The organism is Streptococcus parasanguinis (assembly GCF_001074805.1).
In the GTDB taxonomy this organism is placed as follows: domain Bacteria; phylum Bacillota; class Bacilli; order Lactobacillales; family Streptococcaceae; genus Streptococcus; species Streptococcus parasanguinis_A.
In genome coordinates, this window is record NZ_JUPI01000054.1 from 1 (window position 1) to 43,536 (window position 43,536).

Annotated in this window: 47 protein-coding genes and 3 pseudogenes; 46 read left to right on the forward strand and 4 right to left on the reverse strand. The window is 40.0% G+C overall.

Translation table 11 applies throughout. From position 1 onward, the window contains the following. Positions 1–246 precede the first annotated feature (246 nt). The 12 genes and pseudogenes from ADI76_RS03865 (at position 247) to ADI76_RS03920 (ending at position 12,324) form a co-directional block, all read left to right on the forward strand. Positions 247–624 (forward strand): YbgA family protein, encoded by a 378-nt coding sequence (locus ADI76_RS03865; RefSeq protein WP_049514835.1) that lies wholly within the window; start codon positions 247–249, stop codon positions 622–624. Continuing rightward, positions 625–990 carry a TIGR02328 family protein gene (locus ADI76_RS03870; protein WP_049514836.1) on the forward strand — a complete coding sequence of 122 codons (366 nt, stop codon included), beginning with the start codon at positions 625–627 and terminating at the stop codon, positions 988–990. A gap of 207 nt (positions 991–1,197) precedes the next feature. After that, on the forward strand, positions 1,198–4,260 hold the full coding sequence (locus ADI76_RS03875) for a type I restriction endonuclease (protein ID WP_049514837.1): 3,063 nt from the start codon (positions 1,198–1,200) through the stop codon (positions 4,258–4,260). Then, positions 4,260–5,864, forward strand: a complete 1,605-nt coding sequence (locus ADI76_RS03880; protein ID WP_049514838.1) for an HsdM family class I SAM-dependent methyltransferase — start codon at positions 4,260–4,262, stop codon at positions 5,862–5,864. Before ADI76_RS03875 ends, ADI76_RS03880 begins: the two co-directional genes overlap by 1 nt. Continuing rightward, positions 5,857–7,128, forward strand: coding sequence for a restriction endonuclease subunit S (locus ADI76_RS03885; RefSeq protein WP_049514839.1), 1,272 nt, complete (start codon positions 5,857–5,859; stop codon positions 7,126–7,128). Before ADI76_RS03880 ends, ADI76_RS03885 begins: the two co-directional genes overlap by 8 nt. A gap of 49 nt (positions 7,129–7,177) precedes the next feature. Next, positions 7,178–7,792: a hypothetical protein gene (locus ADI76_RS03890; RefSeq protein ID WP_049514840.1), complete on the forward strand. Its 615-nt coding sequence runs from the start codon at positions 7,178–7,180 to the stop codon at positions 7,790–7,792. 144 nt (positions 7,793–7,936) lie between these two features. Then, complete coding sequence (locus tag ADI76_RS03895) at positions 7,937–8,998, forward strand: hypothetical protein (RefSeq protein ID WP_049514841.1); 1,062 nt, start codon at positions 7,937–7,939, stop codon at positions 8,996–8,998. Then, a pseudogene (locus ADI76_RS03900) lies at positions 8,979–9,239 on the forward strand (HigA family addiction module antitoxin); the annotation flags it as partial. The gene ADI76_RS03895 and the pseudogene ADI76_RS03900, both read left to right, overlap by 20 nt. Positions 9,240–9,377: 138 nt before the next feature. After that, positions 9,378–10,265, forward strand: coding sequence for an Rpn family recombination-promoting nuclease/putative transposase (locus ADI76_RS03905; RefSeq protein ID WP_049514843.1), 888 nt, complete (start codon positions 9,378–9,380; stop codon positions 10,263–10,265). Positions 10,266–10,267: 2 nt separating this feature from the next. After that, positions 10,268–10,540: pseudogene (locus tag ADI76_RS03910) on the forward strand (hypothetical protein); the annotation flags it as partial. 153 nt (positions 10,541–10,693) lie between these two features. After that, positions 10,694–11,617: an L-lactate dehydrogenase gene (locus tag ADI76_RS03915; protein WP_049514845.1), complete on the forward strand. Its 924-nt coding sequence runs from the start codon at positions 10,694–10,696 to the stop codon at positions 11,615–11,617. Between the two features lie 167 nt (positions 11,618–11,784). After that, positions 11,785–12,324 (forward strand): NADPH-dependent FMN reductase, encoded by a 540-nt coding sequence (locus tag ADI76_RS03920; protein WP_049514846.1) that lies wholly within the window; start codon positions 11,785–11,787, stop codon positions 12,322–12,324. A gap of 41 nt (positions 12,325–12,365) precedes the next feature. Here the strand turns inward: ADI76_RS03920 and ADI76_RS03925 are convergent, their stop codons facing one another. The 3 genes from ADI76_RS03925 to ADI76_RS03930 form a co-directional block, all read right to left on the reverse strand. Further along, a complete protein-coding gene (locus tag ADI76_RS03925) occupies positions 12,366–13,061 on the reverse strand; it encodes a VIT1/CCC1 transporter family protein (RefSeq protein ID WP_049514847.1) in 696 nt (231 codons plus the stop codon). Positions 13,062–13,234: 173 nt separating this feature from the next. Next, entirely contained in the window at positions 13,235–13,357 is a 123-nt protein-coding gene (locus ADI76_RS11790) for a hypothetical protein (protein WP_275043660.1), read from the reverse strand. Further along, entirely contained in the window at positions 13,344–14,738 is a 1,395-nt protein-coding gene (locus ADI76_RS03930; protein ID WP_049514848.1) for an MFS transporter, read from the reverse strand. Before ADI76_RS03930 ends, ADI76_RS11790 begins: the two co-directional genes overlap by 14 nt. Positions 14,739–15,058: 320 nt before the next feature. Between ADI76_RS03930 and ADI76_RS03935 the strand changes: the two genes are divergently transcribed. From ADI76_RS03935 to ADI76_RS03960, 6 genes are all read left to right on the forward strand, one after another. Next, complete coding sequence (locus ADI76_RS03935; RefSeq protein ID WP_049514849.1) at positions 15,059–16,351, forward strand: PTS transporter subunit EIIC; 1,293 nt, start codon at positions 15,059–15,061, stop codon at positions 16,349–16,351. Then, on the forward strand, positions 16,338–17,195 hold the full coding sequence (locus ADI76_RS03940; protein WP_049514850.1) for an alpha/beta hydrolase: 858 nt from the start codon (positions 16,338–16,340) through the stop codon (positions 17,193–17,195). Before ADI76_RS03935 ends, ADI76_RS03940 begins: the two co-directional genes overlap by 14 nt. A gap of 83 nt (positions 17,196–17,278) precedes the next feature. Continuing rightward, entirely contained in the window at positions 17,279–18,397 is a 1,119-nt protein-coding gene (locus tag ADI76_RS03945; protein WP_049514851.1) for a DUF4767 domain-containing protein, read from the forward strand. A gap of 213 nt (positions 18,398–18,610) precedes the next feature. Then, a complete protein-coding gene (locus ADI76_RS03950) occupies positions 18,611–19,174 on the forward strand; it encodes a hypothetical protein (RefSeq protein ID WP_049514852.1) in 564 nt (187 codons plus the stop codon). Positions 19,175–19,349: 175 nt separating this feature from the next. Next, positions 19,350–20,117, forward strand: a complete 768-nt coding sequence (locus tag ADI76_RS03955) for an ABC transporter ATP-binding protein (RefSeq protein WP_049514853.1) — start codon at positions 19,350–19,352, stop codon at positions 20,115–20,117. Beyond that, on the forward strand, positions 20,110–22,113 hold the full coding sequence (locus tag ADI76_RS03960; RefSeq protein ID WP_049514854.1) for an FtsX-like permease family protein: 2,004 nt from the start codon (positions 20,110–20,112) through the stop codon (positions 22,111–22,113). Before ADI76_RS03955 ends, ADI76_RS03960 begins: the two co-directional genes overlap by 8 nt. 98 nt (positions 22,114–22,211) lie before the next feature. On the opposite strand, the gene ADI76_RS03965 is transcribed toward ADI76_RS03960, so the two are convergent. Further along, a complete protein-coding gene (locus tag ADI76_RS03965; RefSeq protein ID WP_049514855.1) occupies positions 22,212–24,176 on the reverse strand; it encodes a peptide ABC transporter substrate-binding protein in 1,965 nt (654 codons plus the stop codon). Between the two features lie 262 nt (positions 24,177–24,438). Between ADI76_RS03965 and ADI76_RS03970 the strand changes: the two genes are divergently transcribed. The 28 genes and pseudogenes from ADI76_RS03970 to ADI76_RS11580 all read left to right on the forward strand — a co-directional run. Then, on the forward strand, positions 24,439–24,768 hold the full coding sequence (locus ADI76_RS03970; protein ID WP_049514856.1) for a PadR family transcriptional regulator: 330 nt from the start codon (positions 24,439–24,441) through the stop codon (positions 24,766–24,768). Further along, complete coding sequence (locus ADI76_RS03975) at positions 24,762–25,562, forward strand: hypothetical protein (protein ID WP_049514857.1); 801 nt, start codon at positions 24,762–24,764, stop codon at positions 25,560–25,562. Before ADI76_RS03970 ends, ADI76_RS03975 begins: the two co-directional genes overlap by 7 nt. Next, positions 25,559–26,389 (forward strand): hypothetical protein, encoded by an 831-nt coding sequence (locus ADI76_RS03980; RefSeq protein WP_049514858.1) that lies wholly within the window; start codon positions 25,559–25,561, stop codon positions 26,387–26,389. The genes ADI76_RS03975 and ADI76_RS03980 overlap by 4 nt, the downstream gene beginning before the upstream one ends. A 284-nt stretch (positions 26,390–26,673) precedes the next feature. Continuing rightward, entirely contained in the window at positions 26,674–28,065 is a 1,392-nt protein-coding gene (locus ADI76_RS03985; RefSeq protein ID WP_049514859.1) for an APC family permease, read from the forward strand. A gap of 104 nt (positions 28,066–28,169) precedes the next feature. Continuing rightward, on the forward strand, positions 28,170–28,406 hold the full coding sequence (locus ADI76_RS03990; RefSeq protein ID WP_000141913.1) for a DUF2829 domain-containing protein: 237 nt from the start codon (positions 28,170–28,172) through the stop codon (positions 28,404–28,406). Then, entirely contained in the window at positions 28,399–29,097 is a 699-nt protein-coding gene (locus ADI76_RS03995) for a 3-oxoacyl-ACP reductase (RefSeq protein ID WP_049514860.1), read from the forward strand. The genes ADI76_RS03990 and ADI76_RS03995 overlap by 8 nt, the downstream gene beginning before the upstream one ends. Before the next feature lie 208 nt (positions 29,098–29,305). Continuing rightward, positions 29,306–29,965 (forward strand): ABC transporter ATP-binding protein, encoded by a 660-nt coding sequence (locus ADI76_RS04000; RefSeq protein ID WP_049486387.1) that lies wholly within the window; start codon positions 29,306–29,308, stop codon positions 29,963–29,965. Positions 29,966–29,969: 4 nt separating this feature from the next. Beyond that, positions 29,970–31,172 (forward strand): ABC transporter permease, encoded by a 1,203-nt coding sequence (locus ADI76_RS04005; protein WP_049514861.1) that lies wholly within the window; start codon positions 29,970–29,972, stop codon positions 31,170–31,172. A 99-nt stretch (positions 31,173–31,271) separates the two neighbouring features. After that, positions 31,272–31,511: pseudogene (locus ADI76_RS04010) on the forward strand (NUDIX domain-containing protein); the annotation flags it as partial. Positions 31,512–31,725: 214 nt separating this feature from the next. After that, on the forward strand, positions 31,726–32,145 hold the full coding sequence (locus ADI76_RS04015) for an SMI1/KNR4 family protein (RefSeq protein WP_193390723.1): 420 nt from the start codon (positions 31,726–31,728) through the stop codon (positions 32,143–32,145). Between the two features lie 18 nt (positions 32,146–32,163). Further along, entirely contained in the window at positions 32,164–32,502 is a 339-nt protein-coding gene (locus tag ADI76_RS04020; protein WP_049514863.1) for a DUF7716 domain-containing protein, read from the forward strand. A gap of 45 nt (positions 32,503–32,547) precedes the next feature. Further along, complete coding sequence (locus ADI76_RS04025) at positions 32,548–32,934, forward strand: hypothetical protein (RefSeq protein WP_049514864.1); 387 nt, start codon at positions 32,548–32,550, stop codon at positions 32,932–32,934. A gap of 43 nt (positions 32,935–32,977) precedes the next feature. Next, complete coding sequence (locus ADI76_RS04030) at positions 32,978–33,787, forward strand: pentapeptide repeat-containing protein (RefSeq protein WP_049514865.1); 810 nt, start codon at positions 32,978–32,980, stop codon at positions 33,785–33,787. A gap of 72 nt (positions 33,788–33,859) precedes the next feature. Further along, entirely contained in the window at positions 33,860–34,420 is a 561-nt protein-coding gene (locus tag ADI76_RS04035) for an SUKH-4 family immunity protein (RefSeq protein ID WP_049491580.1), read from the forward strand. Positions 34,421–34,429: 9 nt separating this feature from the next. Continuing rightward, positions 34,430–34,948, forward strand: coding sequence for an Imm26 family immunity protein (locus ADI76_RS04040; protein WP_239683618.1), 519 nt, complete (start codon positions 34,430–34,432; stop codon positions 34,946–34,948). A gap of 11 nt (positions 34,949–34,959) precedes the next feature. Then, the gene (locus ADI76_RS04045) at positions 34,960–35,586 is read left to right on the forward strand and encodes a hypothetical protein (RefSeq protein ID WP_049514866.1); all 627 of its coding nucleotides are present in this window, start codon (positions 34,960–34,962) and stop codon (positions 35,584–35,586) included. A 74-nt stretch (positions 35,587–35,660) separates the two neighbouring features. Next, positions 35,661–36,050, forward strand: coding sequence for an Imm50 family immunity protein (locus ADI76_RS04050; protein WP_049514867.1), 390 nt, complete (start codon positions 35,661–35,663; stop codon positions 36,048–36,050). Positions 36,051–36,214: 164 nt separating this feature from the next. Beyond that, positions 36,215–36,928, forward strand: coding sequence for a hypothetical protein (locus ADI76_RS04055; protein ID WP_049491593.1), 714 nt, complete (start codon positions 36,215–36,217; stop codon positions 36,926–36,928). A gap of 13 nt (positions 36,929–36,941) precedes the next feature. Next, the gene (locus ADI76_RS04060) at positions 36,942–37,382 is read left to right on the forward strand and encodes a hypothetical protein (RefSeq protein ID WP_049491595.1); all 441 of its coding nucleotides are present in this window, start codon (positions 36,942–36,944) and stop codon (positions 37,380–37,382) included. An 85-nt stretch (positions 37,383–37,467) separates the two neighbouring features. Further along, positions 37,468–37,752, forward strand: coding sequence for a hypothetical protein (locus tag ADI76_RS04065; RefSeq protein ID WP_023917559.1), 285 nt, complete (start codon positions 37,468–37,470; stop codon positions 37,750–37,752). A 54-nt stretch (positions 37,753–37,806) separates the two neighbouring features. Then, positions 37,807–38,370: a hypothetical protein gene (locus tag ADI76_RS04070; RefSeq protein ID WP_049514868.1), complete on the forward strand. Its 564-nt coding sequence runs from the start codon at positions 37,807–37,809 to the stop codon at positions 38,368–38,370. A 27-nt stretch (positions 38,371–38,397) separates the two neighbouring features. Further along, positions 38,398–39,093, forward strand: coding sequence for an SMI1/KNR4 family protein (locus ADI76_RS04075; protein WP_049491597.1), 696 nt, complete (start codon positions 38,398–38,400; stop codon positions 39,091–39,093). Between the two features lie 162 nt (positions 39,094–39,255). Beyond that, complete coding sequence (locus tag ADI76_RS04080) at positions 39,256–39,996, forward strand: hypothetical protein (RefSeq protein ID WP_049514869.1); 741 nt, start codon at positions 39,256–39,258, stop codon at positions 39,994–39,996. A gap of 83 nt (positions 39,997–40,079) precedes the next feature. Continuing rightward, positions 40,080–40,478 (forward strand): NTF2 fold immunity protein, encoded by a 399-nt coding sequence (locus ADI76_RS04085; RefSeq protein WP_049514870.1) that lies wholly within the window; start codon positions 40,080–40,082, stop codon positions 40,476–40,478. Positions 40,479–40,581: 103 nt separating this feature from the next. Continuing rightward, the gene (locus tag ADI76_RS04090; protein ID WP_049514871.1) at positions 40,582–41,511 is read left to right on the forward strand and encodes a hypothetical protein; all 930 of its coding nucleotides are present in this window, start codon (positions 40,582–40,584) and stop codon (positions 41,509–41,511) included. A gap of 211 nt (positions 41,512–41,722) precedes the next feature. Continuing rightward, a complete protein-coding gene (locus ADI76_RS04095; RefSeq protein WP_049514872.1) occupies positions 41,723–42,349 on the forward strand; it encodes a hypothetical protein in 627 nt (208 codons plus the stop codon). Between the two features lie 12 nt (positions 42,350–42,361). Further along, entirely contained in the window at positions 42,362–42,646 is a 285-nt protein-coding gene (locus tag ADI76_RS04100; RefSeq protein WP_049514873.1) for a hypothetical protein, read from the forward strand. A 590-nt stretch (positions 42,647–43,236) separates the two neighbouring features. After that, positions 43,237–43,536, forward strand: a 300-nt coding sequence (locus tag ADI76_RS11580) for a hypothetical protein (RefSeq protein WP_204374220.1), incomplete at its 3' end; no start/stop codon positions are given.

The following is a 43,536-nucleotide window of genomic DNA, read 5'->3' on the forward strand; positions in this document are numbered from 1 at the left end:
GAGTGGGACAGAAATTGGTAATTCGTTAGAATTCGATTTCGTCGTCCCACCTCCGCACAGTTGGGTAGGGCTGTAAAAGCTGATGAAATCAGCGTAGTAGAGCTCACTCAACCACTGCGTCTTGCTCGACAATCTAAAGACAATTGAGAGGCCAGGACTTTTATCCCAGCCTCTTTTTTATAACTTCACTCATTTCCATGGTATAATGGGAGGACTATTGATAGAGAGAATCAAAAGGAGACACGAGTGGATCAAAAACGTCACTGCCAAGTCCTATGGGCCAAAAATAAATACCTGGTGCTGAGCCATTCCAGCAACATTTACAAGGAGATCCGGGAATACCTCAAGCAAGACCAGGTGGAGGTCAGCCACGTCGAAGGCTTGATCCAGCAAGCGCTGGCCTTGCCAGAAAATCGTGGCCAGGTCTCTAATGCCTTTCAGCATATCTGGGGCTATTTCAAAAAGCAGGCGACTCCTGAGGAAAAGGCAGACTTCATGCTGCTACTTGAGAAATACCAGCATGGCCAAGCTAGCCAAGAGGATCTCATCAAGGGGATCCAAACGCTCTTAGAGCGCTACCCCAATCGCTACTTGCAAGAGTCGACACTATTAGGAGGTCAATAAATGAGACTGTGGCACCAAGATTTGATTCCCAAACTCCCTCGTCTCCAGCTTCTCGGCCAACACCGGGAATGCTGCGCCCTTCGAGGCAATGGCTGGGGTAAGAAGCACGCGACTGTCAACTATGTCTTTGACTACTCACCCTATCGCCTCTATGCTTATCACTGCCTGATTATGGAGGAGATGACGGCTCGTGGCTACAAGGTCAGCCCAGAGTGGTGGGAGCCGACCTATCGAGGCAAGACCTGCCCAGCTTATCCAGAGCTGGAAGAGGAAGCATTGAGCACACCTATCTATCCTGAACACCAGGCTACTTACCTACAAGAATGCTTAGACAATCTAGCAGAAAAAGGGATTCATTTAGACTAAGAAAAAACGAACCAGACCAGGTTCGTTTTTTTACGCGAAAAACCAACAAAATGCTTTGAAAGCGTTAATTTCTTTCCCAAACATGCTATAATAATAGGAGATTATGCACAGGAAAAGGATAGACGGATGAAGGCAGTAGCAACTCCAGAACTTGAGATTGAAAGATCAAGTACAATAGGAGTAGCATAGCTTCAATAGGATGATGATATGAAAAGAGAAAAAGAGTTTTCAGAACTGACGAGGGTTCAAATCCCAGCAGCATTGCACTTGATGCGCCTAGGTTATACATACCTGCCGCACAATGGAAAAGAGTTAAAAGAAAGAGAGCCAGAGACGAATATTCTGGTATCTATTTTTAGAGAGCAATTTTTGAAGTTCAATAATTATGCGACAGATGTGGATGTTGAACGAGAGCTAAGTAATATCAAGTTGGAACTAGACCAAAATGATCTGGGACGGGCTTTTTACAAACGAATCATCGGAGAAACAAGTGCGACCTATATTGATTGGGAACATCCTGAAGCCAACACCTTTCATCTCGCGCTTGAGGTTACTTGCCAAAATGGGCAAGATGAATTCCGCCCAGATATTGTTATTTTTATCAATGGTCTACCTCTTTCTTATATCGAAGTGAAGCAGCCCAATGCTATCCGTGATGGAAAGACTGGGATTCAGTCAGAACAAGACAGAACCAGATACCGTTTTGAAAATCGTAAGTTCCGTCGCTTTAATAATATCACCCAGTTGATTGCCCTATCTGATAACCTGCCTTACATCAGTGGACAAGGGCAACAAAAACAAGGTTCTTACTACGGTTCAAACGCCTATTCAAAAACCAAGTTTAATGCCTTTAAGGAAGAAAGAGAAGAAGATTTTCTTCATTCATTTGACCCTCTAACAGAGGAGAAAATTGACTTCGTCCTAGAAGATATGAAGCGTTTTGCTCTCAAATCTCAGCCAGAGTTTACAACAAACCTAAACCCTGATACACCTTGCAATGCCTTCCTGTCTTCCTTGTACCAGAAGGAACGTCTGCTCTTTATGCTTCGTTTTGGTCTGGTCTATGTCGAAGAAGAGAGCAAGGATGGACAGATGCAACTGCAGAAGCACGTCATGCGTTATCCTCAGTATTTTGCAACACGTGCTATCGAAGAAACGATCGCAAAAGGTGTTAAGAAGGGGGTTATCTGGCATACCCAAGGTTCAGGTAAGACTGCCTTGGCTTTCTTCAATATCCGCTATCTAACCAACTATTTCTCAAAAGAGGGAATCGTTCCTCAGTTTTACTTTGTCGTCGATCGTTTGGACTTGGCTGACCAAGCATTTAAGGAATTCACCAAACGAGGACTCAAGGTTAAGCGCATCAATAACCCACAAGAACTCAATCAAAAACAAGACGGCTATGATGTCGCTGTGGTCAATATCCAGAAATTTAAGGATGATTCAGACCTGACTGACCGCTCTGGCTATGACCTCAATCGTCAAAATGTCTACTTTATCGATGAAGCCCATCGATCATACAATGAACGAGGATCCTACCTGCCAAATCTCTATCAGGCTGATACCAAGGCCATTAAGATCGCCTTGACTGGAACGCCATTGATCACCTATAAGAAAGATGGCAAGACCAAGGAAAGTCATGCGACTACACGTGATATCTTTGGAGATTATATCCACAAATATTACTACAACCAGTCTATCGATGACGGCTTTACGCTACGCTTGATGCGAGAAGATATCGAGACTTCGTATAAAGATAATCTTAGATCTATCAACGAAGAAATTCAACGTGGCGACCTATCTAAGGAAGACATCTTTGCCCATCCGCATTACGTAGAGCCTATGTTGGACTTTATCATCGAAGACTTTAATCGTGCGCGTGATCTGGTCTTTGATGACCAGACCATCGGTGGCATGATTGTTTGTGATTCATCCAAGCAAGCGCGTGAGCTTGAAAAGCAATTAGAAGAACGTCGTCAAGCTGGCTCGACCAACTTGACCTCCGCTCTTATCCTACACGATGAGGGAGACAAGGTCGAGAAGAAGGACAAGGTGGACGCCTACAAGGAAGGCAAGATTGACCTCGTCATCGTCTACTCCATGCTCCTGACAGGTTTTGATGCCCCTCGACTCAAGCGCCTCTACCTAGGGCGCAAGATCAAGTCTCACAACCTTTTGCAGACTCTAACTCGTGTCAATCGTCCATACAAGGACTACCTCTTTGGCTATGTTATTGACTTTGCGGATATCTCGAAAGAGTTTGACAAGACCAATCGTGCCTATCTAGAAGAGCTTAACCAAGAATATGATACGAACCTGACAGGTGAAAACGGGGAGGATGTCTTTGGATCGCTATTTGTACCTGCAGATGAGATTTCTCATGAGTTAAGCAAAACTGAGCAAATCTTGATTGACTATCCAACAGATAATCTAGAATACTTCTCGCAAGCTATTAATGATATCAAGGATAGAAAACAGTTAATTGATCTTCGGAAAGCCTTGGAGTCCATCAAGCAGTATTATAATATTGCTCGCCTCCTTGGCTACCATCACTTGCTCGAGCAGATTGACATTGCACAGATCGCAACCTTACTCAATATCCTCTCCAGACGCATGCTGACACTGTCCTTGATCGATCAGCCGGACAATTTTTCTAGTCGTACCCTCTTAAATCTAGCTATGTCTCAAACCAGCTTTAGTTTTATCAAGATCGCTGAGGAAGAACTCCGTTTAGCGGCCAATGATTTGGATGACTGGAGTCGTCGTGTCGCTGGAGGGATCAAAGGACAGCGCGATGAGAAAGACCCTGAGTGGGTTTCACTTTACGAAGAATTCCAACGTATTATGAAAAAACACTTGATCCATGGGCAAGAAGGCTACACCATGGAGAACATAAAAGAGACACAAAAGGCCTATGAAGATTTGTTTGAGTCAGTGGAAGATTACAAGTCTCGTATGCGACGCCTGAGTATGAATTTTAATGGGGATCAAATGGCAGCTCGCTCCTACAAACATGTGACCAACTCGACCATGGTCAGTGAGTTTCCTGCTATCTACCATGTTATTAAAGGTTCTAAAGTCAGACTCGATCATAAAATCGGTCAAAACCAAGGGGTGCTTGATAACGATGACTTCCTCAAAAAAATGATTCGAGAAGAAGCTCGGATCGAAATGAAAACAAACCAAACTGCTAGTAGCTTGACACGAGAAGACTTCAACCGTCTTGTCGAGTCGCTATTTGAAGAATATGAACAGGAATACCAACACTAATGAATGAAACATACAAAGTCCAAATCCAAGACTTGGTAGATGATTTAAAAGCCGTCTTTACCCATGCGGGACTAGGAGGAGAAGCGGGTGAGTACAAACTCCTCACCCAGTCCTTCCTCTACAAATTTTTAAACGACAAGTTTTTGTATCAAGCCAAGGTTCTAGATGAGTCCAACACCTATGAAAACCTGCTGGCTATGAGTGAGGAAGACTATGACTGGCTTTTGGAGGATATCGGTACCAGCACGGCTTGGCTCAAGCCTGACCAGTTGATCGAAACCCTCCACCGTCAGCAAAATGAGCCGACTTTTTACGAGACTTTTGAAAATACTCTCAACCAAATCGCTATTGACAATAACGATATCTTCTCAGTACATACGGATGGAGATACGGCTATTCGTCTCTTTGATGAGCGTTTGATTACCGATACTATCTCAGATAGTAGTAAACGCAACGAGGTCGCAAAGGCCATCATCAATCTTCTTGCTCGCGTTAAGTTTGATGAGACTATTTTTTCACAAGGTTTTGACTTTTTCTCTACCCTCTTTGAGTACATGATCAAGGACTACAACAAAGACGGTGGTGGTAAGTATGCAGAGTACTACACGCCTCACTCTGTGGCTAAGATTATCGCGGATATCTTAGTGGGGGATGATAAGCCTCAAAACGTGCGGATTTATGACCCCTCAGCTGGTTCGGGCACCTTGCTTATGAACTTGGCTAGTCGTATCGGTGTGGATAAGACCACTGTCTATAGTCAGGACATCTCGCAAAAATCATCGAATCTCCTCCGTCTTAATCTGATCTTGAATGGCCTTCAACACTCTATTCATAATATCGTACAGGGAAATACCATCATTGCCAACCGTCATCCTGAAAAGATGGATTATATCGTCTCTAATCCTCCTTTCAAACTGGACTTTTCAGAGTGGCGTGACCAAGTGGAGACCTTGCCAGAAGCTAGCGAGCGATTCTTTGCAGGAGTTCCAAAGGTTCCGGCCAAGTCTAAGGACAAGATGGCGATTTACGAGCTCTTTGTTCAGCATATCATCTACTCCTTGAAACCAGATGGTCAAGCGGCTGTTGTCTTGCCGACAGGCTTTATCACGGCCCAGTCAGGGATTGATAAGGCCATCCGTCAACACTTGGTGGATAATCAAATGCTGGCAGGTGTTGTCTCTATGCCGTCTAATATCTTTGCGACGACAGGAACCAACGTCTCCATCCTCTTTATCGATAAGAAAAATAAGGGTGATGTCGTTCTCATCGATGCCTCAAACCTAGGAACCAAGGTAAAGGAAGGCAAGAACCAAAAGACCGTGCTCTCTCCTGAGGAAGAGCAGAAGATCGTCGAGACCTTTATCAAGAAAGAAGCCGTCGAGGACTTTTCTGTCACAGTCTCTTATGAGGATATCAAGGAGAAAAACTACTCTCTCAGCGCAGGTCAGTACTTTGACATCAAGATTGACTATGTAGATATCACAGCAGAAGAGTTTGAAGCCAAGATGACCGCCTTTCAAAGCAAACTCTCAGACCTCTTCCAGCAATCACATGCACTTGAGCAGGAGATTGAAGAGCAAATGAAGGAGATCAAGTATGAGTAGTATAAGGCTAGGGGAGATTGGAAAAATCTCAATGTGTAAGAGAATATTGAAATCTCAGACAAATGAATTTTCAGGTATCCCTTTTTATAAAATCTCAACGTTTGGTGGTACTCCGACAGTATATATTGATGAAAAGGTTTATCTTGAATACAAAGAAAAATATTCATATCCTAAAAAAGGTGATATTTTAATTTCTGCTGCAGGAACAATTGGGAAAACAGTAATATTTGATGGAGAAGATTCTTATTTTCAGGATTCTAATATAGTATGGATAGAAAATGATGAATCAAAGGTAACAAATCAGTTTCTGTATTATTTTTTACAAACAAATCCTTTTATTACCACAAATGGAAGTACCATAAAAAGATTATATAACGATAATTTAAGAGATACTAAGATACCAAATGTTCCTTCAATCCAACAACAAAATCAAATAACAGATATTTTGGGTACTTTAGATAAAAAAATCCAAACCAACAACCAAATCAACCAAGAGTTAGAAGCCATGGCTAAGACCCTCTATGACTACTGGTTTGTGCAGTTTGATTTCCCAGACCAGAATGGCAAACCCTACAAATCATCAGGTGGAAAGATGGTCTATAACCCAGAACTCAAACGCGAAATTCCAGAAGGGTGGGGAGTGACCACATTTTCAAACTGGATTTCAGACAATAAAACGGGAGATTGGGGGAAAGATACTAGTGAAGGAAATTATAAATTAAAGGTTGATTGTATTCGTGGAGCTGATATAAATAGCTTGTCAGGAAATGGAAAAATTGATATGCCAACACGTTTCATCCTAGAAAAGAATAAAAATAAACTGTTGACAGATTTTGATATTGTTATTGAAATATCTGGGGGAAGTCCCACTCAATCTACAGGGCGTATAGTAGGTATCAGTGAAAATGTATTAAATCGATTTGAATTACCTTTAATCTGTTCAAATTTCTGCAAGGCAGTTTCACTAAACGAACAAGAAACCTTCTATAACTTTGTATATGAATGGAAAAATCTATATGACAATGGTGTTTTATTTAGTTGGGAAGGCAAGACAAGTGGGATAAAAAACTTATTGTTTGATTCCTTTGTTACTAACTATCACATTGCACAACCACCAATTGATTTAATGAAACAATTTTTTGATTACGCATCTTCGGTAGATAAAAAAACACAATTATTATTAAAACAAAACCAAGAACTAACCAAACTTCGCGATTGGCTCTTGCCAATGCTGATGAATGGGCAGGTGAAAGTGGAGCGGTAGGGAGTTTAAAAAATTATATATAAAATGCTATCAAGGAGTTGAGTGAATATTGTCTTGTGTAATCGGAACTGTATTTAAAAATTTTGCAATTATTTCAGGAGATACGCGTCTTAGTAAAGATTCAGGTGAAACTATAAGCGATACATACTCTAAAGTGTTCAAGGTGAATCAAAATGTATTGGTAGGTTTTACTGGTTCAGGTAATGCTGTAGATGTTTTAAATAAAAAGGGTATTTTTGACAAAGATGACTGTCCAAGTGCTGAAGATTATCTAGAATTCTTATGGCTTTTACTAGGTAACAGAGTGGTAAATGAACCGAACCATTGTAATATATTAGTTTTGGGAAAAAGTAAAACGAATTATGGTTTTGGTGGAAATTTTCGTACGTCTGATGAAAATATTCAAAATCAATTGTATCTAAAAGATCATAGGAATGTATGGAATCCCATTTTAACCCCTCCTAACGCAGATTATGAGTATTATCAAGAAATTTTAATCTCAAAAGTGCAATTTGTTATTGCTGAACAAATAATTTCCCCAGTATTTAGTAGAGGGATAGCGATTAAGAAAATAAAAGAAATACATAGAGATATTATTCTTGAGATTTCTAAAATAGATGAATCGGTTAATAGTAATGTTGAACAACACGTGATTAAGTGGTGAGATTAGTTTTATTTATCCAAGATGAAGGAATACCTGGAAGCTACCTGGATAGAAGAATGAAAAAATATATCTCATGGTAAAGAACGTACTAAACAAGTTAGTTTATATACAAAAAATGAGTTACTAAGATAAAAAGGAGAAATAATGAACAATATTTTATGGCCTAATATTTTTATGACGGTTATTGCGACATTAATCTCAACATTTTTGATTACCTTTTTTCTAACTCCCTTTCGAAAAAAATTTTTTCAATTATTTAAGACTACAAAAATTGAAAATATTCAAATTCGCAATGCAGTAAGTGGAGGAGTAAATAGTTCGGATAATTCAATTATTAGGGATAATTTTGAAGTATCTACTCAATTCTCAACTGATAAAGATCTAAATATCAATCAGATTAAGTTAAAAAATGTAGAAGTAATATTTGATTATTTTGTTGATGAGTTAAACTTTCAATATGGCTTAAATCCCGACAGACAAATATTTAGTATTTTTGCGATAAATAATGGGAATAAAAGCATTGAAATAGATGGGTTTATGTTGAAATATGTTAAAGGATGGTGGTTCGAAAATCGATACGAAGAAATATCTTCAGAAGAAATACCGTATATAAAAATTAAACCTAGAGAAATTAAACGTATTATAATGGTAAAAGTTTCTAAAGAGCAAATTTTAAAACATTTTGATCTTGTCAGTGAAAATCAGGCTTTATTACTTCAATTGTTTGATAAAAATAGTAAGAGGTTGATTTCTTATCCCGCACCTTTCGATAAAGATAATAAAAAGTTTCTTACGAGGCCGATGGGAGCAGCAGGCGTCGATAGTAATAATGAAAAGAATGTATTTAATATTTCAGAGCCCTATCAAAAAATGTACACTTTACAAACCAAAAATCATATTAGTAAAGAAAATCCAATATTGAGTTTTTTCATCTCGCTTGATCAGACTGCTAGTTTAAAATTTGACCTTGAGATTTATCAGAATAATAAGCTGGTGAAGTTTAAGAGGAAAGATCATAGGACTCAATATGTTCATGTTTTTAGACCAAATTATCATTTATATGCGCTTGACCCAACAGGGCTTCATGGAAATATCTATAAGTTATTAGATGAAAAATCAATAGAAGTTCTTGAGTATGAAGAGGTTGAACAGTATTATCCCAATATTTTGTATAAAGGAAAATGTGATGAGAAAGACAATAGTTGAAAATATTGATTTGATTGCTTTCCATCCAGGTCAATATATTGGAGAGCTAATTGAAGATTATCAAATGACCCAGAAAGAATTTGCGGAGAAGTTGGGGCTATCACCAAAGGCTATAAGTAAATTAGTGAATGGTGAGGAGTCGATTACTAATGATATTGCTCAGAAGTTAGCGGAATTGACTAATATTTCGATGAAAACATGGCTGAATTTACAAACTTCCTATGATACGAAAGTGGCAGAAGGGGCAGTACCTTGGGAATGATTGTTATAGAGAACTATTACTTCGTTTCGTAATGGTCTTGTAGTCACTTTCCTAATTTTTTTCGAATTATAGAAGTAGAGGGACCTTCCCTCTATTTTTTATCGAAAAGGAGCAGGGATGCAAAAGAGACACGCGCATGTATCGCCGACCTTGGACATCATGGCCAAGAAGATTTTTAGTTTGCCGGAAGTGACGACGGCCTTTATTCGAGACATTTTGGAGCTGGATGTAGAGGACGCTCAGATTGTGGAGGGAAGCCAGCCCCACAGCATGGCCTATGAGGAGGATGACTTGTTCTCCACTGCGGTGGATGTGAGAGCCAAGCTCCATGATGGAACCGAGGTGATCATCGAGATCCAGATTCGTAAGCAGCAGTATTTCTTGAATCGGTTCCATTACTATTTGGCCAATCAGCTGGTGGAGAATGTACAAAAACTGCGCCAGCAAGGACAGACACATAAGATGTACGAGCAGATGGAGCCCGTCTATGGGATTGCGATTTTAGAGAAGTCGCTCTTACTGGACGAAGAGGCTGCCATCAACAAATACTGGCTGACCAATAGCCGGTCTGGCAAGCAACTCAAGGCCTATTATAAAAATGGCAAGCACCAAAATCTTCTGCAGGTTGCCTTTTTAGAGCTAGACAAGTATAATAAAGATGAGAACCTGACAGATGCAGGCAGACAGTGGTTGGAGTTTTTTGGGAATCTTCCCTTTACAAAAGCTCCCAGTCAGGCCGTTGCTCACGCAGATTCATTACTAGATTCATCTAGCTGGACCAAGGAGGAGAAGACCATGATAGACGAGCGTATTCGTATTCAAGAAAATTATGATATGACCCTGGAGACGGCGATTGACGAAGCGCGAGAAGAAGGTCTGGAGCAAGGTCGTAATGAAGAACGTCTGCAGTTAATCCGCAAAATGATCTCACGAGGAATGTCGCCTGAGTTGATCTCGGAGATGACGGGTTTGTCCATTGAAGAGATCAAATCTATGTTAGCGTAAGATCTAGCTGGACCAAGGAGGAGAAGACCATGATAGACGAGCGGATTCGGATTCAAGAAAATTATGATATGACCATGGAGACGGCTATTGACGAAGCGCGAGAAGAAGGTTTAGTACAAGGGCTGGAACAAGGCTTAGAGCAAGGGCTGGAAAAAGGCTTGGAACAAGGACGTAAACAGTTGGTATGTGAGATGATTTCACGAGGAATGTTGCCTGATCTTATATCGGAGATGACGGGTTTGTCCATTGAAGAAATTGAGACTCTTCTTTCCTGAGTCGTTAACGGAGGCACCGCCTCTTTTCTTTTTTGAAAAAACTTGAAAATTTTCCTATTTTTTCAATCTGCCTTTCTAGAATTGTGGTAGAATAGAGTCAACAAAGAGCTATCCTCACCAACAGTGTGATCGATACTAGAAAAGAGGATTCTGATGACAAGAAAAATTGGTATTATTGGTTTGGGGCATGTGGGTGCGACCTTGGCCCACAGCATGATTTTGAAACACACCTGCGATCACTTGGTCTTGATTGATACCAATGAGAAAAAGGTCAAGGCAGATGCCTTGGATTTCTGTGACACAGTTGCCAATACGGGGTATCCGGTTCATATCACGGTCAATGACTACGCGGCTTTAAAAGATGCGGATGTCGTGGTGTCGACTCTTGGAAATATCGAGTTGCAGGCTAATAACACAGATGACCGTTTTGCGGAGCTTCCTTTTACTAGCAAGCAAGTGGTGCAAGTAGCGCGTGATTTGAAGGCTTCTGGCTTTAGCGGGGTCTTATTGGTAGTGACCAATCCGGTCGATGCGGTTACTCAACTCTATCAACAATATACCGGCCTTCCAAAAGAGCAGGTGATTGGGACAGGAACCTTGCTGGATACAGCTCGGATGAAGCGTGCAGTCGCCGATCGTTTGCAGGTTTCTCCTGCTAGTGTATCAGGCTATAACCTTGGTGAGCATGGAAATTCTCAATTTGTTGCTTGGAGTCAGGTCCGTGTCAAAGGACACGCTATTACCGATCTCTTCTCTCAAGAAGAGCTTGATGCCATCAACTACGAGTCCTTGCGTGGTGGTCATACTGTCTTTTTTGGCAAATTCTATACCAATTTTGGAATTGCTGCAGCAGCCCAACGCTTAGCAGAAGCTGTGATCAATGATAGCCACGAGGAAATGCCGGTCTCTAACTATCGTCCAGAATACGGAACCTATCTTGGCTATCCAGCGATTGTAGGTCGAAAAGGAATTATTGAACGATTGGACTTACATTTGACAGAAGAAGAAAAAGAAAAATTACTCCATTCAGCCGAAACCATCAAGGAAAACACAAAAAAAGGACTGGAGCATGCATAAAAGAGAGGAGGCTGGGACAAAAGTCCTAGCCTCTCAATTGTCTTAGCCCTTGCTTAGTGAATTTAATAAAGCTTAGTAAATCCAAGTTGTAATTCTTGACATTACATCTAGGACATGTATAATAGTTAATATAACAAATGTTCTTACAACAGAAAGAGAAAGCAACTATGAAAAACATTTTATTTATCGTCGGATCCCTTCGTCAAGGATCTTTCAACCATCAAATGGCCCAGAAAGCAGAAAGCCTTCTTGAAGGAAAAGCAACGGTGACTTACTTGGACTACAAGGACATCCCAATGATGAACCAAGATTTGGAAACGCCAACCTTGCCAGCTGTGCAAGCAGCACGTGATGCGGTCCTTGCTGCGGATGCCATCTGGATCTTCTCACCAGTCTACAACTTTGCCATTCCAGGTGTAGTGAAAAACCTGATCGACTGGCTTAGCCGTGCCCTTGACCTGTCAGAAACTCGTGGTCCATCTGCCCTCCAAGACAAGATCGTAACCGTCTCTTCAGTCGCTAATGCAGGACACGAGCCAATGTTTGCGGCTTACCAAGCCCTCTTACCATTCGTTCGTACTCAAGTAGTGGGAGACTTCACAGGAACAACTGTTAACCCAGAAGCCTGGGCAACAGGTGAATTAGTCTTGACAGATGAAGCAATCGCAGGATTAGAAAAACAAGCCCAAGCTTTATTAGAAGCATAAGAAAAGCATAAAAAAAGTTGAGACAGAAGTCTCAGCTTTTTTTAAATACTAAACAATTGTCCGAAGAAGTAAGTCACACCCATGGTGAGAAGGCCAATGATCAGGTTGCGAAGCATGGCTGGCTTGGTAGGTGCTTTTCCCAGTTTCGCACTGGTATAGCCAGTGAAGATCAAGGATAGTCCAACAACGAAGACTGTCACTGGAATGCGATAGTTAGCTGGAAAGAGAATGATAGAGAGCATTGGAGGAAGGGAACCAATAGAAAAAGCAAGGAAGCTAGATGCTGCTGCATGCCAAGGATTGGTAAATTCTTCGTATTCAATGCCGTATTTCTCTTCGACCAAGGCTTTGAGGGGGTGTTTCAGAAAGGCCCGTTCTGTCAAAATCTTTGCGGAAGTTTCGCATTCTCCATTTTGAAGAAAAGCATGGTAGAGAGATTCTCTCGCTAACTTTGGATCGCGATCCAACAAGGCTTGTTCGCGGTTAACAGCGGCTTCTTCCGTGTCTTTTTGTGTGGAAACAGAGACATACTCACCTCCCGCCATCGAAAAGGCACCGGCCAGAATTGCAGACAAGCCAGATAAGAAAATGATCCAGATGTTATGCGTGGCACTGGCCACCCCGATCACCACTCCAGCGATAGAAATGATTCCATCATTGGCCCCTAGAACCGCAGCTCTCAAAATATTCAAGCGATCGCTAAATGATTCATCTACTCCATGTTTTATTTCAGTCATACAATGTCTCCTTTTCCTTATTTAGAATGATTATAAATAAAATACAGAAAGAAATCAAGGATTTTAACTCAAATGATAAAAGTTAGACAATTTAATGGAACCTTTTAGTTGTAAAATTTGACATTACAAGCAAAATGGAGAGAGAATTTGACATACACCTATCCTATCAAGGTTTATTTAGCAGAAGTGCATAATTTTTGAGGATCCTGATGGCATTCTAACGCGAGTGCGGAAAGGATAACAAAAAACAGCAGGCTTCCTGCTGTTTTTTGACGAGATAAATTAGTTGTTTTCATTATCTTTTCCTACCACCCAAAATAAGAGAAGGAGTTGGAAAATACCTAAGGCAAATAAGGCCATGAAACCGTTGCGACTTCCTTTAGCTGTGGCTTGGGTGAAATCCAGCTTTTGATTGGCTTGGCTCATGGCAACGATCAAGGAAGCCAGAGTTGTTCCAACAGCACCTGCAAATTGTTGCAAAGTATTAAAGATTGCGTTCGCATCGGGTTGCTCTTCCAGAGAGAGTTGTTTTTGTCCGTTTGTCATGATATTGCCAAAGGCCAGCCCCATACCGGTCATGAAGATCATGTAAAAGATGAGAATCAAGCCATTTGTCAGCTTCAGTCCAAAGAGTGTGAAGAAGAAATGAGCCAGAAGTATCAAACTAGCTCCAAGGAGAATCGGTTTGCGAGCGCCCAACTTATCTAGAATGAGACCAGAGAAGGGAGCAAAACCTGCTCCAATGATGGCTCCTGGAAGCAACATCAAGGCTGCAAGCGTGGTGCTCGAGTGGTTGACCAATTGGACATAATTGGGCAAGAGGAAACTCATGGCCAGAGAACCTAATTGGAAGGTGAAAAAGGCAAGAACATGGCCAGTGAGGAGATGGTTCTTTAAGATGGCAAGGTTGATAATGGGAGTTTCTAACTGATTGGACCGCCAGACTAAGAGAACCAGTCCCAAGAATCCGATCACCAGCCAACCAAGGACAGAAAAACTAAAGAAAGCATGGTCAGAGAGTCCGTGAATGCCTAGAATCAAGCCTAAAAATAAAGCAATAATGGCGAGAAGACTCATGATATCAAGCCTTTCTCGCTTGACTGTACTGATTTGTTTAATGGAGCGAAGTCCTGCAACCAGAGAAGCTAGAAGGATCGGGAATTGAACCAAAAAGATGGACCGCCAACCGAAGTTAGCCGTCAAGAGACCACCGACAGTAGGCCCAATAGCGGGAGCGATGGCTGTTATCAGGGTACCCACTCCCATCATGAGACCGATCTTGCGTTTTGGGACCTGCTCTAAAATGATATTAAACATCAGAGGAAGGGCAAAACCAACCCCCATTCCTTGGACCAATCGACCCAAAACCACAAAGCCAAAACTTGGAGCTAGGAAGTCAATGAGAACACCTAAAACAGATAGGAGATTTCCAACTAAAAAGATGGACTTCATTTTAAAAGAGCGTTTGAGATAAGCAGACAAGGGGACCACACAGGCAACCACTAGAAGATAGATGGTGGTGACCCACTGGACGGTTGCGGTATTGATCTCAAATTCCTTCATCAATATTGGGAAGGTGATATTCATGGCAGTTTCTCCAGCCACCCCGCAAAAGGAAAGGATCCCTGTTGCAAAAATAGCGTATAGGACCTTGGCTGAAATTTTTTCTTGTGACATCGGTGTCTGATTCCTCCTAAATCTTCCTAAAGAGATGGACTATGGTATAAAAATCATGGTTACGATCTGATTTTCCGTCAGCTCCAATCGCTATGAGCATAGCAAGACCAACGGTAACCTGATCCATCGTTTTGTTAGCTAACAAATAGTATAGAGGAAATGAAGACCCCTGTCAAAGAGTTTTTGAAAAGTTTTGAAAATATTAACAGCATTCTCAACTGATGGCGTCTCTCCAAACGAAAGGAAAGGCTCGCCAGTATGGTATAATAATAGAAAAGTAAACAATGTGAATAAGTCAATCAACTCGAACAGGAGGCCCCATGACCAAGTATTTAGTCCAGAAGTTTTTCTGGTTACGAGAAAAAAGTTTGATTCAAATTTCCCAGAAAACCCTGGTTTCCTTATTTCCTTTTTTCCTATTTTCAGGAATCATTCGGGTGATCGCTCTATCGGTCTTCTCCGATCGAGGCTATATCCATCAGCTCTTTTCGATGGATAGTTGGTTGCCGTGGGATCAAGCTATTAGTCAAGTCCTTATCAATTTTTCCAACTTTCTAGGAGGGCTAGCAGGCCCTTTAGCGACCTACTTCGCTGGAAAATACACAGCTGGGCACTACGGTAGAAGTACAGGGACAGCAGGTGTCACTGCTCTTTTGGTCAGCTTGATTGTAGGCTCTCAGGAATTGTTGGTGGGCCCCCTCCATGACGGGCAACTGACGCGTATCAACTTACCTGCGACGACCAATATCGTCTTAGCGATTTTTTTAGGCTATCTAATCGGGCAAATCTTTCGTCTATCCAAGGCTAGTGACGACCAGATTGTAGACAAGGATTTCATCTATCAACCCAAGACGGTGCGTCCCATTTTCTTATCCTTAGTTCTAGGGGTCAGCCTCAATCTTCTTTTGGTTCTTGGAAATCAATTTAATATTTTTCAGACTATCCGACAGTTCTTGGCTTCTCTAATGGTAAGCAGTCATCATCTGCTGTCCACCTTTGTCATGGGACTATTTAGTGGGCTATCTGCTTGGTTTGGTAATAGTCAATCCTTTGCCTTGAACTCAATTGCGGATGATAACTTTGCTTTGGAAAATCTCACCTACGCTGTGACGCATCATACAACGACAGGCATTCCTCATCTCTATACCTTGACCAATTTGTACCGCAGTTTTGGTCTGGTGGCTGGTGTCGGCGCTGTCCTAGCGCTTTTGGTTGCAATCTTATTGGTTTCACGAAGTCAAAAGGACAAGAAAGTCAGCCTCCTCAGTCTGTTTCCAAGTCTCTTTAACAATGGGGCTTCTTTCATGGTAGGAATACCGGTCCTTCTCAACCTCCTATATGTGATTCCCTTCTTATTGATCCCCTTGGTGAATATGGGAATAGCAGCTGTAGCTTTGTGCTTCAAGCTGATGCCTGCAGCCGTCTATCCGGTGCCAGATGGGACTCCTAGCCTTCTCTATGCTTTTATTGGAACCGGAGGAAGTTTGAGGGCCTTAGCTGTCAGTATCCTTTGTTTTGCCATCGATGTGCTCCTTTATCTACCATTTGTCCGCATGGGAAATCGTATCCGAAAAGATCTAAAAGTGAAAGGAGAAAGCGATGAAAGTCTCTAAAAAAACAGCCATCGTCCTCACTTTGGTCTGTCTTTTCTTGATCGGTTTAGCCATACCTTCTTATAGCTGGACTCGTACCAATGTTTCAAAAATCGAGAAATTTTATAATTCCAAACTGTCGCCCATCATTATGATCCCGGGAAGCTCTGCGACAGAGAACCGCTTTGATGGCTTGGTGGCCAAGCTCAACAAAGAGCGTCAAGGAACCAAACACAGTCTGCTCAAGGTCAAAGTTTGGAATGATGGGCAGATCACCTATAGTGGAAGTATGGATGCCAAGGACAATGAACCGGTGATTGTGGTCGGTTTTGAAAACAACAAAGATGGCTATAGCAATATTAAAAAGCAGGCTAAACTATTTAATCAAGCCTTTGAAGCCCTTCAAGAAAAATACAATTTTAATAATTTCAAGGGCTTGGGTCATTCTAACGGTGGCTTGATTTATACAGCCTTTATTGAAAATTACTTGGGGGATTATGATATAGATCTCAAGACCCTCATGACCATCGGAACTCCCTACAATTTCACGGAGACCAATATCAAAAATAAATCTGAGATGTTGGCCGATTTTATCAAGGGAAAAGAAGCCATCCCCAATACGCTTCATATGTATTCAGTAGCAGGGACCATCACCTATGATTCAGATGAGTTGGTCCCAGATGCCAGTGTTTCTGCTGGGAAATATATCTACCAAAACCAAGCTGCTAGTTATACGGAGATCACAGTGACGGGGGAAGATGCCCAGCATTCGGACCTTCCAACCAATGATGAGGTGGTTGCCTTGGTGAAAGAGCATATTGAAAGTCAACCGGATCGTAGAACCAAACCAAATAAAGAAAACTAAGTGTGAAGAAGGGATTCCTTCCTCACTCTTTTTTTAGTATAATAAAGTTCAGTATGAAAACACGGGAGACTAAAGGAGATCAGATGAAAAGAGAACATTGGATTCAGTTGGGTTTAGCGGCTTCGAGTATGGTCTTGTTAACAGGATGTTACCAGAGATACCAGCGGCAGTCCAGTCCTAAAAAAGAGGTTGCAACGAGCCAGACTTCAGCAAAAAAACAAGCGAAAAAAGCAGATAACAAACAATTATACCAGTCTGTTTTTTCAGACTACCAAAAGATTTTTGCCACTTCAAAAGAGTTAGATGCCATTTCCAAATTGAATGATGCATTAGCTAAAGAAGATCGGATGATCAATAGCTGGGTGATCGAGACTATCATCAATCAGCCAGAAGCTGTCCGCTATGCCTTTAAGGACTTAAATAACGATGGGGTAGATGAGATGATCATCGCCAATCAGCAGACTGATGGAAGCTACTTTGTGACAGGAGTTTATTACCTCAAGGACCAAAAACCGACTCTGCTAGCCGAAGGTTTTGTCGCTGGACACGGTGGAGCGCGCAATGCGACGACCCTCTATCAGGGAGGAGAAGTCCTAGAAGTGAGTTGGTTATCTGGTACTGGTCGAGGAGTAGCCGTGCTCTCACGGATAGAAAAGACGCCTCAAGCTGCGACCAAAGTCCAGGAAGAAGAAGTCCAAGTACCGGGGTCAGATCTGAATTCCCTCTTTGGAAAATCGGATGAGGATAAACTGGATCTCAAGAGTTTTGACTGGCAAGCTTTTGACAGCACACCATCGGCGGGAAATAGCCAAAGCCAGGAAAAAACGCCTTGGAATGCTGAAAAATCAGCAAAATTAGCAGAATTTATGAAGACCTGGGGCGAAAAGATGGGCCAACCCAACTATCAAAAAGGCATCGCTGGCGGTGATGTAGGACCAGACAACCTCTATACTCTAGGGGAAAATAGTAAGATGGATGCCATTTATACAGATACTGGTCAAGGAAATGCAAAATACCGCATCGTGGAACGCTATAGCAATTGGGACAAGTATCCAGATGTGCATAGTTATTTCTTTGCCATTACAGATACAGGAGAAGGCATTGTCTTTCATTCTCCAACGACCAATGGAGGAAAGATGTATCTAAAACCAACGGACAACAAGGAACTTCAAGAAGAATTTACACAGTTGCTTCATCAATAAAAAGAAGAATAAACCAGAAAAGGAGTGTTTTTCTGGTTTTGTTTATTCAAAGAATGAATAAAGATACAATAAAAGAAATAATTTTTAGGATATAAAATATGTTAAAAACTAGTGATAATTGGCGGTGCATAAGTATTTGAAAACAGAAAATGTTTGACAATTAAAGGAAAATCATTTAAAATATATTCATTCTTTATTTATAGGAGAAAAAATATGAAAAAACTTCTTACAGCCGGTGTGGCTCTCTTGTCCGTTGCAACGTTAGCAGCTTGTTCTGGTAAAACTGCTTCAGAATCATCAAGCAAAGATGCAAAAGCTTCTTCTAGCAAAGTAGAAAAATCATCTACTTCAGAAAGCAAATCAAGCAGTTCATCAAAATCGTCTAAATCAGCAACCTCTTCTGTTGAAATTCCAGAAATTGTCTTGTTAACTGATGAAGAAATCGACAACGCCAAAACACTTGGTGATATGAAAACCATTTATGGAAAAATGATTGACAACTACACAAAATATGTCAAAGAGATTGGTGACAAGATCCCAGCATCTGGTAAAGATGCCTATAATAAGCAAGTAGATCCTGCGATCCAATCTATGGAGACTGCAAGAAAAACATTTAACGATACACTTTCAGCTGCAGGTTCTGATGATACAGTTGTTCCTGAACAAGCTCGTAGTCAATTCGCACAACAATTGAAAAATGCTCGCGATATTGCCCAAAAAGCTCTTGAAGGTGCTTATCAATCAATTGCACCATTGCTCTCTTCATCAGCTGAATAATCAATAAAAAAATAGGTTAGGACTTGAAGTCCCAGCCTATTTTTGCTTTCTTACAAAAATGTAAGAAATAAAGGGTAAAATGTAAGGTTATGTTATGGTGAAAGCCTTTCAGTTTTAGTACAATAGATTTGTAAAAATGGATTGAAGCTTTTATCGAGCTAGAAAGGAACAGACCATGACCCTACTAGACGTTCAACATATCAAAAAGATCTACAAAACCCGCTTTCAAGGAACGCAGGTCGAAGCCCTAAAAGATATTCACTTCACTGTTGAAAAGGGCGAATACGTCGCCATCATGGGGGAATCAGGATCCGGGAAATCCACCCTTCTCAACATCCTAGCCATGCTGGACCAGCCAACGGAAGGACGGGTCTACCTCAATGGCACCGACACCTCGACCATCAAAAACAAGGATGCGTCCAGTTTCCGTCGGGAAAAACTAGGCTTCGTCTTTCAAGATTTCAACCTGCTTGATACCTTGTCTGTCAAGGACAATATCCTTCTCCCTCTAGTCCTTTCTCGCAGACCAGTCAAGGAAATGATGAGCAAGGTGGAGAGCGTCAGTCGGGAGTTGGGCATTCACCAACTGCTTGAAAAATACCCTTACGAAATCTCTGGTGGGCAAAAACAACGGGTAGCCGTAGCACGGGCTATCATCACCTCGCCAGAAATCCTCCTGGCGGATGAGCCAACAGGGGCGTTGGATTCCAAGTCATCCGCTGCTCTGCTGGATGTCTTTGAAGACATCAATACCATGGGCCAAACCATTCTCATGGTGACCCACTCAACCGCAGCAGCAGCGCGTGCCAAGCGCGTGCTCTTTATCAAGGATGGGATTCTCTATAACCAGATCTTCCGCGGAGAAAAGACAGAGCGTCAGATGTTCCAAGAAATTTCAGATACCTTGACGGTCATGGCGGGAAAGGAGGATCATGATGTTTAAATTAACGAGTAAATTAGCTCTTTCCAACCTCAAACAAAATCGTAAGCTCTATTACCCTTTCGCTATAGCCGTTATTTTAACGACCATGATCCTCTATAGCTTTATCGCCCTGGCAACGACCCCTCACTTAGAGGCTTCTTACGGAGGACGAACGGCGAGATATGTCCTTGGTTTTGGTTGTTTCGTCGTCCAGCTGGTCGTCATCATTTTAGTGGCTTATGCCAATGGCTATGTCATGAAAAATCGTTCCAAAGAACTGGGACTCTACAGTGTTCTGGGGATGGAGAAGAAGCACCTCCTCGTCATGACCTTATGGGAATTGCTTATCTTCTATATCCTCACAGTTGGCGCGGGACTGGGTTTGGGACTCTTATTTGATCCCTTGATTTTTGCCTTACTCCTAAAATGTATGGGTCTACCAGTCGTCATTCAATCAACCTTCCAGATAGGGGCTGTTCTTAACACTTTACTTGGGTTAGCCTTAGCTTTTGGCCTCATTCTCTTGTTGAATTCTTTACGCCTTTTGCGCTACAGTTCCCTCCACCTCATGCAACAAAAGAAAGCAGGAGAGAAGAAGGGAAGATTCTTGCTGGTCCAAACTCTGTTAGGTCTAGGTCTCTTAGGAATTGCTTTCTATTTGGCGCTCACTGTTGAGCGTCCAGTTGCGGCCGTCCAAAGATTCTTTATTGCTGTCATCTTGGTCATTCTGGCGACTTATCTCTTATTCAACGCAGGATCGATTACCTTCTTAAGAATTCTTAAAGGTCGGAAACCCTACTATTACAAGCCGGAGAATTTTATCTCTGTTTCCAACTTAATAGCTCGGATGCGAAAAAATGCAGCGGGTCTTGCGACCATTAGTATTCTTTCCACCATGGTCTTGGTCACCTTAACCGGGTCGCTCAATCTCTTTATTGGAGGGCAGAATTACCTAGATACTATGTACCCTTCGGACTACAATTTTAGTGTGGGACATATGCCTTCAGATGCTGAAACAGAACCGGTTATTGAGGAGGTTCAAGCTATTATTCAGAAAACAGCCGATGCGACACATCTGTCAGATTATCAGGTGGCACAGACAACATACTGGTCGGCTGAAATTCGAAAGATTGATGGAAGGATCTTAGAGGTGTATGACCAGTCCGATCAAGAAACTGGTCAGGAATTGAAGACAGAAGGAGTAGTCTACTTTTTTGATCAGGCGACTTATGAGCAACTGACCGGTCAAAAAGTTGAGCTTGGGGAAAATGAAATCCTAGCCTATGGGTATCAATATCCTGGAAGATTAGACGCGCAATTAGAAATCAATGGGAAGACCTTTACGATTAAAGAAAAACTAGACTCCAATTTTATCCAAGGAAAACTCCCTCAAGCCGACCTGTTTCAACACCAAATGGGCTTGTATCTTGTCCTCCCTGACTTGAACCAACTGGGACTAAAAATTGATAAAAATTTGGAATTCTCTATTAGTGCTAAAAATAAAGAAAACCAAGATTTTATAGCTGGAATGGCCAAAGAGCTTAATTCGACAGACAAAATGAGTCAATATGGTGCGACTTTGTTTGGTGGGGTTGATCGATACAGCATGGAGAAGGAGTGGCGTGAATCAGCAGGGACAATCCTCTTTATTGGGATTTTCCTATCGGTGATCTTTCTATTGTCTACGGTACTCGTCATTTACTACAAGCAGATTTCAGAGGGCTATGAGGACCGGGATAATTTTGTGATCTTGCAACAAGTAGGGTTGGACCAAAAGCAAACGGCCACCACCATTCGCAAACAGATTCTCACTGTCTTTTTCCTTCCTTTATTCTTCTCCTTCCTCTACCTAGGAGTGGCCTACAAGATGATTGCAAAGATCGTTGCCCTCTTAGGAGCAACCAATGCGGGCTTGGTCCTTCAAACGACTCTTTCTATCTGCGCTGTCTTTTTCATCTCCTATATTCTCGTCTTTCTTCTGACTTCTAGAAGTTATCGGAAGATTGTCGTGCGATAGCGTTCGAGTCTATAAAAGATTAGAAATAAGATGAAACATACAACATTTTGTTAGCACAAAAAACACCGGGGATGTAACCCCCGGTGTTTTTATCGTGATTATTTCACGTGTTTTGCAAGTTCTTCTTGCGCTTTTTTGTTTGATTCTTCTTTTTCTTTCAACCAATTCTTATAAGCTTTTTCGTAGTCAGCAGTTGTGACTGTCTTGTCTTGCACTTTTTGGTATTTGAAGAAGCTTGTTTCACCTTTAATACCAATTGCAGAATTTGCTGCTGAGAATGGCGTCACCTTCGTGATAGATGGAACTCCACCCTTAGAGTAGATTGGAAGAACAATGGCGTTTTCTGTCAACCAAGCTTGGGCAGCAGCGTATTTTTCATAACGTGCATTGGTATCTAATTTTTCAGCATTGGCAGCATCCAACAATTCTTTGTATTGGTTCAAACCAATTTTTTCGATGAGCGCTTGGTCTTTCTTAGGATCAAGTCCCATACCAGTCAATGTTGAACCATCTGTTGGGTTCAAGATATCCAAGTAAGTAGATGGGTCTTGGAAGTCAGGTCCCCAACCAGTGATATCCATATCAAAGTCTTTTTGCTCTGGTGATTGGGCAAAGTAAGTAGCGTTATCTGCATCGTCTGTAGACAATTTTTGTACATCAATCACGACATTGTCTTTACCAAGAGCTGCTTCGATTGAGCTCTTCATAGAGTCTGCTTGTTGGACAAGAGCATTAGAAGATTGGTCTACGACATAGTCGATATGGATTGGGAATTGAACACCTTGTGATTGCAATTCAGCCTTCGCTTTTTCAAGTTCCGCTTTGGCTTTATCCGCATTATGCAAGCTATCTTGAGCATCAGCAAAGCTAACACCATTCCACTCATCTCCTGTTGCGGCAAGCTTTTCTTCAACGAGAGTACCGAAGTCTTTCCCGCCTGCTTGCACAAATGTTGGTGGAACTAAAAGGGTACGAAGAGTTTTTGATGCTCCGTCTTTCCCGTTAACTTGAGCGCTGTAGGAAGTTCTGTCTAAAGCAAAGTTCAAAGCTTGACGGAAGTTTTTGTTTTGAAGAGCTGTCTTAGTACTGTTCTTTTGCTCATCAGACGTCTTCTTCGTATGGCCGTAGTTTTGACGGTTAACGTTGAAGTAAGCGTAGTAAACAGTAGAATCTTGTGGGGAATAAACGATGTTATCCTTGAATTTCTTCTCAATCGTACTGTAAGTTGAGCTTGTTGGGAAGAGACGAGCAGTAGATAGGTTCCCATCTGAGAAGTTACGAGCAAGATAGTCTTGGTCAGATCCATCGAAGTAAGTCAATTTAACCGTATCGATGTGAACATTTTTCTTGTCGTAGTAATCAGGGTTTTTATCCAACTCGATTTGTGATTTTGAAGTGAAGGATTTCAAAATGTATGGACCATTGTAGAGGATACCATTTGGTTTCACGCTACCAAAGTCTTTCCCAGCTGATTCCAAGAATTTTTCATTAACTGGCATCATGGTAGCAGTCGTCAATTTAGAATTCCAGAAAGATTCTGGTTGGTTCAAAGTGTATTGAAGAGTGTGATCATCAACAGCTTTTACCCCAACGGTTGAGAAGTCTTTGGTTTTCCCGTTTACATAGTCATCCAAGCCTTTGACTGAGTTTTGAACCAAGTAAAGAGCATCCGATTTTTTATCTGCTACGTATTTTAGAGATGTCACGAAATCTTGTGCAGTAACGTCAGCGTATTCATTTCCTTCTGAATCATACCACTTCGCGTCTTTTCGAAGCTTGTAAGTATAAGTCAGACCATCTTTTGAAACGGACCAGTCCTCAGCAAGAGCAGGCACTAAGTTACCGTATTGATCGTTTTCAAACAAACCATCGACCAAGTTGGTTGTAATGTCGCTTGTAGTTGAACGATTTGAAGTCAAATAGTTCAAGGAATCAGGGTCTGTACCATACACGTAGTTGTAGGTAGTCCCTTTTGACGCATTAGAAGATGAGCCACATGCAGCAAGGAAAAGCGTTGAAGCTGCGGCGACACCTGCTAAAAGAGCAAGCTTCGATTTTTTCATATTCGTGTCTCCTTTTGAATAATTTTAATTATTATACTCCAATCAATCTACAAAATAAAGTGTTTTTTGAACTTTTTTTGTATATTTACACACCAGTATACAGTGAAACCCTTGATTTTATGGGATTTTTAAGGAATAAAAATTTTTTTTAAAAAAAATTACTATTATGCTTTACATACTAGTTGAGAAAGAGTATACTGATAGTGAGCAAACTAGTATGTAAAACAAACTAGTGAAAAATGTGAAGAAAGAGGTGAGAAGGATGAAAGAGTCCCAATTACTAAAGGGAGTCTTAGAGGGCTGTGTGCTGGAGATTATTTCTAAAAAGGCTATCTATGGCTATGAATTGATCCAAAGTCTCAAAGAGATGGGATTTGATAAGATTGTCGCTGGGACCATTTATCCCCTGCTTCAAAAGTTAGAAAAACAAGGAATTATTCATGGGGAAATGAGGCCGTCTCCAGATGGTCCCGATCGCAAGTATTTTTCACTCAGTGATGCTGGAAGAGAGCGCTTAGAGGAATTTTGGTACCAGTGGCAGGAGTTAGTCACAAAAGTAGAACGTATCAAGAAGGAGGGAGAAGAATGGTAGAAAGTTATACCGAAAAAATGTCAGATGAATTGATTCATCTAAACAAAGAGGATCAAGTCTATGTGAAAAAAATGGTGGCCTATATTGGGGCCAAATCCTATTTTTATGATGATGAAGCACTCGGTGAACAACTCTACAATATGGTTTGCGACCTGAAAGTTGCTGAAAAAGAAGGCATTCGGGCGGTGGATTATTTTGGAAAGGATCCACGGGCGATGGTGGATCAAGTTCTTTCAGACTTGCCTAAACGCTCTTTAGGATCTTACGTGGGACTCGTCTTCCTACTTGGAGTGATCTTGGTTGGCATGCGTTATTTAATGGATTTTACCTGGATGACACCACTGAAAATCGAACCTTTGACCTATGTTGTCATTCTCCTCAATTTCTTGGTGTTCAGCCAGTTTATCACGTGGCTTTGGTCCAAACAGAGCTATGGTGAAATGAAGTGGTCTTGGGCTATGTTTATCAGTGTGATCAGCCTGATGGTGTTTCTGAACATTGTACGACTATGTTCGATCTATTTTGGCCACATTGGGAGTCTCTTCTTATCAGATGGTTGGGCGATTGTTCTCGCTGTCCTAGTCTTACTTTGGTTTACGGTCTTGGCTTTTAGAAGCAGGAATCGTCTGATGTCGAGTCTACTAGTCATGGCCCTGACTTTCCTAGTTACGGGATGCTGGATTCGTCTTGTGAATCAGGAAACTGCTCATTTAATAGGCTGGTTACTTCCTCTCATGGGACTAGTCCTGACCCTTATTGTATTTTGTCTCCAAAGAAAGAAGGAAGAAGCATGAAATCAGCAATGTATTTTGAAGAAACGCAGGCCTTGATGCAAACCTTTAGCCAGGAGGACCAAGCCTATTTCCAAGATCTCTGGGATTATTTCAATTTTGCAGGTTTCTTATATGAGGAGAAAGCCTTAAGAGAGCAGGTCTATAATCTAGCGCTAGATTTTTCGCAAGCAGGAGCGGATGGCTTAACGGCCAAGGACTATTTTGGTCTCGATCCAAAGGGAATGGCAGACCAAATCATCGAAAATATGCCCAAAGAATCGACGCGGTCTGTTTTGAAATATGGGGCTATCTTTTCAGGTATTGTGATATTTTATCGCCTCTTAAGTGATTTTGCTTCTCAAGCGGTCCTTGTGATCAAGCCACTAGTCTATTTGACAGACATCATTTTGGGACTCCTAGCTGTTGGGATCATCTTCTATCTCCTTCGTCGTCTCATTTTTGCGGAGGAAAAAACGAAAAAAGCAATTTATGTAGTCTTTGTTCTAGTTCTAGGATTCTATTTTGTCGGTGAAATAGTAGGCGTCCGCTTCTTGCCTGCTTTTGCTTGGTTTGTAGTCCCTAGTCCTTGGGATGCCCTTCTCATGACAGGGGCTAGTGGAGCTCTCATTCTTTGGCAATGGAAAGAAGAGTTTGGACGAGCTTTCATCTTTCCTATCATCGCCTTTTTAGTGGTTGGATTCCTACATCGCTGGACCTTGGCACAAGGAGTTCAGAATCTTGGTATGACGGTTCTTCTGCCCACAGTGATCATCGTCTTTGGGCTAGTTATTTATTATTGGTTTACGATTCGTGCTTTGAAAAAGAATAGGACGGAAAGTGATAAATAGTAAGAAAAGGGGGGCTGGGACAAAAGTCCTAGCCTCTCAATTGTTTTTGGATTGTCAAGCAAGACGCAGTAGTTGAGTGCTCAAAGCACTGCTTTGAGGTGGTAGATAGGACTTGCTAAGCAAGTTTCCTAAGTAGTTGTTCGCTTTTCAAGTTCCAAAGATGCCCTACTCAACTGTGCGGAGGTGGGACGACGAAATCGAATTCTGACGAATTACCGATTTCTGTCCCACTCTCTTTCTTGTTCAAGTATGATAGAATAAACTCATTAGATGGGAGAATAGATATGAATTTATTTCGAAAAAAGGGACTTGGGCAAGTACACCCGGGTCTAAATCGCCATTTACGATTGTGGGATTTGATTATTTTAGGAATTGGTGCCATGGTGGGGACAGGGATCTTCACGATTACAGGGACTGCAGCCGCGAATTTAGCTGGTCCAGCCTTGATCATTTCGATTGTGATTGCGGCTTTTTGCGTTGGCTTATCTGCCCTCTTCTTTGCTGAATTTGCATCTCGCATCCCTTCAACTGGTGGGGCCTATAGTTACCTCTATGCCATCTTTGGAGAGTTTCCAGCCTGGATTGCCGGTTGGTTGACCGTGATGGAATTTATGACAGCTGTATCAGGGGTGGCTTCAGGTTGGGCCGCGTATTTCAAGGGCTTGTTGGCCAATCTTGGCTGGAGTCTGCCGACGGCTTTAAACGGGACTTTTGATCCAGCTAAGGGAACTTATGTGGATCTCTTGCCTATTTTGGTCATGGTCCTCGTCACAGCCTTAGTTCTTATGAATGCAAAAGCGGTCTTACGCTTTAATTCCTTGTTGGTCTTACTCAAGTTTTCCGCTCTTGCCTTGTTTATCCTTGTCGGGATTTTTCATCTAAACCCTGGCAACTGGGCAAACTTTGCCCCTTATGGATTTGGCGAAATCTATGGTGGTCAGACAGGGATTATGGCTGGAGCTTCGCTCATGTTCTTTGCCTTTCTAGGTTTTGAGTCCATTTCCATGGCGGTCGACGAAATCAAGGAACCACAAAAGAACGTCCCTCGTGGGATTGTCCTCAGTCTTTTGATCACAACTGTTCTTTATATCTTGGTCACCCTGGTTTTGACCGGTATGGTTCCTTTTAAGAACTTAAATGTAGATGATGCAGTAGCCTTTGCCCTCCGTCAGGTCGGAGCCGGCTGGGCTGGAAATTATGTATCGCTGGTAGCGATTTTGACCCTAATTACTGTCTGCATTTCCATGACCTTTGCCCTCTCACGGATGATTTATAGTTTGGCGCGGGATGGTCTCTTACCAAAAGCTATGAAACAGCTCGATCCAAAAACCAGAATTCCAAAAAATGCAACACTAGTAGCTGGATCGATAGCTGCCATTGCTGGTGGAGTCTTTCCACTTGCAAGTATCGCTTCCTTTTTAAATATTTGTACCTTGGCTTACCTGGTTATGTTGGCCCTTGCCCTCTTGAAATTGCGCAAGGAACACGGGGCTCCTGGACCTGGTGAATTTAAAACACCCTTGGTTCCAGTCTTGCCAATCCTATCGATTGTGGTCTGTCTGTCCTTTATGACCCAGTATTCCCTATCGACCTGGCTGGCCTTCGGAGTTGCTCTCTTGATTGGTGTCGGAATTTATTTCGGTTATGGCTATCGCCATTCAGAAGAAAATCAATAAAAGATGAAAGCTAGAGTAGAAGAACTCTGGCTTTTTGTATAGGGAAAGCTCTTTTTTTGGTATAATAAAGGGAGAAAGTTAACTAGATAACAAAGGAGAAAAACATGACATTTGAAGAGATTTTACCAGGCTTAAAGGCTAAGAAAAAATATGTGCGAACCGGTTGGGGTGGAGCAGAAAACTATGTCCAATTGTTTGATACCATTGAGCAAAATGGGGTGGCTCTAGAAGTGACACCTTATTTCCTCATCAATGTCTCTGGTGAGGGTGAAGGTTTCTCCATGTGGAGTCCAACCCCTTGTGATGTCTTAGCGACAGATTGGGTGGAAGTCCATGACTAAAAGGGTCTTGATTACAGGAGTGAGCTCCGGGATTGGTTTGGCTCAAGCTCGTCTCTTTCTAGAAAAGGGCTACCAGGTTTATGGGGTGGATCAGGGAGCGGATCCACAGTTAGCGGGTGCTTTCCATTTCTTACAACGGGACTTAACTCTTGATTTGACGCCAATTTTTGACTGGTGTCCAGAGGTCGATGTCTTGTGCAATACGGCTGGGGTCTTGGATGACTACAAACCGCTCCTTGAGCAAAGCGCTCAGGAGATTCAGGAGATCTTTGAGATCAACTATGTGACTCCGGTAGAGCTGACACGGTATTATCTGACTAAAATGTTGGAGAAGAAGCAAGGGATTATCATCAATATGTGCTCCATTGCTTCTAGCCTAGCAGGAGGTGGCGGTCACGCTTATACTTCCTCCAAGCATGCTTTAGCAGGTTTTACCAAGCAGTTGGCTCTAGATTATGCAGAAGCTGGTATTCAAGTCTTTGGGATTGCTCCTGGGGCTGTCAAAACAGGTATGACCGCAGCGGATTTTGAACCAGGTGGATTGGCTGACTGGGTAGCCAGTGAAACCCCCATCAAGCGCTGGATAGAGCCAGAAGAAGTGGCGGAAGTCAGCCTCTTTTTGGCTAGTGGAAAGGTGTCTGCCATGCAGGGGCAAATCCTGACGATTGATGGTGGTTGGAGTTTGAAGTAGGAGGATGAAAAAACAGGAGTTAAAATCTTGCTAAGAAATATAATTGTTTTTTCCTTAAAAACACAGGGATAATAACAATTATGAAGATAACTGAGGGTAAGTTCAGAAGAACTTTTTGAATGGGCTACCTGAAACCTTAAGAGATTGTTTTAGAAGAAACGAATAGTACAATTGATTTGCTAAGTTATTGTGGAATGAAGGTGAAGTCATGATTAAATTAGTGAATGTTACTAAATGTTTTAGTGATGGATCGAATGTCAGATATATTTTCAAAAATTGTAATTTTGAATTTAAAAAAGGTAGCACGACTGCAATAGTTGGCCGTTCTGGATTAGGAAAAACTACTCTTGTTAAATTAATATTAGGGATTACCAGTTTAAATGAGGGGGATATCTTAGTCTGTGGTAGTTCCATTTTAGATATGAAAAATTTGAGTAAGGTAAGGCGTAGGAATATTGGCTGTGTCTTCCAAAACTTTAATTTGATTTCAGGTTTCACGGTGAAAGAGAATATTCTACTTCCAAGATATTTTTTTGAAAATGGAGAGAATAACATTAACGAAATTTGTAACACTCTAGGTCTTTCAAAGGAAATGTTAAGCAAGAGTATTGATAAGATTAGTGGAGGTGAAAAACAAAGAGTTGCCTTGGCAAGAGCTCTTATTAATAATCCAGAAATATTGATAGCAGATGAACCTACTGGTAATTTAGACGCTGCTAACGAACAAAATATAATAGAATTGTTGAAGCGGATCAATGAGGAGTTAGGTATCACGATTATAACAGTAACTCATAGTGATAAGGTGGCGAATAGTATGCAGTCTATTTGCACAGTTGTTGATGGCAAAATTGAGTACGTAAGGAGATGATAAAATGAATCATTCCATATTATTCATTGCTAAAAGAGATTTAGAAGTTAACAAACGAAGATATAGATTAGTTCGATTGTCAATAGCGATCTCTGTTTTGCTAATTGTTTTAGTGATGCTCATTTCTAATTCTTTCTATAATAAAATGATTAAAGAAATGACTGTAGCAAATAAAAATGTTGTTACTGTTGCCTTTGGTAATAAAGAAAATTCTCTGAATTATAAAGCTTTACCTTTATTTTCTAGTGATGATATTGATCGAGTTAAAAAAATTGATGAAGTAAAAAATATTACAGGTGTGAAACTACTATTTACGGATGATATCAAATTCCAAAATGGCAAAACATCGGTTTCCAATACCATCCATTGTTTAGAAGAAAAGTATTTAAAAAACCTGAATATTAGAATTGCTGAAGGAAAATTTCCAGAGAAGGACAATGAAATATTAATCGGAGATTCCGTACACAAGGCTACATCAATGAATGTCGGAGATACGGTGACTATTAAGATTGATAATCATTATGTAAAATTTGTAATTTCTGGCATTATAGACAAGCAAGAAGCGCAGTTATTTTCTACCTTGCCAACAGAAATAAATCAAATGATGGCAATCAATGTAAAAAGTAGTAGCGTTTCATCAAATAAGTATTACTATCTGAATGCTACTGTAAAAAATGGAACCGATTTAAATGAAGTAGCAAACAAGATCGAAAAGACTGTTTTAAAAAATGAAAATTTAAAACAATCTTTATCAGGGACAGGATTAGATGTTGTTGTAGCAACACAACAGGATGTTATCAATATGCTATCCAGATGGTTTTCCTACATCGACCTTTTTATCCTCTTAATCATAGTTCTTATCTCTATTGTAGCGATTATTAATATCATCAATATTCTAGCCATTACCATTCAGGAGAATCATAAACAGATCGCAACTTTTAAAATCATCGGTGCATCTGATCGACAGATAAAAAGAATATATTTATTTGAAAGCTTTATGATGGGAGTACGAGGTACAAGCGCGGGATTGGTGATAGGAATTGCTATTTCTTATTTGATCATCTTTTTGAGTGGATTGCCACTAGATATTGAACTTACCAGATTGTTGTTCCCGGTATTAATAGGGATACTCACTTCAGTTTTTGCAGGATTATTGGTATCTAGAAAAATTACTAAAATTGATATTGAAAAGGTATTAAATCAATAGAGAAGAAATGATTAGGGTCAATAAGAGATGGTGTTGCAAAAAGAATAGCTATACTGGTTTCACTATCGACTGAGCTTTGAATGAAAGTAGGAGGATTTGATGGAAATCAAAAATCACTTTGGCGTCTACGGAGTCTGTCTTCAAGAAGGGAAACTGCTCTGCATTGAAAAAACGAGAGGACCTTATCAACATCGTTTTGATTTACCGGGTGGTAGCCAAGAACTAGGGGAAGGGCTGACTGAGACTCTCAGGAGAGAAGTTCTGGAAGAGACAGGTTATACGCTAAGTCATTATTCAAATCCTAGGATGTATGACATGATGGTTCAAGAAGAGGGCAAGACTTCTGTCTAAGACGGTTGATTGAGCGGTCAATATGGGTTGAAAAAGTAAAATAATAAAGTAAAATAATAAGGATAAAATGAGTCTAGTAAAACCGCTAGGCTCATTTTCTATTTTAGCTTTATGGAAAGGGAATCTTATGGTATGATAGCCTAAAAGGGACCTGTAATATGGAGGTCAAACTATGGAAAGAGAGACTCAAAAAGGAGAAGGGATGCTAGTATTAACAGACACAGATCCAGCTATTTCAAGCGAAGATTTTTTACAATTTGAGGAGATTCTTGGAAAGAAATTGCCAAAATCTATGATGGATTTTTATCTCAAGTACAACGGTGGCCAGCCCCAAGTAAGGGGTGTTCACGATGATTATCATCTCTTTCCTTTCAATTCCTTTGATTCACTTGAAGAGATGAGGAAGTCTATGAAATGGTTTGACGATGAGGCTGTGCCTACGGGATTTAAGGCTACAGACCTTCTCCATTTTGCCTATGATCCTGGATCAGGCAACTATGCTCTTTCTTTAAGGGCAGAAGATTATGGCAAGGTTTACTTCTATGTTTTAGAAGAAAAAGCTGAGTTGTATGGTCAATGGCCATCTTTTGAGGTTTTTTTGAATTCCTTTGTTGAAGAGTGAGACTAAAAAGGAGAAGAGATGCGGAAACACCAAGAACTTTCACTAGAGCAGATCATCGAGCAGGTGCGCGTGGACAAGTTGGTATCAGATGATTTTTGCCTCTATGGCAAGGAGGATGGAGAACTAGCACTAGCTAGGTCCTATTGGGTATCAAATTATCCGGATGTCGTGGAAGACCGTGATATTTACCCTGCTGATGCAGTGGAGCAAGATCTCCAGCTAGTCTACTATGGAGAGCAGTTGATTGATGTTCTTTCGGTTGCACTTGAAGAAAAACCAGAGGCTAGTCACCAAGACTTGGTCGACGCTTTGAATTATTATAATCAGCACGATAACTTTATGTCCTTTAATGATTAGCTAGGCCGATTAGAGAAATAGCATCCGAAAGGAGGAAAGATAGTGATGAGAGAATATAAATTTAATATCCATAACGAGATGTATGTAGCAATTCCAGAGGAAAGAGAAAAGGTCTGCCTTGCTTTAAGTGATTCTTTAGAGGTTATCAATGAGGAGTTGACTCCGTCTTATAAAGCAAAATTCGATAATCTACTGGATCAATCATCAGTATGGTATCCAAAAGCTTTGGAAAAAATTCAGGAGGAATTTCCAGAACTAGCGCACGCCAGACTCCTATCCATTTTTATCTTGTCTGAACAGACGGACATAGACCTGATTTTTGGTTTGGAATTTGGACTAAGAGAGGACTCGGAGCATGGTAGAGGACTTAAATTCTCCCTCAATAGTCTTGAAATTTTAGAATATGGTTTAGGGGAAGTCGCTTACTACTAGGTCTAATCGATAACAAAAGAAGCACTAGAAAATGGAGCAGGATATGGTTGAGAAAGATGGGATTATCATAAAGGATGGCCAGGTCATCCTAAACAGTGGTGAGAAGCTATCGATTGAAAATCTAATAGAGGAAGCGAGTAGGATTCGTTTCATTAGTAATCAGCACTTTAAGGATACAAGCATCAGAATACTAGAGAGTTCACGAGTCATATTTGAAAACTGTATCTTTGAGAATGTCGTTTTTAAAAACTGTGATTTTAGGGAAATCGGCTTTAAAAATCATACAGTTATTCGAAACGGTACTTTCAAAAGCTGCAATTTAAATGGAACATTATTTTATGACAGTCACATTCTATCGTCAACCTTCCTTTCTTGTCAGATGAAGCGTCCTTTTTTGGAAAATGTCAGCGAGATGAGAGATTGTCTCTTTAAAAAGTGTAGGATGAACGATATTTACTTTCCCCTACCAGAATTTCAGTATAATAAAATTGTTGGAAAACTGTCTGAATGTACCTTTGGTTCGAAAACAAAGAAAGTAGAAAAGTTGTATGCAGATCTATCAGAGGCTCATCTTAGTTTTGTCGAGTTTACAAGGTGTGATTTAACGGAGACCATTCGTCCCGTGGATCCAGATATTCTCTATATAAAAAATCTGGGTGAACGGTCAAAGAAAGCTCAGGAAAAAATTGCGACGATCCAAGATGATAGAAAAAGGCGAGCTCTTTCTATCTATACAGAGAGTTGGATAAATGAAAAGTATGTGGATTACTTGATGAGTCGCAAAGATTACAAATGGGCCTGGGATGATTATTTTGAGGATGTGTCTAGGTGTTTGGGACTTGAATGGAAGTAACTAGCTCTTGTTTGAAAAATGACTGAGATAGTTGCAAATAGGTAAGCAAGAAAAGGGAGATCGGATAGAGAAATGACAGTCAATATCGATGAATTAGTGAAGGAGCTTGGTTTTTTTGTGGTGCCTACAGAGGAGAAACCATTTAGTTTGGATGAAGCCCGTTTCAACCTTTTGGCATATTTAGAGGATTATTCCAAAATGGGATTTTCTTTTGTCAAACTAGCTAATGAACTAGTCGAACTAAGGAAAAATCAGGAGAGCTATAGGCTTTTTGGCCAGTGTTTTTTAGGTGCCTTTGTGATTAGAGAACAGGGGCAGGTCTTCTTACTTTGCAATCAAGAAGGAAGGGAAATTTTTCAAGAAGATAGAGTTTATGTCAATTCTTCCTTACATACTTTTGTTTCCTCTTATTCGCTCTTTCTATCAAGCATCTTTCTTTTGAAAGCAAAGTTTTATGAGATTGAGCAAGATGAAGTCGAAGAGATTGCAGCAAACTTGAAGGATCAAGTACTTGCCTTAGAAAAGCCCCTTGAACAAGAAGTTCCTTTCTGGGAGCACATGGCCTATTTGATAGAAGATGATGGAATCGTTCTAAGAGATGATCTCTTTCATATCTTAAATAAAGAGCAGTAGGAATTAATTATGGAGAAAAAATTGCCCCAGATAAAGATTCGTGAGTGGAATGAAAAGCCAAGAACAAAACTTCGATTTATTAAAATTGGTGATATTTTTTGCTATCAATTTTCGGAGGAAATGTTTGTATTTGGTCAAATCCTTGGAAAAGTGAATGTTGGTCATGTCATCCAATTTTTCGATTTCTTTCAAGCAAGTCCTACTATAACAGTTGAGGAGCTAAGTCGTGCTCAATTTATAGGTAAGCCCATCATTGTAGATTCCTACACCTTGTTTGATCGAAATCCAGTATGGTCTTGGCAGATAATTGGTCATCAAGTGGATTTTGATCCAAGCCCTTTTAAGGATTTAGCCTTTAAATGGGGAGATCCAAATGGTTCTCACTTTGGGAAGGTCTGGCTAGATGGTAGGCGGGAACCTAAGATTTTTTCTAGGGAAGAAGTTGAGGACCTAGACTGGGAAGCCTGTGTCGGAAGTATTGTTTATAACAGAATCTTGGAAGAAGAACTGGACAAGCAAATGAAATAAAGGAGTTTTAGATGGACTATGTAGATGAGTTAACTTCAGGACGTACGCCCTTGGTAAAAAAAGTTGCGAAAAAAATTTTAAAGGGTAAACTAAAAGGATATGGACCATTCTTGCATCAGGCCTTGGAAGGGGAGATGGAAAAGCCTAAATCATGGGAATCACAAATGTACTTGCTCTACGCCATGGCCGCAACGGATTGCACAGAAGAAGTCCCCTATCTCAAGTCGTTGCTGCTGAGAGATATTCCAACCCCTGTAACCTACCGCTCTCTAGCAGTAGCGATTGCTTATCTAGAAAATTTAGAAACAGAGAACTTGTCTTTCGTTTATGAGTCCTTGGAATCGAATAACTCTTTGCAAGCTGCTGGCGCTTGTGCAGCACTCTATATGAGAAAGATTGTGCTGAAAGATGATGATTTTGAGAAGATCATGACCTTTATCACCAAGGATGTTTATTTGGAAAATATAAGAGGAACAATCGCTCCTTTTATGTTCATTTTGGCTGCATCTTATCTATATCCAGAACAGAATCGCCAGAAAATTGTAGACTTTTCTCGTCAATTTAATGAAGTACATATAAATACAATCATTGATGATGTATCCAAAGGAAAGGACGGCAGGAGGGTCAGTCTATTCTAAAATCTCCTTAAAGAGGGAAACAATAACTCTTAAAAACAAGACTTTTATTCATTTTAAAAAAAGGAGTTCATATTGTGAAATGGTTTGAAAAAGCAGTGGGCAGGGAAAAGATTATTCATCTGTTTGATGGTGATTTGGAATTGAAGAATGTATTTCTTGATACTGTATTATGTTACGATTACAAATTAGATCTTGTCCTTTATGTATTTGATTTGCCAACGAATTTCCCTGAAAAGTGGCAGAAAAGTGCATTTAATGCCATAAAAATTAATTTAGAGTTTTTTAATTTAGATGAAATCCATTTTTATTCTAAGGGGATTCATAAGGTGAATGGTCAACTGAAACTGCTCTTTTTAGAAAAGAAGGTTGAATTCAATTTTATAAACCAAAATGATGTGATGTTATCGGGATCTTCTGACCTTGTTAGAATTGCTGAGATTGGTCCTGTGAAGATTGATACTTAAAGATGTATTCCTAGCTTACTTGCGGAGATTCTGGATGATCAAACAATCCTCTATTGCTAGGAGGGAGACCACGACTATGGGAAAAAGTGAAGGAAGAGCACAAACATTAGACCTTGACCTAAGGCTAAACCTTTCTACAAGAAAAAAACTGCGAGACCACGAATATGAAGTTAGAGTATTTCGAATTAGATAAGCCCTATGTGGAAAATCAACAGAGGATTGAGGAGCTGATGGACTTAGCTGCGCTAACCTACGAGGAAGCTAGAGTTGAAGATTACCGACAGAATTGGAAAGACCTGCGAAGAGCATTCGTATATGAATCCAAATGCATGACCTCTATGGTAGAGCGCCTCTTTAAACCAGTTGTGACCAAGCATTGTTGGAAAATCATCGTAGAATGTGTAGATACGATTAGCAATCCAGCTATCATGAATCTACTTGGTGTCTATACTGTTCAGGTCTTATTTGATTTTTCTAATTATGAAAGCTCGAGTCCATTGGAACAGAAAAAGCTGCTCTTAGAGGCCTTGTTAAAAGGAGTAAAGCGCGTGTTTGAGGAGCTCTCTATTCCATACTCCTTGATAGAGGATGTAGTCAATGAAATAGAGAAAAACGATTATGAAAATAGCTGGGAGTGGAAGAGGAAGAAGATCCAATCCACGATCTTTTCCATTCAAGTGGAGCATCAGCTGGATAAGGTGGATTTGTTTTGGAAGATAGAGCAAAAGGATAAGAGCATCCGTCAGTTGATTCAATCCTACCCTGCTCATGAGATGGACTATGGGGCTAAGCTTGGTAAACTGGAAGCAAAAGGTAACTTCCTATATCTGTTGGATAAAGAGAATGAGGTTGTGAGCAAAATTTCTGTTTCAGAATGATGGAGCACAAACAATGAGTGACTTAAAAAAGAGATTATCTTTATTAAAAGTAGAAAAACGAATCAATCAGTTGAAGGGGATTAAGGATGTTCATTTTCTGACCGATAAACCTAAAGAAATTGCTTGGTATGCTGGGGAGTTGAATCCTATAGACTCTCCGCTTCCTTGTCTTTATGAGTTTCCTGTTACCCTTGAGACTAAAGATCTAAGTAGACCAATTCAAAGTCTTGTTGGCAATAGCAGTCGGTTTATCCTAGTTTTTTGGGAGTTTTCACCAGTTTACGTCTTGTTTCAAATGGAGTCTTTGGATGACTTTTTGCCCTCTTATTCTACTGAATTTTCTACCAGAGACATGACGCTTTTCTTTCGAGACCAGGAAAAAGTATTGGATCTCCATTTAGCGGAGGATAAAGTAGAAGTGAGAGTCTTGGAGAATAAGGCTAAGAACCCGTAGGTTCTAAATATAGAATTAGTCGATGAAAGAGACAGAGAGGAAAGAATGCCATTCTTGGAAAGACAAATGGTAAAGGAAGATTCTAATGTGTGAAAAAGAATATTATTATTATGGCAATAGTGAGTTTATGACAGGCCTAGGAGTTATTTATACAGAGTTTACTGGTCAGCGTGCAAGTCGACAAATTAACGTTTTGAATGGGCACTCTTATGCTTCCTCTTGCCTACAGGATTATGTTCCAGAAGTAGGGTTTCTACTCTATGATGGTCGAAAAGATGAGTTGGATCTATCAGACTCCATCAAGATTAGTCAAGAGGAATTTGAACGAATTTGGGCTCAGGCTGTCGCTAGCGGTCAGAATGATACCTAATCGTCAGTTGAAAATAGCCAAATATAATCCCAAAAATGTGAGAGGAGTCTAATAATGATGTTCAATTTGTTGAAGGAATTTGTAGAAGTCTATCATAGAAACAAGGGCTTAGGAGAGCTTGTATTTACTAGTGACTGTCTCCATGTCGAAAAGCCAGATTTGTCTGGTCAATTGAAAGAGTTCTACCAACATTTGAGCTTTGAGGAAGAAGCTTATTTTAGAGGAGCTCCCTATGATCTTGCTCTAATTCCTCTCCCTCTATGTGAAGCTGCATCAGAAGGATGGCAGGATACTAGCTGGAAAGAGAGTTATGTGGTTTTTGCTCACATGATGGGGGATGAGCCAATTTTTTGTGATCTAACTAGCGAGCTTAGTCCTGTATTTGGCAAGATTCCTGGGAATTCCAAGCTCTATTGCTTAAGCCCCTCTTTATCTACTTTCTTGTCTACTTATAGTCAGATGAAAAAGCTAGAAATCACCAAGTTTGAGAATGACATCTACATTGATGAGGACTTGTCGGACTATAAAGAAGGTTTTTTAACAGGAATCATGGCTATTATCGAGGAGCAACTTCCTGAAGCCTATCGAAAAGACTTTATTGAATTTATGCTTGGCTAAAGCCAAAGATGAAGAGATGAGAAGCAAATGAAAATGAAGAATTTTTTAAAATGTTGTGAAGATCTGGTCATACAAGAAAGTGGGGCCTCAGCTCTTGAACTAGAAAAACTCAAAGCCAGACAGTTTCCGCGAGCTCACTTGGATTTGCTCTCCATAACCAATGGCTTGGAATTTTATGGTTGCTATTATCGCTTGTTTGGGACGGATTCTACTCAAGCTATTACGCTAGATTCCTGGAATTCGGATGAGGTATGGAAAGACGTCTGGAGAGATTATGTATCAGACTACTATTTTTTTGGTATGTCTGCTATTGGAGATCAATTCGCTTATAGATTGAAGGATGGGAACATTCAAAGTCATCAAGTTTATTATTTAGATGGGATTACTATGGATGTCATCGAGATCTACGACAGTTTTGAAGCATTTTTTGAGAGGGAATTTGTTCTGAAAGCCCAAGGTGGGATGGAATCTATTTTTGTTTCTGCTAGGGAACGATTTGGAAATCTAGACCTCTCCAGAAGCTGTATTTATTCCCCTTCCTTAATGATAGTGAATGATCCAAGTGTTGAAAATCTCATGCTTTTACCGACAAAGGATGTCATGACCATCAATGGGGATTTGTTTGTTCAATTGTCTGATTCAGAGGAGTCTATTACGAAACTAGAGCAATATCTAGACGCTTCGGGTAGAGCCAGAGTCAAGGTCATTTTTGATCGAGATTGAGCAAGCAGGATATAGTTTATTTAGAAAAAATACTCTGAAGATTCGTGATTTTAACCTTTTGGCGACAATCGATGATTTAGTCTTCTAGTCAGGGTGTCATTGTAAAATGATTTAGGTTGAAAATAGAAAACGAAGCATTTTATTCATGAAAAGAGGTGAATAATGACCAGTTTAGATAAATATTTAGAGATCATTAAAAAAGGATTTTCCGAAAGAGAGAATCTAATGGCAATGGAGCCTCTGCATTCTATTGAAGAGATTGCACCATTATTGGATGAAAAATTGACTTATAATGAATTCATCGATATCAATCGCTTATTAAGACAAAAGTACATTGTCGAAAACCCAGAGGAGATGCTGAAAGATGTAGATTTTAACCAGCTTTCTTTACCTAGCAATACGAGGGTGATTTACTTGATGGGAAGTAAATCTGATGTGCTAGACTTTTCAAAATATGAACAAGTAGAAAAGATTTTAATAGTTGGGGCTAGAAAAGTAAGAAAGATCATCTTACCCCAGAATGATTGTGTGAAAGCTCTAGGGATATCTTCCATGACAAATTTGGAAACGATAGAGAACATTTCTTTTCATAAAGGCATGCGTTATCTGCACTTTGATTATGGTGTAAAGTTGCCAAACTTTTCTTTTATTAGAGATTTAAATCAGTTACTCTATCTTTCATTTACGGCAAATAAAAAATTACCAGAATTGGATTTTATCCATCCATCTAGTGAGCTCCGTTTTTTAGATTTTGTTGACACATCTATTTTTAACTATGCATCAACAGTTAGCTACCTGAAGAGTCTGAAACATCTTCGTTTTTTAACAACGGGAAGAACGAATCAAAAGCAAAGGGATCTTCTTAGAAGCGAGTTACCACATGTTTGCATGCGTGAGGAGTAAAAAATGCCTTTAATCCAGCTTTTTATGACCGATGTCTTCATAATAAACGAACCTTTAGTCCCGTTGTTTAAGTAGGAGGAAATATGACCCATACGAATCTAGCAAAAGAAACCTTACTCCAGTTTATGCAGGCTATGTATTCTTGGGAGAGGAAAGCCACTAGGAGCCTAAGAAACCAAGCCGATAAAGAGATGTTGAAGGATGAATTAGCTGCTATATTTGATCAGTTTTGTAGATCTAAAAAAACACTCAGAGAAAGGGAAATATCTTTATCTGTTCGATTTCCATTTGACTATAAATTAGAAACGCATCCCATCGTTGCTGAAGAGCATGACGTGAATCAAACTTACTTCTATATCAAGGAGAATCGTTCTGGTTTAGAAACTCTCTATCGTTTTCGAATGGTGTTTCAAAAGGGGAAATGGTGGATTGATAAGAAAGAATGGCTTGGTGATGGGAAGTGGATCAATTCTTCCTTGTGATATACTGGATAGTATAGGAAGTTGGGAAGAGAAGCACTTCAAAATACAGTAGTAGTTGGATTAGGCAATGACAAGTGTAAGTAATGAAATGTTAGAGGTCAATATGAATAAAACACTTTCAAATCAAAAAAGAAAATTAACAACCATTAGAAATCAAATACTCAAGGCGAGAGATTTTCACTTAGAGCCAGAAAACCTATCTAATACTGAAGCCATTTTAACAGCTCTAAAATCTGATAAGAAAAGCGTTAAAGTTAACTATGAAGAAAATGGTGAGATAAGATCATACCTGTATAATCATGTAGATATGATTGATTCTATAAGTCCGTATCCTCTAGTCTCTAATTTTATAGAAAGTAAAACATCTGAAACCTATCAATCTTTGCTAAATGGCTGTTTTTGTTCTGTAATGGCAGACATGGCTTCTGCTAAATATTTGGCTAAAGGGGGCTCAAACTTTGATACAGATATTTGTTTAAATATCTTATTTGCCCTTGCCTATTTGGATGATATGTATGTAGAGTTTTTAATTGATAAATTAGCCTATTTTAAAGAAGCTCAAGTTGAAAAAGGGAAAAAAGTTATTTTCTTTTCAGCCAAGAGTTTATTGCCTTTAGTCGTTTTTCTTTATGGAAATGGTAAGGGTGATCGACTTGCTAACCTACTGGAGAATGCTTGTGATGCCAAATATCAACCCTTGGACAAGAATCCTTATCAGAATGTGAATGATACCTATAAACAGGTTATGGAAACTATTTTTTCAGAGGACGATGATGTTTTTAGAGAAACAATTTTATCCATGTGTGATTATCATTTAGCAAATACCAGAGATAGTCATTTAGTAGATTTCAATACCTTACTCTGGCAATATTTCCCAATTGAAATCTTGGTTTTATTAAAAGAACGTCAGAAAAAAGGTCTCTCAATAGATGGAATTAGGCATCCCTTGCTTGATGACTTTTTACCCTATTTCATGGATGACTTTCAGATATCCGAGCAAAATAAGATGATTTTAGGAACAATCTTAGACTAGTTGTTTATAAAATATGGAAAATATACATACCCAATTTATCGCTATGACAATTGAATCAAGTCGGGATTACTGGTTTAAGATAAACGAATATCAGGCTATTCAAGTACAAATTTATCTAACTTAAGATAAAACTAATTTTCTTACTGTGAAAATTTGTAAGAGGGGATTTTTCTTTTGATCAATTAAATGATGATTTTAGAAAGGAGACTATATGCCACTCATAGAAGAATTAACATCAAAGCGTTCACCTTTAGTTAAGAAAGCAGCTAAGAAAATTTTAAAGGACAGACTAAAAGGATATGGGCCATACTTACATAGTGCTTTAGAGGCGGAGATAGAAAAAAAAAGAGCTTGGGAAACTCAAATGTACTTGCTCTACGCTATGGCCGCAACAGATTGTGCAGAAGAAATTCCCTATCTGAAGTCATTGATTCTAAGAGACATTCCAACACCTGTAACCTACCGCTCTCTAGCATTAGCCATTGTCTATCTAGAGAATTCAGAAATAGAGAATTTATCATTTGTTTATGAGTCCTTGGAATCGAATAGCTTCTCGAAAGCTGCAGGTGCTTGCGCTGCTATTTATATGAAAAAGTTAGTACTTAAAGATGATGATTTTAATAGAATTATGTCTTATGTAACTCAACCTAAATACCTTGAGCATATTGGCAAAGTCACAAATCCATTTTTATTTATCTTAGCAGCATCTTATTTGTTTTCTGAGAGCAGTCGAGAGAAAATTTTAATCTTTTCAGAACAATTTGACGTTCAATTAGTAAAAGATATTATTTCGGATGTTAAAAAAGGAAAAGATGGAAAGCGTATTAACTTTTTTTAAGGGTACTTTATTATGAATAAATTTGATATTGATTTGGATTCTGTCGTTCTAACATCTACATATATTTTGGTTGATAAACAACCCATTTTACATGTGATATATGAAGATGATGGTAGTGGAATTTCTTGGCAATTTCATTGTGGAAATGGTGATTATTCTATGGATAAACTTCGTTTAGTATCCTTTCGGGATATTCTTGCTTTAGATGCAACAATTGAAAAACTTTATGACTTACCGGTAAATCATGAAGCAACAAGAAAATCAGTACAGGACAAATGGCAATATTCCGCTTTATAACTCTTTTAAACATTTGTCAGGAAAAGTAAAATAGCATGCACTGACGGTTATTATGTTCGTATTTGAAGTTAAAACTTAATGACTAGAACAGGCTTAGTAATGCAGTTACTTTATTGTGAATATAGCGCTCCTCTCGATGGTGCGCGTTTCCTGGTGCGTGCCTAAAATCTTTATAAGCTAATAAGAGAGAGCTAGAAACGCGTTGTACTGAAGGTAATATAATCTGTGGTATGACAAGATTCTATGTCAACACCCCTACGACAATCTAGGCAGACACACAAGCAGAATCAAAACGGGTTTTCAGCCCATTAGACCTTTTACAGGCCCAAGGCGGTGGTCGGCGTAATGAACTGACCGAAGAACCAGTCAATAATTATCAATCGAATCACACCGACCAGTTTTAATATGTTGTGGTAATCCTAGGAGCTACAAGAAAATCCCTCACAAGAACCGGTTATAGAAAGCCAAGACCAAACTGAAAAAATACCGGCAAAACTGATAGCCTTTCATCCAACGAAACGAGCGTAAGCCAACTAATTCAAGGCTATCGCTATCTGTATAAGCAAAATCAGTTAGTTGCTGAAGCACCATTGCAAATCACATGTGCGGAAGGTAATCTAGCACTTACCCAAGCCAACTGGGCTGATGCGATATACTGGCTGTATCAGGAAGATGATTTCACCCCAACAGCACGTTATGAAAAAGGCCAGTTACATTACACTGTTGCCGACCAGGTAGGGACGATTACCGAACTTTTAACCGAAGACGGGTATATCGACTACAGGCAGAAATTGAACCTATGGGACGAAGCAGAGATTGACGGTCACCGCCATTATGCTGCAAATGATTCAAACCCTTTAAAATGTAACCACCGTTTTGTAGGGCAATAT

What these genes read in the sequence shown, in the direction of transcription:
- ADI76_RS03870 (WP_049514836.1), top strand. Translation starts at nt 625, where the DNA reads ATGAGACTGTGGCACCAAGATTTGATTCCCAAACTCCCTCGTCTCCAG.
- ADI76_RS03875 (WP_049514837.1), top strand. Translation starts at nt 1,198, where the DNA reads ATGAAAAGAGAAAAAGAGTTTTCAGAACTGACGAGGGTTCAAATCCCA.
- ADI76_RS03880 (WP_049514838.1), top strand. Translation starts at nt 4,260, where the DNA reads ATGAATGAAACATACAAAGTCCAAATCCAAGACTTGGTAGATGATTTA.
- ADI76_RS03885 (WP_049514839.1), top strand. Translation starts at nt 5,857, where the DNA reads ATGAGTAGTATAAGGCTAGGGGAGATTGGAAAAATCTCAATGTGTAAG.
- ADI76_RS03895 (WP_049514841.1), top strand. Translation starts at nt 7,937, where the DNA reads ATGAACAATATTTTATGGCCTAATATTTTTATGACGGTTATTGCGACA.
- ADI76_RS03905 (WP_049514843.1), top strand. Translation starts at nt 9,378, where the DNA reads ATGCAAAAGAGACACGCGCATGTATCGCCGACCTTGGACATCATGGCC.
- ADI76_RS03915 (WP_049514845.1), top strand. Translation starts at nt 10,694, where the DNA reads ATGACAAGAAAAATTGGTATTATTGGTTTGGGGCATGTGGGTGCGACC.
- ADI76_RS03920 (WP_049514846.1), top strand. Translation starts at nt 11,785, where the DNA reads ATGAAAAACATTTTATTTATCGTCGGATCCCTTCGTCAAGGATCTTTC.
- ADI76_RS03925 (WP_049514847.1), bottom strand. Translation starts at nt 13,061, where the DNA reads ATGACTGAAATAAAACATGGAGTAGATGAATCATTTAGCGATCGCTTG.
- ADI76_RS11790 (WP_275043660.1), bottom strand. Translation starts at nt 13,357, where the DNA reads ATGAAAACAACTAATTTATCTCGTCAAAAAACAGCAGGAAGCCTGCTG.
- ADI76_RS03930 (WP_049514848.1), bottom strand. Translation starts at nt 14,738, where the DNA reads ATGTCACAAGAAAAAATTTCAGCCAAGGTCCTATACGCTATTTTTGCA.
- ADI76_RS03935 (WP_049514849.1), top strand. Translation starts at nt 15,059, where the DNA reads ATGACCAAGTATTTAGTCCAGAAGTTTTTCTGGTTACGAGAAAAAAGT.
- ADI76_RS03940 (WP_049514850.1), top strand. Translation starts at nt 16,338, where the DNA reads ATGAAAGTCTCTAAAAAAACAGCCATCGTCCTCACTTTGGTCTGTCTT.
- ADI76_RS03945 (WP_049514851.1), top strand. Translation starts at nt 17,279, where the DNA reads ATGAAAAGAGAACATTGGATTCAGTTGGGTTTAGCGGCTTCGAGTATG.
- ADI76_RS03950 (WP_049514852.1), top strand. Translation starts at nt 18,611, where the DNA reads ATGAAAAAACTTCTTACAGCCGGTGTGGCTCTCTTGTCCGTTGCAACG.
- ADI76_RS03955 (WP_049514853.1), top strand. Translation starts at nt 19,350, where the DNA reads ATGACCCTACTAGACGTTCAACATATCAAAAAGATCTACAAAACCCGC.
- ADI76_RS03960 (WP_049514854.1), top strand. Translation starts at nt 20,110, where the DNA reads ATGTTTAAATTAACGAGTAAATTAGCTCTTTCCAACCTCAAACAAAAT.
- ADI76_RS03965 (WP_049514855.1), bottom strand. Translation starts at nt 24,176, where the DNA reads ATGAAAAAATCGAAGCTTGCTCTTTTAGCAGGTGTCGCCGCAGCTTCA.
- ADI76_RS03970 (WP_049514856.1), top strand. Translation starts at nt 24,439, where the DNA reads ATGAAAGAGTCCCAATTACTAAAGGGAGTCTTAGAGGGCTGTGTGCTG.
- ADI76_RS03975 (WP_049514857.1), top strand. Translation starts at nt 24,762, where the DNA reads ATGGTAGAAAGTTATACCGAAAAAATGTCAGATGAATTGATTCATCTA.
- ADI76_RS03980 (WP_049514858.1), top strand. Translation starts at nt 25,559, where the DNA reads ATGAAATCAGCAATGTATTTTGAAGAAACGCAGGCCTTGATGCAAACC.
- ADI76_RS03985 (WP_049514859.1), top strand. Translation starts at nt 26,674, where the DNA reads ATGAATTTATTTCGAAAAAAGGGACTTGGGCAAGTACACCCGGGTCTA.
- ADI76_RS03990 (WP_000141913.1), top strand. Translation starts at nt 28,170, where the DNA reads ATGACATTTGAAGAGATTTTACCAGGCTTAAAGGCTAAGAAAAAATAT.
- ADI76_RS03995 (WP_049514860.1), top strand. Translation starts at nt 28,399, where the DNA reads ATGACTAAAAGGGTCTTGATTACAGGAGTGAGCTCCGGGATTGGTTTG.
- ADI76_RS04000 (WP_049486387.1), top strand. Translation starts at nt 29,306, where the DNA reads ATGATTAAATTAGTGAATGTTACTAAATGTTTTAGTGATGGATCGAAT.
- ADI76_RS04005 (WP_049514861.1), top strand. Translation starts at nt 29,970, where the DNA reads ATGAATCATTCCATATTATTCATTGCTAAAAGAGATTTAGAAGTTAAC.
- ADI76_RS04015 (WP_193390723.1), top strand. Translation starts at nt 31,726, where the DNA reads ATGCTAGTATTAACAGACACAGATCCAGCTATTTCAAGCGAAGATTTT.
- ADI76_RS04020 (WP_049514863.1), top strand. Translation starts at nt 32,164, where the DNA reads ATGCGGAAACACCAAGAACTTTCACTAGAGCAGATCATCGAGCAGGTG.
- ADI76_RS04025 (WP_049514864.1), top strand. Translation starts at nt 32,548, where the DNA reads ATGAGAGAATATAAATTTAATATCCATAACGAGATGTATGTAGCAATT.
- ADI76_RS04030 (WP_049514865.1), top strand. Translation starts at nt 32,978, where the DNA reads ATGGTTGAGAAAGATGGGATTATCATAAAGGATGGCCAGGTCATCCTA.
- ADI76_RS04035 (WP_049491580.1), top strand. Translation starts at nt 33,860, where the DNA reads ATGACAGTCAATATCGATGAATTAGTGAAGGAGCTTGGTTTTTTTGTG.
- ADI76_RS04040 (WP_239683618.1), top strand. Translation starts at nt 34,430, where the DNA reads ATGGAGAAAAAATTGCCCCAGATAAAGATTCGTGAGTGGAATGAAAAG.
- ADI76_RS04045 (WP_049514866.1), top strand. Translation starts at nt 34,960, where the DNA reads ATGGACTATGTAGATGAGTTAACTTCAGGACGTACGCCCTTGGTAAAA.
- ADI76_RS04055 (WP_049491593.1), top strand. Translation starts at nt 36,215, where the DNA reads ATGAAGTTAGAGTATTTCGAATTAGATAAGCCCTATGTGGAAAATCAA.
- ADI76_RS04060 (WP_049491595.1), top strand. Translation starts at nt 36,942, where the DNA reads ATGAGTGACTTAAAAAAGAGATTATCTTTATTAAAAGTAGAAAAACGA.
- ADI76_RS04065 (WP_023917559.1), top strand. Translation starts at nt 37,468, where the DNA reads ATGTGTGAAAAAGAATATTATTATTATGGCAATAGTGAGTTTATGACA.
- ADI76_RS04070 (WP_049514868.1), top strand. Translation starts at nt 37,807, where the DNA reads ATGATGTTCAATTTGTTGAAGGAATTTGTAGAAGTCTATCATAGAAAC.
- ADI76_RS04075 (WP_049491597.1), top strand. Translation starts at nt 38,398, where the DNA reads ATGAAAATGAAGAATTTTTTAAAATGTTGTGAAGATCTGGTCATACAA.
- ADI76_RS04080 (WP_049514869.1), top strand. Translation starts at nt 39,256, where the DNA reads ATGACCAGTTTAGATAAATATTTAGAGATCATTAAAAAAGGATTTTCC.
- ADI76_RS04085 (WP_049514870.1), top strand. Translation starts at nt 40,080, where the DNA reads ATGACCCATACGAATCTAGCAAAAGAAACCTTACTCCAGTTTATGCAG.
- ADI76_RS04090 (WP_049514871.1), top strand. Translation starts at nt 40,582, where the DNA reads ATGAATAAAACACTTTCAAATCAAAAAAGAAAATTAACAACCATTAGA.
- ADI76_RS04095 (WP_049514872.1), top strand. Translation starts at nt 41,723, where the DNA reads ATGCCACTCATAGAAGAATTAACATCAAAGCGTTCACCTTTAGTTAAG.
- ADI76_RS04100 (WP_049514873.1), top strand. Translation starts at nt 42,362, where the DNA reads ATGAATAAATTTGATATTGATTTGGATTCTGTCGTTCTAACATCTACA.